This is a genomic window from Poseidonibacter parvus (genome assembly GCF_001956695.1).
In the GTDB taxonomy this organism is placed as follows: domain Bacteria; phylum Campylobacterota; class Campylobacteria; order Campylobacterales; family Arcobacteraceae; genus Poseidonibacter; species Poseidonibacter parvus.
Window position 1 is genome coordinate 1,730,145 of record NZ_CP019070.1, and the last position, 57,671, is coordinate 1,787,815.

At 26.7% G+C, this 57,671-nt stretch carries 57 protein-coding genes (2 of these 57 cut by a window edge); 25 read left to right on the forward strand and 32 right to left on the reverse strand.

Annotation, left to right across the window (positions count from 1 at the left end; genetic code table 11):
• Both secA and LPB137_RS08630 read left to right on the forward strand, forming a co-directional pair.
• A protein-coding gene (gene secA / locus LPB137_RS08625) for a preprotein translocase subunit SecA (protein WP_076087080.1) crosses the window boundary here: on the forward strand, positions 1 to 676 show its end. Its footprint begins 1,943 nt before the window's first position; only the last 676 of its 2,619 coding nucleotides appear in the window; its start codon lies off the left edge, out of view; its stop codon occupies positions 674 to 676.
• Position 677: 1 nt separating this feature from the next.
• On the forward strand, positions 678 to 1,883 hold the full coding sequence (locus LPB137_RS08630; RefSeq protein ID WP_076087082.1) for an ABC transporter permease: 1,206 nt from the start codon (positions 678 to 680) through the stop codon (positions 1,881 to 1,883).
• A gap of 16 nt (positions 1,884 to 1,899) precedes the next feature.
• Here LPB137_RS08630 and LPB137_RS08635 read toward each other — a convergent pair whose 3' ends face one another.
• Positions 1,900 to 4,818, reverse strand: coding sequence for a YhdP family protein (locus LPB137_RS08635; RefSeq protein ID WP_076087084.1), 2,919 nt, complete (start codon positions 4,816 to 4,818; stop codon positions 1,900 to 1,902).
• A gap of 55 nt (positions 4,819 to 4,873) precedes the next feature.
• Between LPB137_RS08635 and mltG the strand changes: the two genes are divergently transcribed.
• From mltG to LPB137_RS08655, 5 genes are all read left to right on the forward strand, one after another.
• Complete coding sequence (mltG, locus tag LPB137_RS08640; RefSeq protein ID WP_228144655.1) at positions 4,874 to 5,860, forward strand: endolytic transglycosylase MltG; 987 nt, start codon at positions 4,874 to 4,876, stop codon at positions 5,858 to 5,860.
• 121 nt (positions 5,861 to 5,981) lie between these two features.
• Positions 5,982 to 8,174, forward strand: a complete 2,193-nt coding sequence (locus tag LPB137_RS08645; protein WP_076087088.1) for an NADP-dependent isocitrate dehydrogenase — start codon at positions 5,982 to 5,984, stop codon at positions 8,172 to 8,174.
• Between the two features lie 81 nt (positions 8,175 to 8,255).
• Positions 8,256 to 8,534, forward strand: coding sequence for a heavy-metal-associated domain-containing protein (locus LPB137_RS08650; protein ID WP_076087090.1), 279 nt, complete (start codon positions 8,256 to 8,258; stop codon positions 8,532 to 8,534).
• A gap of 372 nt (positions 8,535 to 8,906) precedes the next feature.
• The gene (locus tag LPB137_RS14800; RefSeq protein ID WP_420041079.1) at positions 8,907 to 9,047 is read left to right on the forward strand and encodes a hypothetical protein; all 141 of its coding nucleotides are present in this window, start codon (positions 8,907 to 8,909) and stop codon (positions 9,045 to 9,047) included.
• 91 nt (positions 9,048 to 9,138) lie between these two features.
• Positions 9,139 to 9,402 carry a hypothetical protein gene (locus LPB137_RS08655; protein WP_076087092.1) on the forward strand — a complete coding sequence of 88 codons (264 nt, stop codon included), beginning with the start codon at positions 9,139 to 9,141 and terminating at the stop codon, positions 9,400 to 9,402.
• Positions 9,403 to 9,424: 22 nt separating this feature from the next.
• Here LPB137_RS08655 and LPB137_RS08660 read toward each other — a convergent pair whose 3' ends face one another.
• Genes LPB137_RS08660 through LPB137_RS08670 form a run of 3 tightly spaced genes read right to left on the reverse strand, consistent with a single transcriptional unit; the run spans position 9,425 to position 11,520 of the window.
• The gene (locus tag LPB137_RS08660; protein ID WP_076087094.1) at positions 9,425 to 10,000 is read right to left on the reverse strand and encodes a hypothetical protein; all 576 of its coding nucleotides are present in this window, start codon (positions 9,998 to 10,000) and stop codon (positions 9,425 to 9,427) included.
• Between the two features lie 19 nt (positions 10,001 to 10,019).
• Positions 10,020 to 11,201, reverse strand: a complete 1,182-nt coding sequence (locus tag LPB137_RS08665; protein WP_076087096.1) for an FAD-dependent oxidoreductase — start codon at positions 11,199 to 11,201, stop codon at positions 10,020 to 10,022.
• A complete protein-coding gene (locus LPB137_RS08670; RefSeq protein ID WP_076087098.1) occupies positions 11,194 to 11,520 on the reverse strand; it encodes a type 1 periplasmic-binding domain-containing protein in 327 nt (108 codons plus the stop codon). The genes LPB137_RS08665 and LPB137_RS08670 overlap by 8 nt, the downstream gene beginning before the upstream one ends.
• A gap of 202 nt (positions 11,521 to 11,722) precedes the next feature.
• Between LPB137_RS08670 and LPB137_RS08675 the strand changes: the two genes are divergently transcribed.
• On the forward strand, positions 11,723 to 12,583 hold the full coding sequence (locus tag LPB137_RS08675; protein ID WP_076087100.1) for a DnaJ C-terminal domain-containing protein: 861 nt from the start codon (positions 11,723 to 11,725) through the stop codon (positions 12,581 to 12,583).
• 12 nt (positions 12,584 to 12,595) lie between these two features.
• Positions 12,596 to 12,988, forward strand: coding sequence for a heat shock protein transcriptional repressor HspR (locus tag LPB137_RS08680; protein WP_076087102.1), 393 nt, complete (start codon positions 12,596 to 12,598; stop codon positions 12,986 to 12,988).
• 13 nt (positions 12,989 to 13,001) lie between these two features.
• Here the strand turns inward: LPB137_RS08680 and ftsZ are convergent, their stop codons facing one another.
• The 8 genes from ftsZ to fliW form a co-directional block, all read right to left on the reverse strand.
• Positions 13,002 to 14,132 (reverse strand): cell division protein FtsZ, encoded by a 1,131-nt coding sequence (ftsZ, locus tag LPB137_RS08685; RefSeq protein WP_076087104.1) that lies wholly within the window; start codon positions 14,130 to 14,132, stop codon positions 13,002 to 13,004.
• Positions 14,132 to 15,517: a cell division protein FtsA gene (ftsA, locus tag LPB137_RS08690; RefSeq protein ID WP_076087106.1), complete on the reverse strand. Its 1,386-nt coding sequence runs from the start codon at positions 15,515 to 15,517 to the stop codon at positions 14,132 to 14,134. Before ftsA ends, ftsZ begins: the two co-directional genes overlap by 1 nt.
• Positions 15,518 to 15,519: 2 nt before the next feature.
• The gene (locus tag LPB137_RS08695) at positions 15,520 to 16,983 is read right to left on the reverse strand and encodes a peptidylprolyl isomerase (protein WP_076087109.1); all 1,464 of its coding nucleotides are present in this window, start codon (positions 16,981 to 16,983) and stop codon (positions 15,520 to 15,522) included.
• A gap of 58 nt (positions 16,984 to 17,041) precedes the next feature.
• Positions 17,042 to 19,360 carry an AAA family ATPase gene (locus LPB137_RS08700; RefSeq protein WP_076087111.1) on the reverse strand — a complete coding sequence of 773 codons (2,319 nt, stop codon included), beginning with the start codon at positions 19,358 to 19,360 and terminating at the stop codon, positions 17,042 to 17,044.
• Positions 19,360 to 19,596: a hypothetical protein gene (locus tag LPB137_RS14620; RefSeq protein ID WP_228144656.1), complete on the reverse strand. Its 237-nt coding sequence runs from the start codon at positions 19,594 to 19,596 to the stop codon at positions 19,360 to 19,362. Before LPB137_RS14620 ends, LPB137_RS08700 begins: the two co-directional genes overlap by 1 nt.
• Before the next feature lie 107 nt (positions 19,597 to 19,703).
• On the reverse strand, positions 19,704 to 20,063 hold the full coding sequence (arsC, locus tag LPB137_RS08710) for an arsenate reductase (glutaredoxin) (RefSeq protein WP_076087115.1): 360 nt from the start codon (positions 20,061 to 20,063) through the stop codon (positions 19,704 to 19,706).
• A gap of 90 nt (positions 20,064 to 20,153) precedes the next feature.
• Entirely contained in the window at positions 20,154 to 21,077 is a 924-nt protein-coding gene (locus tag LPB137_RS08715) for a hypothetical protein (RefSeq protein WP_076087117.1), read from the reverse strand.
• Positions 21,078 to 21,130: 53 nt separating this feature from the next.
• On the reverse strand, positions 21,131 to 21,505 hold the full coding sequence (fliW, locus tag LPB137_RS08720; RefSeq protein WP_076087119.1) for a flagellar assembly protein FliW: 375 nt from the start codon (positions 21,503 to 21,505) through the stop codon (positions 21,131 to 21,133).
• Positions 21,506 to 21,599: 94 nt separating this feature from the next.
• Here fliW and LPB137_RS08725 point away from each other — a divergent pair, with 94 nt between their 5' ends.
• From LPB137_RS08725 to LPB137_RS08760, 7 genes are all read left to right on the forward strand, one after another.
• On the forward strand, positions 21,600 to 23,576 hold the full coding sequence (locus LPB137_RS08725; RefSeq protein ID WP_076087121.1) for a flagellar hook-length control protein FliK: 1,977 nt from the start codon (positions 21,600 to 21,602) through the stop codon (positions 23,574 to 23,576).
• A 2-nt stretch (positions 23,577 to 23,578) separates the two neighbouring features.
• Complete coding sequence (locus tag LPB137_RS08730) at positions 23,579 to 23,908, forward strand: EscU/YscU/HrcU family type III secretion system export apparatus switch protein (protein ID WP_076087123.1); 330 nt, start codon at positions 23,579 to 23,581, stop codon at positions 23,906 to 23,908.
• A 504-nt stretch (positions 23,909 to 24,412) separates the two neighbouring features.
• A complete protein-coding gene (mrdA, locus tag LPB137_RS08740) occupies positions 24,413 to 26,191 on the forward strand; it encodes a penicillin-binding protein 2 (protein WP_156981737.1) in 1,779 nt (592 codons plus the stop codon).
• Positions 26,192 to 26,257: 66 nt separating this feature from the next.
• Entirely contained in the window at positions 26,258 to 26,986 is a 729-nt protein-coding gene (gene fliP / locus LPB137_RS08745) for a flagellar type III secretion system pore protein FliP (RefSeq protein ID WP_076087129.1), read from the forward strand.
• Positions 26,987 to 27,457: 471 nt separating this feature from the next.
• The gene (locus LPB137_RS08750; protein WP_076087131.1) at positions 27,458 to 29,083 is read left to right on the forward strand and encodes a hypothetical protein; all 1,626 of its coding nucleotides are present in this window, start codon (positions 27,458 to 27,460) and stop codon (positions 29,081 to 29,083) included.
• 3 nt (positions 29,084 to 29,086) lie between these two features.
• Positions 29,087 to 31,399 carry a PKD domain-containing protein gene (locus tag LPB137_RS08755; protein WP_076087133.1) on the forward strand — a complete coding sequence of 771 codons (2,313 nt, stop codon included), beginning with the start codon at positions 29,087 to 29,089 and terminating at the stop codon, positions 31,397 to 31,399.
• A gap of 74 nt (positions 31,400 to 31,473) precedes the next feature.
• A complete protein-coding gene (locus tag LPB137_RS08760) occupies positions 31,474 to 33,909 on the forward strand; it encodes an Ig-like domain-containing protein (RefSeq protein WP_076087136.1) in 2,436 nt (811 codons plus the stop codon).
• A 304-nt stretch (positions 33,910 to 34,213) separates the two neighbouring features.
• Here the strand turns inward: LPB137_RS08760 and LPB137_RS08765 are convergent, their stop codons facing one another.
• Complete coding sequence (locus LPB137_RS08765) at positions 34,214 to 35,017, reverse strand: TerB family tellurite resistance protein (RefSeq protein ID WP_083657206.1); 804 nt, start codon at positions 35,015 to 35,017, stop codon at positions 34,214 to 34,216.
• A gap of 107 nt (positions 35,018 to 35,124) precedes the next feature.
• Between LPB137_RS08765 and LPB137_RS08770 the strand changes: the two genes are divergently transcribed.
• Positions 35,125 to 36,219 carry an omptin family outer membrane protease gene (locus LPB137_RS08770; protein ID WP_076087140.1) on the forward strand — a complete coding sequence of 365 codons (1,095 nt, stop codon included), beginning with the start codon at positions 35,125 to 35,127 and terminating at the stop codon, positions 36,217 to 36,219.
• On the opposite strand, the gene LPB137_RS08775 is transcribed toward LPB137_RS08770, so the two are convergent.
• Together LPB137_RS08775 and LPB137_RS08780 are read right to left on the reverse strand one after the other, a co-directional pair.
• On the reverse strand, positions 36,216 to 36,704 hold the full coding sequence (locus LPB137_RS08775; protein WP_076087142.1) for an EAL domain-containing protein: 489 nt from the start codon (positions 36,702 to 36,704) through the stop codon (positions 36,216 to 36,218). The genes LPB137_RS08770 and LPB137_RS08775 overlap by 4 nt on opposite strands.
• 85 nt (positions 36,705 to 36,789) lie before the next feature.
• Positions 36,790 to 37,212 carry an FKBP-type peptidyl-prolyl cis-trans isomerase gene (locus LPB137_RS08780; RefSeq protein ID WP_076087144.1) on the reverse strand — a complete coding sequence of 141 codons (423 nt, stop codon included), beginning with the start codon at positions 37,210 to 37,212 and terminating at the stop codon, positions 36,790 to 36,792.
• Between the two features lie 223 nt (positions 37,213 to 37,435).
• Between LPB137_RS08780 and LPB137_RS08785 the strand changes: the two genes are divergently transcribed.
• The 4 genes from LPB137_RS08785 to LPB137_RS14760 are packed head-to-tail and all read left to right on the forward strand — an operon-like array spanning position 37,436 to position 42,810.
• Positions 37,436 to 38,806: a TolC family protein gene (locus tag LPB137_RS08785; RefSeq protein ID WP_076087146.1), complete on the forward strand. Its 1,371-nt coding sequence runs from the start codon at positions 37,436 to 37,438 to the stop codon at positions 38,804 to 38,806.
• A complete protein-coding gene (locus LPB137_RS08790) occupies positions 38,803 to 39,561 on the forward strand; it encodes an efflux RND transporter periplasmic adaptor subunit (RefSeq protein WP_172802476.1) in 759 nt (252 codons plus the stop codon). Before LPB137_RS08785 ends, LPB137_RS08790 begins: the two co-directional genes overlap by 4 nt.
• Positions 39,562 to 39,568: 7 nt before the next feature.
• Positions 39,569 to 41,155, forward strand: a complete 1,587-nt coding sequence (locus LPB137_RS14755; RefSeq protein WP_076087148.1) for an efflux RND transporter permease subunit — start codon at positions 39,569 to 39,571, stop codon at positions 41,153 to 41,155.
• Positions 41,152 to 42,810, forward strand: coding sequence for an efflux RND transporter permease subunit (locus LPB137_RS14760; protein WP_076087150.1), 1,659 nt, complete (start codon positions 41,152 to 41,154; stop codon positions 42,808 to 42,810). Before LPB137_RS14755 ends, LPB137_RS14760 begins: the two co-directional genes overlap by 4 nt.
• A 2-nt stretch (positions 42,811 to 42,812) precedes the next feature.
• Here the strand turns inward: LPB137_RS14760 and LPB137_RS08805 are convergent, their stop codons facing one another.
• From LPB137_RS08805 to LPB137_RS08885, 17 genes are all read right to left on the reverse strand, one after another.
• Positions 42,813 to 43,652, reverse strand: a complete 840-nt coding sequence (locus LPB137_RS08805; protein ID WP_076087152.1) for an SEL1-like repeat protein — start codon at positions 43,650 to 43,652, stop codon at positions 42,813 to 42,815.
• Positions 43,653 to 43,912: 260 nt separating this feature from the next.
• Positions 43,913 to 44,374, reverse strand: a complete 462-nt coding sequence (locus LPB137_RS08810) for an N-acetyltransferase (protein ID WP_076087154.1) — start codon at positions 44,372 to 44,374, stop codon at positions 43,913 to 43,915.
• A complete protein-coding gene (yihA, locus tag LPB137_RS08815) occupies positions 44,364 to 44,966 on the reverse strand; it encodes a ribosome biogenesis GTP-binding protein YihA/YsxC (protein WP_076087156.1) in 603 nt (200 codons plus the stop codon). Before yihA ends, LPB137_RS08810 begins: the two co-directional genes overlap by 11 nt.
• A gap of 12 nt (positions 44,967 to 44,978) precedes the next feature.
• Positions 44,979 to 45,464 carry a lipopolysaccharide transport periplasmic protein LptA gene (lptA, locus tag LPB137_RS08820; RefSeq protein ID WP_076087159.1) on the reverse strand — a complete coding sequence of 162 codons (486 nt, stop codon included), beginning with the start codon at positions 45,462 to 45,464 and terminating at the stop codon, positions 44,979 to 44,981.
• A gap of 9 nt (positions 45,465 to 45,473) precedes the next feature.
• Complete coding sequence (locus tag LPB137_RS08825) at positions 45,474 to 46,007, reverse strand: LPS export ABC transporter periplasmic protein LptC (protein ID WP_076087161.1); 534 nt, start codon at positions 46,005 to 46,007, stop codon at positions 45,474 to 45,476.
• Entirely contained in the window at positions 45,998 to 46,495 is a 498-nt protein-coding gene (locus LPB137_RS08830) for a KdsC family phosphatase (RefSeq protein ID WP_076087163.1), read from the reverse strand. Before LPB137_RS08830 ends, LPB137_RS08825 begins: the two co-directional genes overlap by 10 nt.
• The gene (gene hisB / locus LPB137_RS08835; protein ID WP_076087165.1) at positions 46,492 to 47,064 is read right to left on the reverse strand and encodes an imidazoleglycerol-phosphate dehydratase HisB; all 573 of its coding nucleotides are present in this window, start codon (positions 47,062 to 47,064) and stop codon (positions 46,492 to 46,494) included. Before hisB ends, LPB137_RS08830 begins: the two co-directional genes overlap by 4 nt.
• An 8-nt stretch (positions 47,065 to 47,072) precedes the next feature.
• Positions 47,073 to 47,960 (reverse strand): septal ring lytic transglycosylase RlpA family protein, encoded by an 888-nt coding sequence (locus LPB137_RS08840; RefSeq protein ID WP_076087167.1) that lies wholly within the window; start codon positions 47,958 to 47,960, stop codon positions 47,073 to 47,075.
• A complete protein-coding gene (locus tag LPB137_RS08845; protein ID WP_076087170.1) occupies positions 47,944 to 49,326 on the reverse strand; it encodes a lytic transglycosylase domain-containing protein in 1,383 nt (460 codons plus the stop codon). The genes LPB137_RS08840 and LPB137_RS08845 overlap by 17 nt, the downstream gene beginning before the upstream one ends.
• Before the next feature lie 37 nt (positions 49,327 to 49,363).
• Entirely contained in the window at positions 49,364 to 50,152 is a 789-nt protein-coding gene (locus tag LPB137_RS08850; RefSeq protein ID WP_076087172.1) for a TatD family hydrolase, read from the reverse strand.
• Positions 50,149 to 50,454: a hypothetical protein gene (locus LPB137_RS08855; protein WP_076087174.1), complete on the reverse strand. Its 306-nt coding sequence runs from the start codon at positions 50,452 to 50,454 to the stop codon at positions 50,149 to 50,151. The genes LPB137_RS08850 and LPB137_RS08855 overlap by 4 nt, the downstream gene beginning before the upstream one ends.
• 60 nt (positions 50,455 to 50,514) lie before the next feature.
• Positions 50,515 to 51,843: an ATP-dependent protease ATPase subunit HslU gene (gene hslU, locus LPB137_RS08860; RefSeq protein ID WP_076087176.1), complete on the reverse strand. Its 1,329-nt coding sequence runs from the start codon at positions 51,841 to 51,843 to the stop codon at positions 50,515 to 50,517.
• Positions 51,844 to 51,849: 6 nt separating this feature from the next.
• Complete coding sequence (hslV, locus tag LPB137_RS08865; RefSeq protein WP_076087178.1) at positions 51,850 to 52,386, reverse strand: ATP-dependent protease subunit HslV; 537 nt, start codon at positions 52,384 to 52,386, stop codon at positions 51,850 to 51,852.
• Between the two features lie 4 nt (positions 52,387 to 52,390).
• Entirely contained in the window at positions 52,391 to 52,837 is a 447-nt protein-coding gene (rplI, locus tag LPB137_RS08870) for a 50S ribosomal protein L9 (RefSeq protein WP_076087180.1), read from the reverse strand.
• Positions 52,838 to 52,899: 62 nt separating this feature from the next.
• Positions 52,900 to 54,099 (reverse strand): ArsS family sensor histidine kinase, encoded by a 1,200-nt coding sequence (locus LPB137_RS08875; protein WP_076087182.1) that lies wholly within the window; start codon positions 54,097 to 54,099, stop codon positions 52,900 to 52,902.
• Positions 54,096 to 54,761: a response regulator transcription factor gene (locus LPB137_RS08880; RefSeq protein WP_076087184.1), complete on the reverse strand. Its 666-nt coding sequence runs from the start codon at positions 54,759 to 54,761 to the stop codon at positions 54,096 to 54,098. Before LPB137_RS08880 ends, LPB137_RS08875 begins: the two co-directional genes overlap by 4 nt.
• A 103-nt stretch (positions 54,762 to 54,864) precedes the next feature.
• Positions 54,865 to 55,506, reverse strand: a complete 642-nt coding sequence (locus LPB137_RS08885) for a recombinase family protein (protein ID WP_076087186.1) — start codon at positions 55,504 to 55,506, stop codon at positions 54,865 to 54,867.
• A gap of 244 nt (positions 55,507 to 55,750) precedes the next feature.
• Here LPB137_RS08885 and LPB137_RS08890 point away from each other — a divergent pair, with 244 nt between their 5' ends.
• The 4 genes in view from LPB137_RS08890 to hisS are tightly spaced (at most 2 nt apart) and all read left to right on the forward strand, a layout consistent with a single transcriptional unit that may run on beyond the window.
• The gene (locus tag LPB137_RS08890) at positions 55,751 to 56,305 is read left to right on the forward strand and encodes a UbiX family flavin prenyltransferase (RefSeq protein WP_076087188.1); all 555 of its coding nucleotides are present in this window, start codon (positions 55,751 to 55,753) and stop codon (positions 56,303 to 56,305) included.
• A 2-nt stretch (positions 56,306 to 56,307) separates the two neighbouring features.
• Positions 56,308 to 56,799, forward strand: coding sequence for a pantetheine-phosphate adenylyltransferase (gene coaD, locus LPB137_RS08895; protein WP_076087191.1), 492 nt, complete (start codon positions 56,308 to 56,310; stop codon positions 56,797 to 56,799).
• Positions 56,790 to 57,356, forward strand: coding sequence for a dTMP kinase (gene tmk / locus LPB137_RS08900; RefSeq protein ID WP_076087193.1), 567 nt, complete (start codon positions 56,790 to 56,792; stop codon positions 57,354 to 57,356). Before coaD ends, tmk begins: the two co-directional genes overlap by 10 nt.
• On the forward strand, positions 57,349 to 57,671 hold the start of the coding sequence (hisS, locus tag LPB137_RS08905) for a histidine--tRNA ligase (RefSeq protein WP_076087195.1). 913 nt of this gene lie beyond the right edge of the window; 323 of the gene's 1,236 nt are visible here — the first part of the coding sequence; its start codon is at positions 57,349 to 57,351; its stop codon lies off the right edge, out of view. The genes tmk and hisS overlap by 8 nt, the downstream gene beginning before the upstream one ends.

Genomic DNA, 57,671 nt, shown 5'->3' on the forward strand with positions numbered 1-57,671 from the left:
AAACAGATTAGAGTATGTTCAAACTACACTTTCAAATGCTGAAATTATCGATGGAATGCCTAGTGAAGATTATAATTATGATTATATTATTGCAAAATTCAAAGAAGAGCTTCGATTACTTGTAACTTTAGAAGATATTACATCTGAGTCTTATGATGAATTAGAAACAAAACTTAATGAAATAATCACAAATGTTTATGCTAAAAAAATGGAAATGGCAGCACCTGAACAAAAAAGTGAAATTGAGCGAATTTTATACTTACAAATTTTAGATAATGCATGGAGAGAACACTTATACTCTATGGATACGCTTAAAACTGGTATTGGGCTTAGAGGATACAACCAAAAAGATCCATTAGTTGAATATAAAAAAGAGTCATATAATATGTTTATTGATTTAATTTCTAATATTAAACATGAAATTATCAAAGTATTATTTACAATCCAACTTCAAAATCAAGAAGATGCTAAAAAAGAACAAGAAGCATTAGAAAAAATGAAAGAACAAATGGAAGAATCAACTGAAAACATTACAACTAATGTTGCTCAAAAAGAAGTAATGGCTAGTGAAAAGAAAATTGCTAGAAATGATAACTGTCCTTGTGGTTCTGGAAAAAAATACAAACAATGTTGTGGAAAAAGCGGACCTAAAAGAGGTTTAGCAGCAGGAAACTAATTTGAATAAAAAATTAGTTAATTTTATTGTAAAAAAATATTTACGATTTGACAAGAAAAATCCTTTTATATCTATAAGTGCTATTTTAGCATTTATAGGTGTTGCTGTTGGTGTTATGGTTTTAATACTTTCAATGGCAATTATGAATGGTACTGCAAAAGAGTTTGAGAAAAAACTTTTTACTATGAATTACCCTCTTACAATTTATTCTAAATTTGATAATGCAATTGATAAATCTTTACTAAACCAATTACAAAATAAATATCCCCATTTAAAATTTTCTCCATATATTTCATCTCAAGTGATTGCACAAAGTGGTGAAGATATGAGTGGAGGAATGATTTTTGGAGTAATTCCACAAAAAGAAGCTTCTATAAATGATATTTATAAAAAAGCTTTGGGAAATTTAGAGTTAAAAAAATATGACATAATTACAGGTGCTGGGATTTCTGATAAGCTTTATTTAAATCAAGGTGCTAAAACAACATTATATTTTACATCACTTAATCCAACTGGATTTTCAATGATTCCAAAAATGAAAAGATTTACTTTTCAAAACTCATTTAAATCAGGTTTAAATGCTTATGACCAAGCTTATATGTATACTTCAATTGAAGCTTTGCAAACTCTATTAAAAAAGCCAAAAGATACTTATGATGGAATTCATATCTATTCTGATGATGCATTTAAAGATATTGAGAAACTAAGAGTTGAATTAAAAAATACAGGAGCTGGAGTTTTAGGATGGTGGCAACAAAATGGAAATTTCTTTGCTGCAATGAAAATGGAAAAAACAGCACTATTCATAGTTTTAATGTTAATTATTTTAGTGGCATCACTTAATATTATCTCTTCACTTTTAATGACAGTAATGAGTAGAAGAAAAGAAATTGCCCTACTTTTATCTATGGGTGCTTCAAACAAAGAGATAAAATCTATCTTTTTAAGAGTCGGAACTATTATTGGTTTTTCAGGAATATTACTAGGAATTGCTTTAGGCTTCTTTGGTTACTGGATTTTAGATACTTTTGATATTGTATCTTTACCTGCTGATGTTTATGGAACTGCTAAACTTCCACTTGATTTAGCTTTAAGTGATTTTATTTCTATTGTTATTGGAGCTTCTGTTATCGTAGTTTTATCATCGTATTATCCAGCATCAAAGGCCACTAAAATAGATGTAATTGATGTATTAAGAAACGAATAAACCTAAACTTTTAGGTTTATTTTTTTTCTTCTTTAGTATCTTTTCCTAAAGCTTTTAAGAAGTTTACAAACTCAACAGGTGAAGTTAAAACTCTTTTTGCAATATTTACAGGAACAGAAAAAGCATCTTTTGTAAGGTTTGTAGATATTTTTGGATTATTTAAAGCCCCAAAGATGTTTACCTTTGTTTCAACTCTATTATCTTTTCCTAATAAAACATAATTTACAATAGGAATTGCACCAACTACTTTTGAGTAATCTTTTAGAAAAATTAAATTAATTTCTGAATCTATTTTTTCAGTATTTAAATCTATTTTTCCCTTACCATCAAAATCTATTCCATTTCCAACAGTTGAAACTCTATTGATATCTAAAATCTTTTTATCTTGATGATAATCAAATTCTAAAAGTCCATCAATTAGTTTATACCCTGTTAAATTAAAACCACCATTAGTTGCCATTCCTACAACAGAAGGAATAGCAAGAAGAGGATTTATCAATGCAGGTGAAGTGTTGATAAATAAAAGTAAATTATTTAAAATAGCTAAATCTTCAATTTTCACATCTTTTAAAATCATTTTACCTTTAATAGATTCAGGTGTTCCGTTTGCTAAAAATTGCATATCATTACCACTTAAAATCTTTTTATCAAAAATAGTATTTATAAAAGTATCACTTATATCACTTGCAAATATGTCTATTTTTTTGTCTTTTGATTCTTTGAAGGTAAAATCTGTTTTTTTATGATTTAAATGGAAATATTTATTGTTGTCTCGTAATCTTAGTGAAAATTTATCTGCTAAGAATTTAAATTTTTCATTTACAATAATTGTAGAGTTCTCACCTTCTATATTTAAATCACGTATCTTACTTTCATCTTCATTTTTAGTATTTACTAAAACATCGTAATTTTTAAGATCTATATCTAGCTTTTTACTTCCTGTTGCTTTTAGTTTAATTTTCTTATCTAATGTTTCAATACTTGCAATATTATTAGCATAAGTACCTTTTATATCAAGAGAACTAACTTTCTTTCCTTCTTTTTGTATAGGAATATCCAAATCCTTAACACTTGCACTAAAGCTAATTAAAAAAGGACTTATTTTTGCCTTTGCACTTACAATATTATAAATATCATTATCAAGTTTAAACTTTGCATTTTTAGCATTAATATTTAATATAGGTAATTCTTTATTTGAAGAACTTTTAGTATCTATTACAATATCTGTATCAATTAAAGATATAAAAATATTTTTATTTTTTATTTCAACTTTTATTTTTTCATCTAAAGTATCAACTTTTACATAATCTTTTTTTATTAAACCTTTTACTTGCAAAGAATTAATTTTCTTATTATTTCTTTGCAGAGGAAAATCTAAATTTGATATTGACGAAGTAAAAGAAATATCATTTTCATCTTTTATTTTTAAAGCTAAAACTCCATTTTTAATATTAATATCTTGTAGTAACTTTGAGTATTTGTAAATAGAAGAAAGTTTTTTAATATCAACATATATCAAATCAGCTATTTTAATATCAGTATTTATTGCATCTAGTTTTATTTCTACATCATTTTTATATGAAAAGAATAATGGTGTTTTTACTTTTGTAATATTTACAATTTTATCACCACTATCTTCAATTAAAAAAGATTTGATATAAGCATTTCCTTTTGCACTTGAAGTATTCGTATCAATAGTGAAATTTAAATCAGCTTGAATCATATTTTTATGTTTAATATCAGCATTTACAACTTTTACTTTTGAATTATCTAAAATTACAGTAGCTTTATTTGTACTAAATAAAAAACCATTTAAATCAATATTAGATTTTCCAAGAATAAATTTTCCTCTTGTGTCCATTTTTTTCTTTGCAGCGTAAGGAATTTTCAAATTTACACTTGCATTTGTAAAGCCAGTTTTTTGAACTAGAGGTAAGTTAATATTATAATTTTTTAATATATTTAATATTCTATTATCTAATTTAGCTTTACTAGCTTTTATATTTACTTCTACAAGACCATTTCTTTCACTTGTTAAGTTATGTATATGAACATAGCTTCCATCAATTTTGATTTTTTCATAAACAGGTTCGATTAAATCTAAAATTAATTTATCATTTTTAAATGAAACATCAATTTGCGTTGTAGAAATTTGTTTAGCATTTTTATTAAACTTGATTTTTGCATTCTTTATTACAGCATTTCCAGATAAGGACTTTTCAATAATCTTATTTTTTTCTAAATCAAAGCTTCCATAAAACTCTTTTAATTGTAATTTACCTTTAACATTATCATACATCCATGCTTCTGCAATACTATCAAGTCTAAAAAATTTCTTTAAAAAACTTAGGCTTTCAAACTCATTACTATTTAAATAAAAGTTTGCTAAATCTTTAGTCATATCTAAAGTAATATCACCGTTAAGGTCTTTATAATTGTATTTTCCTAGTAAATCAAGTTTTTCTTTGTAATAATCAATTTTAGCTTTTCCACTTAACATTAATTCAACATCTTTTAAATACAAAGAATAAATATCAAATATTACTTGACTTGAATTAAACTCTAGTTTTGAAGAGATATTAACAAATTTATTATCTAAATATAAAGCTTCTTCATTTAATGCAATTGTAAATTCATTTCCATCAATTTCTAATTTTCTAATATCAATTTTTTGAAATATTTTTAAGATTGTAGGGAAAAGTTCTATATTCTTTTTTAAATCATCATAAGAGCTTGTAACAGAAGATTTTTTTGATTTAATACTTATTTTTTCTATGTCTACAATAAGCTTTTTATCTATTTTTATATAGAATTGCGAGAGAGAAACATTCCCAAAAGACAAAGAGTTTATTTTTATGCCAGAAAACAACACCGAAGATATTAATATTATAGAGACTAAAAGAAGACCTAAAAAAAGTTTAATTGCCTTTAACATTATCGAGCTATTCCTTATAGTTTGTATTATAGTTTTATTTTATGTAACGATTCCAATGAGTTCAACAAAAGTATTATTCATCCCTAAAGGAAGTACAAATAATACAGTAACTTACCTAAATGATAAGGGTTTTGAAATGAATATAATTGATAAAATTATATTAAGATCAATAGGATTTATTCAAAGTGGATGGATTGACTTAAATGAAAACCAACTTACAAAAATGGATTTTTTATATAAACTTACAACTTCAAAAGCAGCCTTAAAAAACATCACTTTAATTCCAGGTGAAACATCATATATATTTTTAAGACAATTAGCAAAAGAGTTTAACTTATCAGAACAAATACTTGAAGAAACTTATAAAAAATATGCTTATAAATTAGATGGTAATATCTTAGCAGATACTTATGCTTTACCTTATGGAATGAATGAAGATCATATGATCTTTTATTTATTGTCTCAAAGTAATAAAAGATATGAAGAGTTTTCAAAAAAGATATTTGGATTATATGATAAGAAAAAATGGTACCACTATCTTAGTTTAGCTTCTGTAATTCAAAAAGAAGCTGCAAGTGTTGAAGAAATGCCAATTGTTTCAAGTGTTATTCATAATAGACTTACAAAAGGAATGAAACTTCAAATGGATGGAACTTTAAATTATGGGAAATATTCTCATGTTAGAGTAAGTGCACAAAGAATTAAAGAAGACACTTCATCATATAATACTTACAAAAATAAAGGTTTACCTAAAAACCCTGTTTGTGCTGTTAGTTTAAATGCTATTAAAGCAGCAATTTTTCCTGTAAAAAGTGATTACTACTATTTTGTAAAAAACAATAAAACAGGCCTACATAAGTTTTCAAAGTCATATAAAACTCATGTTAATAATATCAGAGCTAATGTAGGTGTTAAAAAAAGTTACACTAAAGTTAAAGAAAAAGAAACTAGAGTTGATAAAGAAGCAAAAACCATTATGAAGACCGATGTAACGAAGCAGAAGCCAAGAACTATTAAATCACTTTGGAATAATGTAAAATAATTAATGTGCAATATTGAAACACACCTTTTTTTGCAGTAAAATTAAACTAAACTTTAAATAGCCCTAAATTGAATTACTGATATTATATCATCAATATAAAAATTCAAATTTAGGAATAAACATGTCAAAGATTATTTACACAAAAGTTGATGAAGCTCCTGCTTTAGCAACATACTCTTTCTTACCAATGATTAAAGCTTTTACTAAAAGCTCAGGTATTGAAATGCTTACAAAAGATATCTCATTAGCAGGAAGAATTCTTGCTAATTTTCCAGAGAACTTAAAAGAAGACCAAAAAATCGCTGACCACTTAGCAGAACTTGGTGAATTAACTCAAGATCCAACAGTTAATATTATTAAATTACCAAACGTTTCAGCTTCTGTTCCACAGTTAAAAGCTTGTATTGCAGAATTACAAGAAAAAGGTTACGATGTTCCTAATTATGATGCATCACCTGAAATCACAGCAAGATACGGGAAAATCTCTGGTTCAGCAGTTAATCCTGTATTAAGAGAAGGAAACTCAGACAGACGTGCTCCTGGAGCTGTTAAAAACTACGCTAAAAACAACCCTCATAGAATGGGTAAATGGACAGCTGATTCTAAAACTGAAGTTATGCATATGAATGAAAATGATTTCTATGGTGCTGAATTATCAACTACTTTTGATAAAGCTGATGATTTAAAAATCTCTTTTGTTGATGCAAATGGATCTGAAACTGTTTTAAAAGCTTCTACACCTGTTGAAGCTGGAGAAATTATTGATGCTACTTGTATGAGTGCTAAATCTTTACAAGAATTTTACCAAACTGCAATTAACAGAGCTAAAGAGCAAGATGTATTATTATCTTTACACTTAAAAGCTACAATGATGAAAGTTTCTGATCCAATTATGTTCGGATTTGCAGTTAAAGTATACTTCAAAGACTTAATTGCTAAACATGGAGAACTATTCGATTCTTTATGTGTTAACTTTAACAATGGTTTAGGAGATTTATACTCTAAATTAGACCAAGTTGATGCAGATAAAAAAGCAGAAATTGAAGCTGATATCGCAGCTGTTTATGCTAAACAACCAAGACTTGCAATGGTTAATTCTGAAAAAGGAATTACAAACTTACATGTTCCATCTGATGTTATTATTGATGCATCTATGCCTGCTATGCTTAAGGGTGGTGGTAAAATGTGGAATGCTGATGATAAAGAAGAAGATACAGTTGCAGTAATTCCTGATAGATGTTATGCACAATCTTTCCAAGCTGTTATTGATGATTGTAAAGCAAACGGTACATTAGATGTAACAACAATTGGTACTGTTCCAAATGTTGGGTTAATGGCTAAAAAAGCTGAAGAGTATGGTTCACATGATAAAACTTTCCAAGCAGCAGCTGCTGGAAAAATCGTAGTTACTAATACTGCTGGAGAAACTGTATTCTCTTTTGATACAGAAGAAGGTGATATTTTCAGAATGTGTCAAGCAAAAGATGCACCTATTCAAGACTGGGTTAAATTAGCAGTTACAAGAGCTAGATTATCAAACACTCCTGCAATTTTCTGGTTAGACGAAAATAGAGCTCATGATAGAGAAATGATTAAAAAAGTTAATAAATACTTACCAGAACATGATACTACTGGTTTAGATATTACAATTGCAGCACCTGTTGATGCTACAAAAACTTCATTAGAAAGAATGAGAAAAGGACTTGATACTATTTCTGTAACTGGAAATGTTTTAAGAGATTACAATACTGATTTATTCCCAATTTTAGAATTAGGAACATCTGCAAAAATGTTATCAATCGTTCCATTAATGAAAGGTGGAGGATTATTTGAAACTGGTGCTGGTGGATCTGCTCCTAAGCACGTTCAACAATTTGCACAAGAAGATTACTTAAGATGGGATTCATTAGGTGAATTCATGGCTTTAGCTGCATCTTTTGAGCACTTAGCAAATACACAAGGTAATTCAAAAGCACAAGTTTTAGCTGATACTTTAGATAAAGCAACTGGAACTTTCCTTTTAAATGACAAATCACCTGCTAGAAAATTAGGTTCAATTGATAATAGAGGTTCACACTTCTATTTAGCAATGTACTGGGCACAAGAATTAGCTGCACAAACTGTTGATGCTGATTTAGCTGCAGAGTTTGCACCAATTGCAAAAGCAATGACAGAAAACGAAGATAAAATTGTTGCTGAATTAGTAGCTGGTCATGGTAAACAAATTGACATGGGTGGATACTACTTACCAAATGATGATTTAGTTTCAACTGCAATGAGACCATCTGCAACTTTAAATTCAATTATTGGATAATAATTAATTTAAATTGTATAAAAAAGGCAAGGCTTAGGTCTTGCCTTTTTTTATTTAAAGATAAAATAAAAAGGACAAAAGATGAAACAGATTTTAGAAGTTGAGAATGTAAAATGTAAGGGCTGTGCAAATACATTGATTACATCATTAAAAGAAGAATTTGGTGAGATTGAAGTTGACCTAAATGTTCAACCTCGAAAAATTACACTAGATTTAGAAGATGAGAAAAAAGAAGCTTTAAAACTTAAGCTAAGGGATTTAGGATATCCTTTAACAACAGATGAATTATCAGGTTTACAAAAAGCTAAAACAACTGCTAAAAGCTTTGTTTCTTGTGCAATTGGAAAAATGAATACTTAAAAAAATAGGCTAAGAAAACACCATAAATTAGGCTTTGTCATGTTGTGTCGTGTTTCCTTTCGTAACCGACAAAACCTAAAACTGTATATAATAATACAAAAAGGAATATTATGGGTTTAAAAGAATTAAGAATTAAAAATAAGTATTCACAAGGAATTAGCTTCTCTAAGTAACTTAAGTACTAGAACAATACAAAGAATAGAAAAAGAGAATAAAGCAAGCTGTGAATCAATTATCGCGCTAGCTAGTGTATTTAAACTGGAAGTAGATGAGTTTGAAAAATATTTAGAACCTAAAGATGGTAATTTTATAAAAAAAGACAATACATCTAATACTAATTTCTTAAACTATTTACAAAATGATAAAAAAACAATTTACTTTTTATTTATAAATATTTTTCTAATTATTATAAACATTAGTACAAACTATGAGAATTTATGGTTTCCGTATGTACTAATTGGCTGGGGATTTCCTCATTTTTATAAAAGGTATATTAGCTATAAAAATTTATAATTAAAAATTCTAAACAATATATCTATATTAAATTACACAATTAATAAACTTTTATATTATAAAGTACTTTATTAAATATAAAGGATTATTAATGAAAATATTTATTTTTACACTTGCAATAGCCACACTACTTTTTGCACTTTTTGTTGGTTTTCAAATATCACCAATAATTACAAGTATTTTTATCTCACCTATTACTTATTTATCTAGTTTTTTTAATGAGATATTTATAGACTTACCTTTCTTGGCACACTCATTTTTAATAATGATCGCTTCTTTATTTTATTTATCATTATTTATTATAATACCAAGACTTTTTTTTAAAAGATTTATTAATTACAGACACTATAAATAGTGATTAGTCTTTATTTATAGTATTATTTTAATGATGATAGCAAAGAAGCTATATATCTATCTATCTCTTCTTTTTTAAGACCATTTTCTAAAGCACCCTCTTTAACTTCACCTTCACTAATTTTTACAATTGAACTATCTTTATTAACTTTATACACAAAATATTTTGTTTGTGTATCATCAAAAAGATTTAATGCTTTTATTAATTCACCATTTGTATCATTAATCATCGGAATTGATGAGCCTTGATTTAACTCTGCAAGTTTTCCATTAACCGCAAGTTTTTTTATAAACCAAGGTGTGTTAGAAATGTTTGCAAGTAAAACAATGTCTTTTCTAGTATTTAATTTTAAAGTTTCAACTAAAGACAAGGCATCATGATTTAAAACAATAATATATTTCTCTAAACCATCTTTGAATAAATCAGCTTTTTTTGCGTAACCTGAGATTCCAATAACTTCAAAGTGCTTTGGAAAGGATGCAGTATTTAATTTGGCATTCACATTTTTATCTAAATTTGCTTGTTCTGGTGCAGTTAAGTATACTAATAATGCAAATCCAATTACACCTAAAAAAACTATTTTCAAAGTATTTATCATTTCTTATTTTTCCTATTAATTAATTATTTTTTTGTTTTTTAGCCCATCTTTTAAATAAACGATAAGTTGAGATTGATTCATCAATTTCTTTAGCATTTATTATGTGCTCCACTAATTCATTTGCTAAATATGGTGATAATACAAAACCTCTACCACCTACACCATTTAAAATATAAAGGTTTTCAATTTTATCAAGCATTTTTTCTTTTATATGCGTTCCATTTTTTAAATGTGGGAACTTTTCAAAACTCTTTTTTGAATCAATCAATTTCCCTAACATTGGAAAATAATCAGGACTTGAAGCTCTAGCACCTATTTTAACATCAACAACTTTTACATCATTAAGTTTTACAATATTATTAGCTAGTTTTATTAATTCTTGGCAATCTTGATTTACTATATTTTCTGTATAACACTTAGAACAATCATTGTTAAGGTTTGCAACTTCAACACAATAATTACAAATATCTTTATTGCAATTAAACCTATGATGTGTTGCACCTATTGATAACTTGAAAAGGTTTTCTTTATCTGTTTTAACAGCTTTAGATATAGAACATGCTTTATGGTAGTTAAAACCTACACAAGTACTTGATAAAACATCAATTTTTTGACCCCAAACTGCTCTAATATCAAAATATTTTTCTTCTATTAATTTTGTATTAGCACCTGTACAAAGTATAAGATTTTTTGTTTTTATTTCATTGTTTAAAAACCAAACATCATCTTCTTTTATAATTGTATCAATACTATAATTTAGCTTTTTCTTGATATTTTCAACTAATAAATTACAAACTTCACTAGGATTAATCCAAGAACCAATATCAAAGAAATATCCATCATCTAAAGCTTTATATTCAAAATCCATATATGGAATATATGATTTAAACTTTTCTCTATCTTCTTCATTTTTTGGTATTCTACACACCCCATTATTTTGAAAAGATATACTATTTATTTCTTTATAAAAGCTAGTTGAAAACTTTAAAGATTTTGTTATTAAATCTTTAAATACATTTGGTTTTCCTAAAAGTGGAGATAAAAAAGCACCAGCTGCTCCACTTGCTCCAAAGGCTATTTCTTTATTTTTATCTACTAATAAAACAGATTTAGAATACTTAGATAAAAAATATGCCGTACTACATCCAGCAATTCCAGCTCCTACTATAACATAGTCAAATTCTTCATAGTTATTAAGCATTTTTATCCAATTCTTCTAATAATTGATAATTAGGTCGCCAATACCCTCTTCCACCCCTTAAGCTAATACATTTATAATCAGGGAATTTCTTTTTATAAAAGTTGAGTCTTTCTTTTGTTGTTTTTCCAGTATCACAATAAAACACGAAAACTGTTCCCTTAGGCATCAATTTCATTTCATAAGGATTATAAGTAATAGTTTCAATTTTATCAAGTGGTTTTAATATTGTATCTATTAAAACTACTTTAATGTTTTTATCTTCTAGCTGTTTTGAGTATTTATATAACTCTTGTTGAGTCCACTCATCTTTTTCAAACATTGTAATCCATTTAATTTTAATTAATAAAATCCTAACTAAATACATAGAAAATAAGGCTTAAACACTAAAGTTTTTCATACTAAATCATCAAAATAGTAGTATAATTGCTAAATATATTTCAAACCTTGATTGACTTTGACTCAAGTTTTAGATATAATTAAGACTTAAAAAAGAAATAGTTTATAATAATATAGGAAAAAATATGGCGAAAAGTTTATACGAAACACTAGAAGTAAATGAAAATGCATCAGCTGATGAAATAAAAAAAGCATATAGAAAATTAGCAAGAAAATATCATCCAGATGTGAATAAAGATCCAAAAGCAGAAGATAAATTTAAAGAAATAAATGCAGCTTATGAAGTATTAAGTGATGAGCAAAAAAAATTACAATATGACCAACATGGAGACTCTATGTTTGGTGGTCAAAACTTCCATGATTTTGCACAAGGACAAGGTTCAAATGTAGATTTAGATGAAATGCTAAGACAAATGTTCGGTGGTGGCGGAGGCTTTGGAGGTGGAGGTTTCTCTCAAAGTGGTTTTGGAGGCTTTAATGAACCAGATTTAGATACTAGTGCACAAATAACAATTGCATTTGATGTATCTATTTTAGGTGGAAAACAACATATTTCATTAAATAATGATTCATTTGATATAAAAATTCCAGAAGGGATTCAAGATGGTCAAAAAATACGTGCAAAAGGAAAAGGTAAAGCATATCAAGGACAAAGAGGTGACTTAATTTTAAAAATTAATGTTGCTCCTAGTCCTGAATATGAAAGAGAAGATGATACATTAATCAAAACTTTTGATATACCTCTAAAAACAGCACTATTTGGTGGAAAGATTGAAATAAAAACAATTCACAAAACAATAACATTAAAAGTTCCAAAAAACACTAAACAATATCAAAAATTTAGAGTTAAAGAACTTGGTGTTTTAAATAGAAAAGCAGGTGTTAAAGGTGATTTATATTTAAAAGCAAATATAGTATTACCAAAGATTGATGACTTAGATGAAGAGTTTGTAAAAATTCTTGAAGAGAAACTTCCTGAGAATTAAAAGGATTGATTTATGGAAACAAATAGTTATATTGAACCAGTTTTTTTAATCTCAGCCGTTGCAGAGATTTTAGATATTCACCCTCAAACACTAAGACAATATGAAAGAGAAGGTTTAATAACTCCTTCTAGAACAAATGGTAAAATTAGACTTTATTCACAAAAAGATATAGATCATATAAAGTATGTACTAACACTAACTAGAACACTTGGAGTTAATTTAGCAGGTGTTGATATGATTTTACAGTTAAATGAGAAAATAAGCCTATTAGAAGAAGAAATACATACATATAAAACAAAAATTAAAAATATAAATAATTTAGCAGTCGTTCCAGATACAAAAGCACTTGTTGTGCAACAAACGTCTTTTGATATTGTTATTGTAGAGAAAAAAGAAGAAGATTAATTCTTCTTCTTTTTTAAAATTGATATTGTACTACGTAGTCTCTCATTAAAGGTGGTACATCTAAATAGTTATCATCATCAGTAGAAATTGCACTTTGTGTTCCATCTTCTGAACTTTCAGATGTTTCTTCATGTTCATCGTTTTTAGATTCAAAACCAGTTGCAACGATAGTTATTTTAACTTCATCAGTTTCAAGCGTTGAATCAGATGTAGTTCCAAAAATAATCTCAGCATTTGAATCCATTCTATCATTTATAGTTCCCATAACATCATTAATAGCAAATAATGACACTTGTGGATGAATATTAAAGTGAATTAGAATACCTTTTGCACCATTTAATGATACTTTATCAAGCAAAGGAGAGTCAATAGCATCTTCTAATGCTCTTTGAGCAGCATCTTCACCTTTAGCTTTACCAATTCCCATTAAAGCCATACCACGATGTTGCATGATAGTTTTAACATCAGCAAAATCTGTATTAATATCTGAATTTCCTGGATTTAAAATTACTTCAGACATTCCGTTAACTGCTTGGAATAAAATATTATCAATAATTTTGAAAGCGTCTTTCATTCCAACATTTTCATCAATAATTTCTAATAACCTATCATTTGGTACTACAATAATTGAATCAGATACTTTCTTAAGTTCTTCTAATCCAAGATTTGCTAAACCTGCTCTTTTTTTACCTTCCCATGTAAATGGTTTTGTAACAACAGAAACAGTTAATGCTCCTATTTCTTTTGCAGCTTTAGCAATAATAGCAGCAGCACCAGTTCCAGTACCACCACCAAGACCAGCAGCAATAAAAATAATATCAGCACCTTTTAGTGCAGTTTTTATATCTTCGTATGATTCGACAGCTGAATCTCTACCAATTTCAGGTTTCATTCCTGCACCTAAACCTTTAGTAAGTTTAAGTCCAAGTTGAATCTTCTTTGGAGCTTTTGAAATATGAAGTACTTGTAGGTCTGTATTAGCTGCGATTAAATCGATTTTATGAGAACCTTCTTTAATCATGTGGTTAATCATATTACAACCACCACCACCAACTCCAATTACTGCAATTTTTGCTACATTATCTGATAAAACTTTATTTGGCATATCCACTTTTATATCATCCACTTTAAATAAATTATCCATTAAAACCACTCCGATACTTTACTCCAAAATTTTGAAACACCTTTTTTATTATCTTTTCTAAGAGGTGTTAAAATTGTTGGGTCATCATTTTTTAAGCTTAAATCTGATTTTTCATTTGATTCAGATTTAGTATTAATTGAATTATTGTTTATTGTTTTTTCTTCAACAATAGCCTGTTGTTTCTTCACTGGTTTCATTAATTTTTTACTTGAATCTAATTCGTAGTTTCTATTAATTCCTAGAGAATAAACTAATAGACCAACTATTGTTGACATTCGTGAATCATCAAAACTCATATATCCATTTTCAATATTTTTAGGGTTTGATACTGAAATTGGAATTCCATCATAGATTTTTTCAGCTAAAGCTTTTATACCTTCTAAATTACTCATACCACCTGTTATTACAATTCCAGAACCAGCATTATCTAAGATACCGCTTTTCTTTAATTTGTTTTTTACAAGTACAAGAATTTCTTCAACTCTTGCATGAATAATAGTTTGAATATAATCTAATGCAACTTCAGAGTGAGTATCTTCATCTCCAATTCTTGGGATTTTAACTTTTGTAACACCAAGTTCATTTGAAGCAGAAAAGTTTTTTGTTAAAGAACCATATTCTGTTTTAATTTTCTCAGCAGCTGCTGGAGGAGTATGAAGCATTACAGATAAATCATTTGTAATATGGTTAGAACCAACTGGTATAAAACCATTAAAGATTAGTGAGCTTCCTTTGTAAGATACAAATTCTGTTGTTGTAGAACCTATATTAATTACAGTTGCTCCAAACTTTTTTTGCTGTTCATCTAAAACAGAAATAGCTGATGCATAACCATCTAAAACAAATCTAGTAATATCAACACCTGAAATTTTAAGAGCTGATTTAATATTTGTAAGAGCTGTTCTTTTTGCAGTAACAATATAAACTGAAACTTCAAGTCTTGAACCATTCATGTTAAGAGGATTATCAACATCAACAGAATCATCAACTTTAAAGAAAATAGGTACAACATGAACTACTTCATATTCAGGAACAATAGTTGCATTATAAAGGGCCATTTGCATTACTTGGTTGATTTCAGTTTCAGTAATCAAACCATTAGGAACATTTACAGAACCTGAGCTTCGAATACTTTTTGTATAACTACCTGAAATAGAAACAACTGAAGTTTCAATAACCTCTGTTGTACTTCTTTTCGCTATATTTATTGCATCTTTTATAGCTTTTGAAGCTTCTTCTATATTTATAATTATACCCTTATTAACACCCTCACTCTTTTGTAAGCCAGTACCAAGGATATTAATATTTGATTCTAAATCATGCTTTGCTATAACTGCTGTTATAGAAGATGAACCAATATCAATTGCTAAAAGAGTATTATTCAATTTTATTCCTTTGTTTCTATAGAAGATTGAATTTCAAAAGTATTTTCTAGTCTTTTTACTAGATTATTCATTAATTCTTCACTTTGTAGTTGAATTAGTGTACTTTTTACTGATTCTTCTTTTGTTTTATCATTAGCTCCTAATTTTGAAGCATTGATTTTGTAAAGTACTACCTTCCCATTTAATTTAATAGTTCCAGTTTTTTCATTTACTTGAAATAATTGACTTAAGAAATTAGAAGCTTCTTGTGGACTTAAACCAGTAATTTTATCAATTGATTGTCTTGAAACATTTTTAGCTTCAATACCACTAAAGTTTTCTAACTCTTTTTTAGCTAATTCATCAAGCTTTTTATCTTTTGCAACAACTTCATACGAAGCTTTTACATCTTCTAAAGCTTTTTCAAAAGAAAGAGGTTTTGATTGATTAATCTTAACTACTTTAACGATAATGTATTTATTATCTTGTAAAAATGGTTTTAATAAATCTCCTTGTTTTGCTGCAATAATTCTTTGATTGTTTTCAGCATTAAACTTAAGCTTACTTTGGTCAAGAATTGCTGATGAAGTTAATTTTTCTTCATCTTTTTTAATTTTAAGATATTTCTTTAAAGCTTCTTTTTTAGTAAATCTAGCATCTAACTCTTTGATAACCTGAGCTTTAGCTTCTTCATAAGACTTTAATTTTCCATCTTCTTTTTTGTAATCAGTTTTAAACTTTGCATGATGTTTTTTTATATCTTCTTCTGAAGAGTTAGCAGATACAACAGGAACTTCAGTTGTTTGAAATTCATAAGAAATTTCTGACATATAAGCATTTTTATTTGATTCCCAATGTTTTTTTAATTCATCTTGTGTAGGAGTTACAATAATATCTTTTGCTTCTAAAATTTTGTATGTAATGTCATCTTCAACAAATAGTAATTTTGTTAAGTTTTCAACTTCAACACTGTTTGGAGTAACATCAAATAATGTTTGAACTTTTTGAAGTAAAATATTTCTTTTTAATGATTCTTCAAATTTTACAGGTGTTGTTCTATTTTGAGACAAAACTTTGATATATGTTGGTTTATCAAATTTTCCATCTTTTAAGAATGCGTTATATTTTAACAATTCTTTTGCAATATCTTGATCTGTAATATCTAAACCTAAAGTATCAGCATACGATAAAATTAAATTCTTTTGAATAACTTGCTTATAAGCAACATCTCTTAAATTTAATTTATTAGCCATTTCTTCGTTAAAAGTTTCACCAAATAGTCTTGAATATTGATCATAAAGGTTTGAATACTCTTGTTGATATTCTTCTATTGAAACTTCTCTATCTCCAACGACAGCTACTGTTCCACCCTCTTTTCCATAATCATAAGAACCCCAGCCGACAAAGCCTGCTCCTACAAATGCGATGGTACTTATCCAAATAGTAATAACAAGCCATCTTTTATGTCTTTGCATCCACGTAATCATTAAATATAATCCTCTTAAAAATTTTAGATATATTACTAAAGATTTGCTTGTATTTTAGTTAAAGATCTATTAGTTTATTTTTAATGTCTGGCTTAGATAATAAATCGTTTATAACTGACTCTCTAATCGTTATTTCTAACTTTTTACAAGCACTTACAAATGCTTCTTCTTCACCAACAATAAAACACATTTTTTTAGCTCTTGTAATTGCTGTGTAAAGTAGCTTAGTATTATGCATAATATAGTGAGAAAAACTCATTGGAATTAAAGCATTTTCATACTCCATTCCTTGAGTTTTGTGAATTGTTAAACAATATGCTAAAGATAATAAAGATGAGACATTATCCAAGTCATAAAATACTACCATATCATCATTAGGATATAAAACAATACATTTATTTTCATCAAAATCAAGCTTTATAATAAGTCCTAATTGTCCATTAAACACCCTTTTTTCTAAAAAATCACTTGAACCATTTTTATACATACTCATTGTTTGAGCTCTCATGTTTTCATTTTTAATATGTATTACTTTATCAGTTATTTTATACTCATAAAGTTTAGTTGCATAAGCTTTACCTTTTGTATGATTAAATAGTTTTTGTAACTGCATATTTAGATTCTCAACACCTAACAAACCACCTTTCATAGGCGTAATCACTTGAAATAATGTAAGTGCTTTATTTATTTTTTTCTCTTTTATTAAATCAAAATATTCTTGAATATAACCTGCTGAAATATTTAATATATTATTTAATATAAACTCAGAATTTTCTCCTCTAATATCAGCAAATTCATTTGATGAGTTAGAATTTTTTTGTGCATAATAATTTGAAATTGAGACATTAATAAACTTAAAATCTTCATACTCTTCATTATATTTTGGGACTTCACCTTTTCTAATATCATTAGCAATTAATGCAATTGCTTGGTTTTCATTTTGTCTATATATTTTTGTTAATTTACAAATAGGAGCTAAGTCATATTTAATTGAATCAGCAAGGATATTCCCAGCACCAATAGCAGGTAACTGACCATCATCACCAACTATAATAAAAACTGTATCATCATCAATTTTTGAAATAATCTGATAGAAAGTTACTGAATTTACCATTGAAGCTTCATCAAGTAAAATAACTTTATAAGGGAAAAAATCTTTTTCTTTATGTTTTACCAATAGTGATTGAATGGTTGCAGAGTTATAGCCTGTTGTGTCAGAAATCCTTTGTGATGCAATTCCACTTAAAGCAATTGTAATAATATCGTCATAAGAAACAACTTCTTCTAATAGTTGTAAAATAGCCTTACTTGATGTAGATTTACCTGTTCCTGCATATCCAATTAAAAAAAGTGTTTTATGTCCATCATTTACAAGTTCAACTGCTTTTTTTTGTTCACTACTTAACTCAAAACCTAAAGTAAGCTGCTTTTTTACTAAATAATCATCAAAAGTAGCAATTATTTTACGATTCAAATCATTTTGTCTTCTTTGAAAAAATTCTAAAGTTCTTTTTTCTGCATAATACAGAATAGAAGGAGAATAACGATTTTCTTTTGTAACAAAAATTTCTTCCTCAACAAGCATTTTTGTAAGTGACTCTTCGTATAAATCATTTTTATCGCTAAAACGTAAGGAATCGTCTAAAAGTTTGTACAGATGTGATTTATCAATTGATGAGTTACCATTGTTGTCACAATATTCTCTTAAAGTATAGTTTAAACATGCCATTATTCTAAACTGGGAGAAAGGATCAATTCCTAAAGCTTTTGCAATTTCATCTGCACGCTTGAACCCAATTCCTTTTATATTAATTAAAAGATACGGATTTTTTTTGATTTTTTCAATTAAGTTATCTACTTCACCAAGTGATGAGTAAATTCTTGTAATTAAATTTGAAGTCACTCCAAATTTTGCAAGAAAAGAACCTAATTCACGCAAGTGTTTAAATTTTTGCCAAGAGTTTACAATCATATTAAGTTTTTTTTCTTTGATGCCTTTAAATGTTAGTAGCTCTTCAGGATTGTCGTTTAATATTTTTACTAATTCATCTTCAGTATATTTTTCTAAGAGTTCTTGTGCAAACTTTTTGCCTACACCTTTTACAATTTTTGTAAGAAAAAAGAATATTTCGGCTTCTTTGAGCTCTAAAGTATCAAATTCAAATTGAACTCCATATTTTTTATGTGTAGTCCAATTACCGTTTAATACAACTTCTTCACCTACAATTTTTTCTATTTCAGTATCAAAATATGCACCACAAATTTTTTGATTGTTTTCTAAAACAGCGATTACATATTTTGTTTCTTCATTTGTATAAAGAACTTTTTTTATAACTCCTGTGAGTTTGAAGCTTTTATACTCTTCTTGCTTTGCCATTAATATTCATCATTAAATTTTTTATGTTTATGTTTATCTTTACTATATGACTGACTTTTTTTCTCTTTTTGTAAAAGATTTGCATCTTTTAGTAAAATTGCTCTTTCATTTTCAAAAGTTTTTGAATGTTCATTTACAAATTGCATAGTTTTTTCTATAAAGTTTTTTACATCTGTCATATATGATGAATAAAGTTCTATTTCTTCAGCTTTTTGCATCTCTTCATAATTTTTCAAAGTTCTTTTTTTAAATAATTCATGATCAAAATTTTCTAATTTTAATAAAGATACAGTTCTTGTAAAGAATTTTTCTAAAACCCTTATATATCTAATTCTTATTTGTTTTACGTGTATTTCTTTAATAATAACTCCAAGTTCTCAATAGGTCTAGCAATTACAGCTTCATTACCAATTATAATTATCGGTCTTTCAATTAATTTTGGGTTCTCGTACATTGCAGTAATTAATTCATCTTCATTATCGATATTTTTTAAATCTAATTCTTTATAGATTTTTTCACCAGTTCTTAAAAGATCTTTTGCACTAATTTTTAACAATTTTAAAATATTTGTGATTTGTTCTTTTGAAGGATTTTCTTCTAAGTATTTAAATACTTTTTTATTTATATTTTTTTCTTCTATTAAGTTTAATGCATTTCTTGATTTTGAGCATCTAGGATTATGCCAAATTGTTATATCTTCCATATTTAAATAAACCTTTTTCTATAATTATTATGATTATAGCTAAAAGTTTTTTATAGTATATAAAATTATTACATTTTGTAATGTTTAATATTAAAAAGTACTACTTAAAGTTAGAGTGGGTCCTGCAAATTCAAATTTAGAACCATCATTATCAATTGTTCTATTTTTATAACCTGCCTGAATTACTAAATCATCATTTTTAAATATTTTGTATCCTAAAGTTATATAATATTCATAAGCATATTTTACATCAGAATTTCTTCCATAAGATAAACCGTATTCAACTTTTAGATTTTCATCAGAATTATTAAGATGTAATTCTGCTGAAGGGAAATTTTGTTTGTCATCACCATAAAAGTAGAAACCACTATACAAATAATTCCATTTTATTTTATATCTATTGTATGCTAAACCAAATTTTGCATTTTGATACTTATATAAATAAGATAATTTATACAAAGAAGCCTTTGTATATAAATCTTCTCCACCAATTACTACATTATCATAAAATGTTTTTGTACTAAACCCTTCAACTTTTACAATATTATTTTTATACTCAATAGAAATTTCTGGAATAACAACATTATCTTCATCTTTTAAATCTACTTTACCAGAATGATATCCGTTAACTTGCATATATGAATAAGTAAGTCTAGGAGTTATTGAAAAGTTTTTGTTAAAAGTGTCTTGAGTGTTTTTAATATTAGTATTTAAAATATTTTCTTTTTTATATTCTTTTATAGCTTCACTGTTTTTAATATTTACAGTATTTTGAGATATTTGTTTTCTAATTTGACTTTTTTTAATTAGATTTGCTTCATTAGCTTTTTTATAATTTCTAATTTGTGTTTTCTTGATTTTTTTTACTTCTGGAATTTTTTCATTACTATTTTTTTCAATTTTAATAAAGTTATATTCAACTTGTTTTTCTTTTGAAAATTTGCTAAAAGGTACATAATCTGAGCTCGCAAATAAGCTTGCACCAATTGAAAGTAATAAAAATCCTCTAATCATATAAAACACTCCGTAATAAAAAATTTTAAGATTCTATCATAAAAATTATTAAATCATAATTTTGGAAGTAAAGCATCAAAGTTTTCTAAACCTAAATCATTTGCATCTAAGTGGATTTGACCCATTTTATATTTTTTATTATTTAAAACTATTGGAGAAAAAGTATTCAAAGAATTGTCGTTATTATTAGTTTGAAGAACAAACACATAATAAATAGAAATATCACTTATTTCATCTATTTCTAATTTGCAAATAAATTCATCTGGCAAAGTGAAGATTATATTTTTTAAAGCTCCAAAGCTCATTAATTTAATCTCTTTTTCATTTTCTACACCTGTGATTGTAGAAAAGAAATCATCTAGTTTTTGAAAAAAGAACTCTTTTTCATTTTCAAAACCATCAATAGGAATAGTAACCTCATATTTCATCTAAAAGCCTTAGAATAATTTTGTTCTTCTTATTGTATATTAAAAGTTCTTAATATAAAAAGTATAATTTATTCTATTATGTTATACTACAAGTATGGTAGTATCACAAAACCCAACACTAAATATACTCATAGCAAAAGAGAATAAAGCTCTTGAAACTGTACTAAAAGAAGCAGATACAAAAACCCTTCAAAATATGGTACAAAACAAATCATCCTCTCCTGCTGATGTATTAAAAAATTTATTTGAACAGGCAAAAAGTGGTGCTAAATCAAATACAAATATAGAAAGTATGTTAAAAAACTCATCTGCATTTAAAGATTTAGGTTCTTTTTCAAGTTCTACATCAACATTGTTAGATCAAATTGATGAAGATAGTAATTTAAGTAAATTCAAACCTTTGTTACAAAACTTTTTAAAGAACATGAACAGCTTAGATGAAAACACTTTAAAAGAACAAATAAATAAATCAGGTGTTTTTCTTGAATCAAAAATAGCTCAAAACAGCTCAAATAATTCAAGTTTACCAAATAAGGTTGAGCAGTTATTAAATCAAATACAAAATATTACAAAAGATTTAAATACAACTCAAGCTAAAGTGGTTAATGATTTGATTACAAAACTTACACAAAATACAAATTCAAATAGCGATCAATTAACAAATATGAAAACACTACTTACTTCTTTACAAGATTTAAGTAATAGTTTATCGAGTAAAACAACTCAAAACCTATCAAATTTAACAAATCAGCTTAGTTCCATGATTGATAAAGCAAGCTTAATCGAATCAAAACTTCAAAATACAAACTCAAATCAATTATTAGATAATAAAAATACAATTAATAATCAAGCAAAAGAGTTATTATCACAAATTAAAAATGAAGTTTTAGGAAACAATCCTTCAAATCAAACTAAAAATCTTTTAAGTCAAATAGATACTTTAATTAAAACAAATGATTTATTTGCTAAAAATGATAAGTTAATTGAGCCAAAAGTTTTACTTAATCAATTGATGAACTCAAGTGATATAAAAAATGCTAGTAATTTAAATTCTAATATCTCTTCTTTAGTTTTAAATTTAAAAAATATTACAAATGATATTAATAATCTTGAGCAAAAAGTTTTAAATTCACAATCAATTGTAAATGATAAAGCATCATTGATTGATAATTTAAAACAAAACTTATCACAATTAAAACTTGAACTATCAAATATGAGTGGTCTTGATAGTAAAGCAGCTAATCAAATGATTTCAAAACTAGAAAATATTACAACACTTTTTTCAAAAATTGATAATCCAATTTCTAATTTACAAAGTAATATTGCTAGTAATATTAGTACTTTTACAAGTAATTTCTCATCAAATCTAAATACATTATTAATGTCAATGAAAGAAGATATTACAAATTTAGCTACTAACCAAAATAACAATAATGCACAAAATAACTTATTAAAAGCTATTGATAAAATTGAAGTTATATTAAAAGAAAATATTATAAATCCAAATACACAAATGATTTCAAAAAATGAAACAAATCCCTTATCAAGTGATATGAAATCAATTTTATTACAAATGAGCGATGAATTAGCTTCTAAAACAGATGCAAAATCACAAGAGATGTTTAAGCAAGTTGACAAAATGATTACCCAGATTGATTACCATCAGCTTTTATCTCATACAGGAAATTCAAATAGTGTTTATGTACCTTTTTTGTGGGATATGCTAGAAGATGGTTCTATAAATATGAAAAAAACTGATGAAGAAAAATTTTATTGTCAAATAAATTTAACATTAAAAGATTTTGGAAAAGTTGATTTAATGCTTGCCATGTATGATAAAAATAAAATTGACATTACAATTTCTGCTCAACGAGATCATTTTAAAACAGCAGTAAAAGAGAACCTTCAAAATCTTAAAATTGCTCTTAATGAAGTAGATTTAATTCCAGTTAATATTAAACTGCTTGATTTAAAAGAAGAAAATGAAAAAAGTCAAACAGATATAAAAACTGAAGCATTTGTAAATCCATATAACAATCAAAACTTGACTAGTGTTGATATAAGGGTTTAATCATGGAAGAAAAGAATATAAATGAAATAAATAATGTAACAACTCAAAAAGCAGTTGCACTTAAATATGACATGGAAAAAGATAGTGCTCCAAGTTTAGTTGCAAAAGGAAAAGGTCAAACTGCTACTAATATTATTAAACTTGCAAATGAACATGATATTCCTATAAAAAAAGATGAAGATTTAGTTGAACTTTTATCACAAATAGATATAGATAAAGAAATACCTGGGAGCATGTATAAAGCAGTTGCTGAAATATTTTCTTTTATTTATGATTTATCAAATAAAAATAAACAGTTCCAAAAAAATTATGAAGATAAGAACAAAATTTAGTTTGAATATAACTATAAGATTCTTTATAATATAATCGCGATAAATTAATCAAAAGTACTATAATATTATGACTCGAAACAATTTAGATAATCCTATATTTCTATTTACATTTTTATTAGTTGCAATTACTATTAATACAATATCTTCGATTCATTTTTTATTGATTATGCTTGCAGGAGTGACTTTTGTTGCATTTTATACGTGTTTGAAAAGAAAATACTTATATTCATTGTTATTTGTAGTACTCACATTCTTTTTTATTGAAATTAATTCAGGATTAAAACCCTTTTCTTTGACCTTGTTGTCACTATTTATTTATATATTTATTATTCCAAAGACACATAGAATTATGTCTTTTAGCTCTTTAAATGAATATATTTATATTTTAATTTTTTATTTAGGTGTTTTTTTTATTTGGGTAATGACAATTGGAATGTCTGATAGTTTTATTGCTATAATATTTGTTAATATTATAATCGACTTATTATTTTTTGGAGTGTTTATTTGACTAATAGATTAAACCTAATTTTTATTTTTATTTTTGTAATTATGATTACTCTTTTATCAAGAGTATATTTTTTAAGTATTAAATCAAATACTTATTATGAAGAGTTATCAAAAAGAAATTATATAAGTAGAGTTAAGAAAATTCCTGTTCGTGGTATTATTGAAGATAGAAATGGCAATAAGTTAGCTGTAAATCAAATGGGATTCTCAATTTTGATAAAACCTCATTTAAAATCTAAAAAAAATAAAGAAAAATTAAATGATGCAATAGATTTAATAGTAGAACATTTTCCAAAACAAGAAAAGAAAAAACTTTTAAGAGCCTATAACAGAAAAGATTCAGCATACAATCATGATTTTGTAAAAGTAGTAGATTATCTGCCATATCAAGAGTTTTTCCCAAAATACACTCTATTTTCATCAAAAGATACTATTAAAGTAGAGTCTGCTGTAAAGAGATTTTATCCATATAGAAAAGCAGCTTCTCATGTTATTGGTTATGTTGGAAAAGCTTCAAGATTAGATATTTTAAAAAATGAACTCTCAGCTCATAACGGAATAATTGGTAAAAATGGTTTAGAAAAATTCTATAATGATAAGCTTCAAGGGGAAATTGGTTACAAAGATGTAAAGGTAAATGCTTTAAATAAAGAGATTGAAACTTTAGATGAAAAAGAACCTTCAATTGATAATAGTATAAAAATTTCACTTGATATTGAACTTCAAAAATATATACAAAAGATATTTGGTAAAAGAAGTGGTGCTATTATAGTTATGGATGCAAATAATGGTGAAATTTTATCTGCTACATCTATGCCTGAATTTGATAATAATATTTTTGCATCAGGAATTTCCGTAAAAGAGTGGAATATCATGAGAAATGATTTAAATCATCCTTTTACAAACAAACTAATAAATGGATTATATCCTCCTGGATCTATTATAAAAATGGGTGTTGCATTATCTTTCTTAGAAAATGGTTTAGATGAAAACTTTACTGTTCAATGTTCTGGTTCTATACGAATTGGAAATAGAAATTTTAGATGTTGGAAAAGTTCAGGTCATGGAAAAGTGACTTTTAGAAAAGCAATAAGAGAGAGTTGTGATGATTTCTTTTATAAAGGAAGTTTAGAAGTAGGTATTAATAAAATATCTCAAACATTAGATAAATTTGGTTTTGGTAAGCAAACAGGAGTTGACCAAGTAAATGAGTTTTTTGGTGTAAACCCAAATAAATTATGGAAACAAAAGAAGTTCAAACAACCTTGGTATGTAGGTGAGACTGTAATTACGTCAATAGGTCAAGGGAATATGCTTGTAACTCCAATGCAAATGGCAAGATATACTGCATTTTTAGCTACAGGAAAACTTCCAAAACCACACTTTTATAAAGCAAATTATGAAGAACCTGAAGATTTAAAAATACCAGAAAAAGAGCTTAGTATGCTAAGACAAGGGATGCATGATGTAACACATCATGCTAAAGGAACTGCAACAAGACATATAAAATCAAAAATTACAATTGCAGGGAAAACAGGAACAGCTCAGGTTGTAAGTATTCCACAGTCTGAGAAAGTAAGAATGAAAGAAAGTGAACTGAAATACTTTCATAGATCACACGCTTGGCTTACTACTTATGGTCCTTATAAAAACCCCAAATATGTTGTAACTGCATTAGTTGAACATGGAGGTCATGGTGGTGAAGCTGCAGGTGGAATTGTTAGTAAAATATATGACAAACTTTATGAGATGGAATATATCAAAAGTAGAGACTAAAGTCTTGAAATCATGACTTAATTGTTTTTTTGATATTATTATTTTAATTTTTACATAGGAATTTTTTTGAAACTATTATTAACATTATTACTTTTTACTGTATATGCATTTGCAGAAGATACAGCACCTATTGTAAATCTTTCAGTTGCAGCACTTGATGATCCTGCACAATTTGTAAAAACAATCAATATTGCAATTATTTTAACTCTATTTGTACTAGCACCTTCACTTATTTTAATGGTAACATCGTTTACTAGAATCGTAATTGTTTTTTCACTGCTTAGACAAGCAATGGGACTTCAAACTACACCACCAACTCAAATTGTAATTTCTCTTGCTTTGATATTAACTATTTTTATTATGGAACCTTATGCAAAGAAATCTTGGGAAGATGGTGTTGCTCCTTATATGGAAAAAAAGATTGGTTATGAGTTAGCTTTTGAGCGAGGAATTAAGCCTTTTAAAGAGTTTATGATAAAAAATACAAGAGAATCAGACATTGCCCTATTTTACCGTATTAAAAAAGAACCAAATCCTAAAAATATCGATGATGTGCCATTAACTCTTTTAATGCCTGCATTTATTGTAAGTGAGCTTAGGACTGCCTTTGAAATAGGCTTTTTGATATTTTTACCATTCTTAGTAATAGACATTATTGTAGCTTCCATTTTAATGTCTCTAGGGATGATGATGTTACCGCCTGTTATGATATCCTTACCTATAAAAATCATCTTCTTTATTGTAATAGATGGATGGCAGTTAATTATTGGAAATCTAGCCCAATCGTTTAAGTGACGATTTTATGATACGTACAGAGATTTTAGCAATCGAAATTCCACTCAATTATTAACACCATTTACTTGCTAAAATGAAGATACTTTTATAGCAGTATAAACACTCAATTTCGTATGATTTTGGGTGTTTTTCACTAATTACAGCACACTTTCATCACATTCTTAACACTCTGTTAAGAGTCCAAATAGAACTCTTAAATCTATATAATAGATACTTTATAGCTCTCATATTTTAAGAATAACATTCTCCTAACTTACTATTTTCATACATCAAGATAGCTTCAGTTAAAAAATATTTGAAATTTTAATACTTATTGTTATACTAAAATAACTAAAAAAATACACTACTCATAACAAATAGTTGTATAAATTACATCATGATGATTTGACATGTAATTGACATAAGAAAATGATATTCTTAAAGTTATTTAATTAGATATACTTATACACAAAATAGACAATAAGGTAATGAATGCAAAACTTCAAAAACATACTGATTTCTAGTATAACTGCATCTTTCTTGATAGCTTGTGGAGGTGGTGGAAGTTCTTCATCAAGTTCTTCATCACTCAAATCTTTATCAGGTACGATTATTGATGGTTACATCAAAGATGCTACTGTTTGCTTAGATATAAACTCAAATGGATTATGTGATACAACTGAACCATTAACACAATCACTCGAAGATGGAACTTTTACTTTTAAAGATGTAGAAGTGGAAACAAACAAACTTTACCCTGTAATTTCAATAGGTGGTATTGATACGGCTACAGGAAAAGCTTTTGATGGTGAGTTAAAGAATGTTTTTGATTCAAATACTATAAATAGTGGTGAATCTTTGACTATTTCACCATTAACTGATTTAGTAGCTACTTCTTTTTTACAAAGTACTACAAAAGATGAATCAGCTTTACTTAGCTCAAGAGATACTATATCTACTGCATTAGGATTAACTACAGCTCAATTAGATAATGATCCTATGAAAAACACAGAAGTTTTTGCAAAAGCTCAAGAGATTCAACAAATCAAAGAGTTAATAAAAACTAGTTCACAAAAGAATCTAAGTACACAATTAACTATAGAGCAACAAAATAGTATCACAGAAGCATTGGTTAAACAAATAGCAGAAACTAATACAATTGATATTTCAAAGGTTTTAACTAATATTGAAACAGATTTATCTATAACTATTCCAAGTAATGAGAAAACTTTTATAGTAGAACAATCAGATGAGATAAAAACAAATTTAACTATCTTATCAACTGATACAACGATTGATATAACAAAATTAGACGAGATTCAGAATGCATTTGAAATACAAATGAATGATGCCTATACTATAATCAATAATGCTACAAGTACTGATATATTAACAAAGGTTACAATACCAGATGTAAGTACTTTACTTAACCAAGGTGAAGCTATAGCTACAAATACAGCACCCTATTTTCTAAATGGTACAGATAAAATCACTTCAAAAACTATTTCATTAGATGAAAATGCTACTTTAGATTTATCTATCTTGGCAAAAGATGATGATAGTGACACTTTAACTTATACTCTAAGTGGAGTAGATAAAAATCATTTTGCATATAACAGCACAACATCAAAGTTAACATCTATTTCATTTGATCATGAGAACGCAATGGATGCAAACAATGACAATGTTTATAATCTACAATTAATAGTAAATGATGGTAAAGAGAGATCATCTTTAAACTTATTACTTACTATTAATAACCTAGATGATAATACACCAATAATGAATGACTTAGCAGATATTACTTTAAATAAAAATGATTCAGTTTATACATTAACACTAAATGCAACAGATTTAGATGGAACAGAAGTATCATATACAGCTGCATCACAAAATACTGATGATTTATATACTCTAGCAGTAGAATTAAATGTATTAACAATCACACCAATAGTAAACAAATATGGAACAGATGTTATATCAATAACGGCTAGTTCAAATGGTAAATCAGTTACAAAAGCATTTAACTTAACTATCAAAGATACAGGTGCTTTAGTAATACCTACAAATACAGTATTACCACAACCACCAATGATGCCAACACTACAAGGAAATTAATCAATGAAAAAGATATTTTTATTAACAACTATATTAGCTGGATCTTTATTCTCAGCAACATTCAATGTAAGTACAACACCAGAGCTTAGAACTGCACTTAGCACTGCTTCTACAAATGGTGAGAATGATACTATTATTTTAGCTGATGGTACTTATAAGACTACAGATGATGGAGAGGGTACATTTGTCTTTTTAAATCAAGATTGTAAAAATATATCCTTAAGAGGAAGTGATGATAATGAAACTTTTTTAGATGGTAATTCAACAAATAGAGTTATAGAATTCTTAGGTGAATGTCAAAGTAATATTCATATAGAAAAACTTAGTATTCAAAATGGTAATGGCAATAATAGTGGTGCTGCAGGTATTTATTCTACACACGATATTTCTATAACTTCAAGTACCATAAATAATAATATAAATGCATTTGTAGGTGGCATACAAGCTAAAAATATTATAATTAGAAATTCAAAAATTTTAAATAATATAGGAGATAATACAGGAGGGGTATATACTGAATATAGTAAAAATTTTGAGATATATGATTCTAATATTTCTAATAATAAAGCTACATCAACTCACACTGGGTCAAATGCTACTGGTGGTTTGAAGAATGTAGATAAAGTTTTTAATTGTTATTTTGAATCTAATGAAGTTTCTACAACTAATGCTAATGCAGCAGTTAGCGCTACAACTATAGAAAATTCTTATTTTATTAATAATAAAGGACCACAAAGTTCATATACTGGTACAGGTAATTTATATAATTCTATTGTAAAGGACAATGATAACATTGGATTTGCTGGTAACTCTATTAATAGTCTTTTTATTAATAACTCAACAGGATTGAAATTATGGGATGATGTCTCAATTGGGAATATTTTTATAGATAATCAAACAGCTATACAGACACTTGGTTCTGCAACAATTAAAAATACATTTTTTAGTAATGAAACTTATGATATTTTCAATGGATCAGATTCTAGCTTTCCAACAGTCTTGTTTAGTAATCTCAACTCCGAAAAAGTTATGGGTTCATTTGTTGAAAATTATCATACAATCTATACCACACTAGGCTTTGTAGATGAAGACAATGGAGATTATCATTTAACTCCAACATCAGACCTAATAGATGCAGGAACTACGACTATAGAAGGGCTCAATCTACCTACAACAGACCTAGATGGAAAGGCCAGAATAGTTGGAGCTAGTATTGATATAGGACCATATGAGTTTAGTACAACAAGACCAACTATTAATTCATTTACATACACTGGTAATACGCAAGAATTAAACGAACTTACTTTCACTACAAATTACACTTTAACAGATGGAAGATATATAAACAGTGTATCTTATGACTTTGAAAACAATGAGACATGGACAACATCAAATACTCATACTTACAATACTGCTGGAACTTATACAGTAAAAGTAAAAATTACAGATAGTGAAGGCGAATTCTCAATACAATCAAAAGAAATCATAATTACTGAACTTGACTTTGCAAGTATGACAAATGAACAGAAGCTGATAAAAGCTATTGACTCTCAATATTATGATGAAATAATAGCTATTATAAGTGATAAAGAATCTACATCTACAAGTTCAGGAATAACAACAGGTGAAAATAACGTAACTTCCGATCCTTCATCATATAATTTAATTACTAAAGCACAATCTGATAGCTTAGTTTCTTTATCTCAAACAAGTGGATACAATGATGGATTAATCGCTGGTAAACAATATGCACAAGATAACTTAGCTGAATTTAATCTAGTAACTACAACAACAAGAGATGCTGATGTTCAAGCTGCAACTACTTCTGGAATTACAACTGGTAAACAATATGTTCAAGACAACTTAACTGAGTTTAATTTAATTACAAAAACAGCTAGTGATATAGCAATTGCTAGTGCTATTACAACTGGTCAAGCTAATGTTACAGCCAATCCATCTACATTTGGACTTATTACTATTGCTGACAAAGATACAGCTGTTAGTAGTGCAGTAGAACAAGGTAAACAGATAGTTCTTTCAAGTCCATCATCATTTGGATTAGAATTAAAAGAACCATTAACAAAAGCTAAAATAGATGCTCTTTCAAGTGGTTGGCATAATATTTCAAGTCCTAGTGAAATTATGGACTTAACAATATTTGATAATGCTTCAATAGTATGGATTTTTAATAGTACAAGTAACTCATGGGAAGCTTATTCATCAAATAGTACGTATATAAAACAAATAGAAAATGATTCAACTATAAAACTAGCTACAAAAATAAATGCTGCTGCTGGTATTTGGGTATTAAAATAATATTGACTATAAAAGCGAAGCAAAAATTAGATCATTAGGGATAATAATGATTACATCAAACACAAGGAAAATAAGTGAAAATATTAAATAGTTTAATTTTATCAACAATAACTGCAGGTCTATTAATAGGATGTGGAGGTGGAGGTAGTGATGGAAGTAGTTCTTCTTCTATCACATCTAGTACAGGAACTCTAATTGATAATACTGTTTCAGGTGTTAAATATATAAATGGTTCAGATACAGGCTTTACTGATACAGATGGTAAATTTCCATATACATCTGGTTTAGTAGAATTTTACTTAGGTGGAATAAAAATTGGAGAGTTAAACTCTATGACTTCTGATAATAAAGTCTTTCTTCAAGATTTAATTGGACTTGAAAGAACAAATACTACTGATTCTAAATTACTTAAAATAGCTAATTTACTTCAATCATTAGATTCTGATCCTTTAACAGATGAAATTGAAATTTTAAAGAGTGATTTTGATAAGTTTGAAAGTTCAACACAAAGTATTGATGCACTTGATGTGAATACAGTTCTTACTAATAATGGATTTACTCCACTATCAGATGAAGATGTAAAAACACATATTGAGAATTCTTTAAAACAATTTGGTGAGATATCAGATACTACTGAACCTGAATTAATTAGTAGTTCAATTGTAAATGGAACTTTTGGTGTATCGATTAAACAATCAATAGTATTAACATTTTCAGAAACTATTCCAAAAGAATATATTACAAATGAATATTTTATATTAACAAATGATTTAAATAGTTCTAATGTTGATATAAAAATAGAAGCTAAAAATAAAGTAATTACAATAACACCAAGAAGTGACTTAGATTATTCTCAATCTTATGAATTTGTAATTAGTTCAAAACTAAAAGATTTTGCAGGAAATACTTTATCAAATGATGGTGGGAATACTGATATTTTAATTGAATTTTTAGTTCAAGATGAACCAGATACTATAGCTCCAGTATTTACTTCACAATCAAGTATAAGTGTTGATGAAAATCAAACCTCAGCGTTAACAGTTACAGCTACAGATAATTCATCAATAATATATGGATTAAGTGGTTTAGATGCCACTTCCTTTCGTATAAATTCAATCACTGGGGAGATATCTTTTATTATTTCACCTGACTATGAAACAAAGAATTTATATTCTATTGATGCAATAGCTACTGACAGTTCCAATAATCAATCAACTCAAAATATCACTCTTCATATCAATGATGTTAATGAGATTATTCCAGATACAACAGCTCCAACTTTAAGTAGTACAAATAAGACATTTAGAACTATAGTTGGAACTTCTTTAGCTTATGAGAGTGTTACAGCAACTGATAATAATGACAACATTACCGTTTCATCACATGAAATAGTTGATTTTAATACTGCAGGAATATATGAAATAGAATATAGTGCTACTGACTCTTCCTCTAATAAATCTTCTATTATACATACCTATGAGGTTTATGATATAGTAAATTCAGACATAACTGGAAAAACTTGGTTAGATAGAAATATTGGAGCAAAAGAAGTTTGTAATGACATTTCAAATATCTATAATTGTATTGGTGATTACTTCCAATGGGGTAGATCTTCTGATGGACATGAGAAAACTTCAAGTCCTATATCTTCTTCATATTCTGGACCATTAGCTACAACATTATATAATTTAGATAATACATTCATTCGTTCTGATAGTGATTGGATTATAGGAGGTGTAGATAGTGATGGATCACTACGAAGTGATTTTTGGTCGCAAACTGATGGTACTTCTGTTTGTCCTTCTGGATTTAGAATTCCTACAAATGAAGAGCTTAGATTTGAATTAGTAACAGAAGACATTAGAATAAATACAAGTTCTATTTATTCAATGGTACTAGGAAAAACTGATGTCTTTAATAGTTTTCTTAAGTTACCAAGTGGTGGTATGAGATGGAGACAAAGTGGTACAGTATTACAGTTTGGGCATTATGGATATTATTGGACAAATAAAGGAATGTTATATTTTTCAGATGATCTAATATCGTCTATGAGTAAAGCGACAGATTATGCAAGAGGTATGAATATTAGATGTATTAAAGATGATGCCATAGTATATGAACCAAATGATTATTCTTCTATCTTACCAATGGAGGAAGTTGGTTCTTCAAAAAGTATTTCTTCTGCAACAATCAATACTACAACTACTGTTACATTAGCGGCAGGTAGTCAATTATACTTTAAAGTATCCAATATCTTAAATAGAAATTTCATTGTAAACAAATTCGAAATAAAAAGCTATTATAACAATGTCGAAACAATAAGATCTTCAACAAGTGATTTAGCTTTACTTAATAATGGAATATTAGAACCTTATGAATCTATTCAATTAGGATATACATTAAACAATAATGAAACAGCAAACTATTGGACTGGTATTTATACATTAGTTGATAGCTATACAAATGAAACTATTACAAGAAGTTTTATTTGGGATGGAACCAACTATTAAGAAATACGTTTATAATTATATCCATTCTTCTTCTTAGGAGTTTGGATATCTTAATCCCATTCTAAATCACATTAACACTTGACTGTCAAGTGCAATCCAAAAACAACCTTCATAATCTTTTTCTATTCTAGCAATTGTTGTTTTTTCATTTTCATCTAATGAGTAGGTTTTATATTTTTCTATTACTAGTACTGATTTAGTAATATTTTGAAAACTATATCACAATATATTATAAAGCAAAATACTCACTTAGGGATTAGCAAAATGTATAAGTAACGATTTTACAAACCTTTTTGCTATGAAGTTATTTAAATTTATCTTTAATAACTTGATATGCTTGGTTTATTTCTTGAGTTTTAGCAGTTGCTTCTTCTAAATATGATTCATCTTTATCTTGTGAACTTATAATATCAGGATGATACTGTCTAACTAGCTTTCTGTATTGCTTTTTGATAGTATTCATATCATCACTAGGATTTACACCTAAAACCTTATATGCTTCTTCAATACTCATAGTTTGAGCTTTTGCATTTTTCATATTTTCAAACTTTTGAACCATGTTGTCATAAGCTTGAGAAGTTATATTTAAATGTTGAGCAATTTCACGTAATACTTTGTCTTCATCGCTACTAATTCCATTATCAACAAAAGCTAACTGTATTAAGAAGCCCATAAATTGTCTTCTTTTAAGTAGTGTTCTTCCTAGTTTTTTATTTAAAGCTTGGGCTAATTGTTCTGTATCGCCAACTTTTAATTTTTCTTCATTGAAAATCTCTTTCATAATAGCTCTTGCTTTTTCTTTTTCATTAAAAAGCTTTGAAATATCATCAAACATATTACTAATAAGTTGAGCTTCTAATTCTTGAACTCGGCCGTCTGCTTTTGCAACTTTTGCAACAAGTGCAATAAAAAGTCCTAATTCATTTTGTCTAAATAACTCTTTTGAATTAACTAACTTATTTAATTTAAATTTTGAATAAAATTTATATACTTTAAAAGCAATATAAAGTCCAAAAATCACTGATAGTGTTACAAGGGTATTTACAATAAATGCATAGTAAAATATTACTAATAATATTGATATAAATATCCATTTTTTTAATTTCATTGAAGTTCTCTTTTTATTTCTATTATATATTTATTACACTTTAATAATTATAATTAAAACAAGTAATTTATGGTAAAATTTGAGGTTTTAGAAAATTGGAGAAAATAGTGAAAAAAACCTTACTAATAAGTACTACAATACTAAGCTTAAGTGCAAATAATAATTATATACCTATAAGTAAAATTTCAAAAGATAAGCAAGCAGAGTATAAATTTTCAAAACTAAATAATAATACAGTTGTTAATAAAAAAGAAGTGACACAAAAAATAATCATTGAAGATAATCAAGAGTACACAAGGGTTTCTAAACTAAAAGATGAAACATTCTTCAATAATAAAAATACAAAGATAAAACTATCCTTATCAGATTTTAATTCTAAATCAGAACAATACATTTACAACGGACCAAATGATCGAAAAATAAGTCAATTAACATGGGAAGCAAATAATGTAAAACTTCTTGGATTTGGAATTGAACACAAGACTAAAGACTTAGGTTTATATTTTAATTATAAAACAAATATTAAAGATGGCAATGGTGTAATGGATGATTATGATTGGTTATATGATTCCCAACCAAATACTTGGACAGATTGGTCACATCATGATAATACAGTAGTAGAAGATGTTAACATCCTAGATTTAGGAATAAATAAAGAATTTACTATCTATGATAAAACAAAACTAATAATGAGCCTAGGTTATAAATGGGAAAAACAACTTTTTAAAGCTTATGATGGTTCTTATATTTATTCAGGTTCAGATTTACCTTCTGAATTACGAGCTTATACTGGTACATTTAGTGGAAAAGGTATAACTTATGAACAAGTATACAAAGGGTTTTATTTAGGTGCAGAACTAGAAAAAAAGTATAAAGATTTATATTTTATACTAAATACAAAATACACACCTAACATGCAAGTTGAATTTACAGATACACATCATATGAGAGTTCCATCATTTACTGATTATACTTCATTTAATGACACATCAATGCTATCTTTAGGTCTTGGGATTGATTATAATATGCATAGGAATCAAATACTATCTTTTTCATACGACTATACAAAATATTTTTATAAAAGAGGAGATAGAGTAAGATCATATGTAACAGGTTATAATTGGGAACTTCCAGGAACAGTTGGAGTTGAAAGTGAAAATAATCTAATTAATTTAGAATATAAATATAGATTTTTTCTTTAAATTAAATCACCACTTGGTTTTGCTATATAATAGCCTTGTGAATAATCAATTCCAAGTTCTGTAAGTAAATCTTGTATATCTTTATTTTCTACATATTCAGCTATTGTTTTAATATCTAACTTAGCACATAAGAAGATAATACTTTGTATTAAAAGTAATGACTTTTCATCATCAACTATATTTTTGATTAATGAACCATCAATCTTTAGATAATCAATATATTCACTCATTTTAATTATATAATCAAAGTTTGAGTAACCACTTCCAAAATCATCAACTGCAATTTTACAACCTAAAGATTTAACTTTTTTCAAAAATGAATAAAACTCATCATAATCATCTATATTTTCTTGCTCAACTATTTCAAGAACTAGTTTTGAACCAATATTATGTTCTTGTATTTTTTTTATCAAATATTCTGAAAAACTTTTATTTAAAATATCAATGATACTTATGTTTATTGAAAATTCATTTTCATCATTTATTCTTGTCCTCTAAATTTTCTACTTTTATAACAACGTTATTATATAATAAATACATGATATTTAGACTACTTTTTTAATTATTTAATTATAACAAGGAATCAATTTTAACTTTATAATCTATATCTTTACCTGCTAAAGGATGATTTAAATCAATAATTACTTCTTTTTCATTTATCTCTTTTACTATTAACTGAATGGGTTCTGCATTTTCATCTTCACCTTGTATTTGCATTCCAACTTTTAAATCTTCTATACCTGCAAAATCTTCAATTGGTAAAACTTGAATCGCACTTGGGTTATATTCTCCATAAGCTTCAGCAGCTGGGACTCTAAAACTTGCAGCTTCTCCCGCTTTCATATTTATAATTCTTCTTTCAAGTCCGGGTATTAACTGACCAACTCCATAAGAAAATTCAAAAGGTTTTTCACTTCTACTTCCATCAACTAATTCTCCATTAATTCTAACCTCAAATAAAATCTTTACTGTTTGATTTATTTCAATAGGCATATTTTGCCCCTTCTATTTAAATTTATAAACTATATTATATTTAAGGTAAAATATCAATTTTAGAAAATATTTCTGCTAAAAAGCCAATTAGAATAAGTATAAATTATAATATAAATAAAAATAATATATATAACTTATTTTTATAATTAAAAAATGGTATTATTACTACTTATTTTGTTTAAACCTTGTATAATCACCCTAAAATTACTTAGGAAAATATTATATGAATAAGATGTTCTTATCATTATTGCTAATAACTTCAGCTTATAGTCAAACATTGAATTTTGATGAAGCTTTAAAACAAACATTTAAAAATAATAAAGACTTGAAAAATCACAAACTTGATATTGAATTATCTAATCTTGATATTGAAAAAATAAACTCTATTTCTTATGGAACATTATCTTTTGAAGAACAAATAAACAGAACAAATCATTCAGGTTATGTTTTTAATTCTAAGTTATCTTCAAGAGAAGCTAGCTTTAATGATTTTGGAGCAATTCAATATGATGGAACATCAAGTAGTTTAGATATAACACCTGATAATCTAAATAATCCAAAAGCTAGAAACAACTTTAACACAAAACTAAATTATGATATTCCATTATTTACAGGATTTAAACTATCTAATCAAAAAGATATTTTAAAATTGAAAAAAAAGATATATGAAATAAAATATAATTCCAAAACAAATGAACTCTCATATGAAGTCTTAAAAGCTTACAATGCAGCAGTAGTTGCAAAAGAGTTTATAAAAGCGGTTAATAAAGCAAAAGAATCTATAAACCTTGTAGTTAAAACAGCAAATGCTTTTCATAAAGAAGGCTTAGTTACAAAAATAGATGTAAAACAAGCAAAGGCTTATAAATTAAGTATTAATTCGAAAAAAATACAAGCAGAAAATAAATATGATTTAGCCTTACAATACCTAAGATTTTTAACATCAAATGATGAAATAACAGATGTAAAAGAATTGAAAAATATAAATATTTCTGATTTGGATTATGATGTTTTATACAAAAATGCATTAGATAATAAAAACAGTTTAAAAATGCAAGAGCTAAACAAAAAAATAAGAAAAAAGAATATTGAAGTAGCTAATTCGCAGTTTTACCCAAATGTATATTCGCATTTAGAATATGGGTTTAACGATGATAAATTCACACTATCAAATGAAAAAGATTATTACAATGCAGTTATTGGATTAAAATATACTATTTTTGATAATACAAGAAATGCTGAAAAAGAAAAAAAGAAAATTCAATATAAGCAAGCAAATTTAAATTATGAAAAATTAAAAGATTATACAAAACTTCAATTACAAAAAGCATTATTAGAATATAAAGCAAAAGAAAAAATACTAAAAGAAAGAAAAGAAGAAGTTCTTTTAGCAAGTGATATTTATAAACAATCTGAATTAATGTATAAAAACCAACTAATTTCAATGACAGAATTATTAAAACAAGAAGCAAATTTAAGAAATAGCAAGGCTGAACTTATCCTTGCAAAATATGAAAAGTCTTTAGCTAAAGCAAATATAGCTTTAATCTCTGCTAGTGATTTTACACAAGAAACAAAAAAGGTGAAAAAATGATAAAAAACTTACTACTAATTTGTATTACATCTATTTATATTTTTGCAAATGATATTGAGTTATCAGGTTCTGTAATCTCTGATAATGAAAAAATTATAACAAGCAGGAATATGGGGTTAATAAAAGATGTCTATGTAAATGAAGGCTCTTTTGTAAAAAAAGGACAATTATTATATGAAATTGATTCATCAAATATTGACTCACTTAAACAAGAAGCATTATTAAATATAAAAATTCAAGAAAATAATCTTGCAAATATCAATATTAATTACAATAGATATAAGCGTTTGTACAAGCAAGATTTAGTTCCCAAATATGATGTTGAACAATTAAAATTAAATCTTGTAAATACAAAAAACATGCTTTTAATTGCAAAGGCAAAATTAAAAGAAGTAAACTCTCAATACAGTTATTTAAAAATAAAAGCTCCAAATGATGGATTAATTATAAAAAAATCTATAAAAGTAGGAGAAATGGCAATGCCTTTGGTTCCAGCTTTTATATTAACAGACCTTTCAAGTTTAAAAATAAAAACTGATATTTCAGAAAGTAATTTAAGTAAAATTAAACTAAATCAAGAAGTTGATGTAAATATACCTTCTATAAATTTAAATACTAAGGGTCAAATTTCTGCAATTATTCCAAATGTTAATACTATTACACATTCCTTTATTTTAAAAGTTTCTTTTGATAAAAAAGATGCCAGAGTTTACCCAGGTATGTATTCAAAACTATTAATAAAACCACTAAATTAGGTTAATTATGAGTAATAAAGAGTTTTCAAAAAGCATAGATAAAGATTTGAATATTGCAGGTAAGTTATCACTTGCATTTATAAATCACCCTCTTACTTTTATATTTGGTATGTTTATTTTAATACTTGGTTATATCTCACTTGTATTTATGCCAAGAGAAGAAAATCCACAAATTAAAGTAAGTGGAGGAGCTGTTATTGTAGCACTTCCAGGAGCAAGTCCAAGTGAAATACAAAAAGTTATAATTGAACCTTTAGAAAAAAAGATAAAAGAGATAAAAGGTGTTGAAAATATTTATTCTTTTGCAAAGGATTCTGTTGGAATTGTGCAAGCTCAGTATTTTATAGGACAAGATAAAGAAGAGTCAAATTTAAAGCTTTATGATCAAGTTATGAGAAATATGGACCTAATGCCAAGTGGTGCAATGCAACCAATTGTAAAAACAATGGATATTGATACAGATATTCCAATTGCTACAATTGCTTTTTATTCAATGAAAGAAGATGGAAAAGATTTAATATCTCAAACACAACTTTATAAAGAAGTAAATAAAATAACACGCCAAATAAATAAAATACAAAATGTTGCATTAATAGATTTAAAAGGTGAGAAAAAAGAGCAATACAATATTTTAATAGACCCAAATAAAATATCAGCTTATAACCTTTCAATCGCTCAAGTTATGAAGCAAGTGCAAGCACTATCTTATAAAACTCCAAATATCAAAGGAAATACAAAAGACTCTAATATTGTACTTTTTGGAGTAAAAAATGCAATACAAAGTGAAAAAGACATTGAAAATATAATAGTTTCATATGCTAATAATGTAGCAGTCTATTTAAAAGATATAGCAAAGGTGCAAAGAACTTATGATATTCAAAACGATAAAGAAGCACAAATATATCAAAAAAATCAAAATGGTGTGTTTGAAGAAATAAATCAATTAACAATGAGTATTTCAAAATTGAATGGTTCAAATTCTGTAATTATAAATGAAAAGATATTTGAATATATGTCTTTAAAAAAAGATGATTTATTAGAAAAAAATATTGCTTTTACAATTACTAGAGATGATGGATATACAGCAAATGAAGCGGTAAATTCACTTGTTCAAAACTTACTAATTTCAATTGTTATAATTGCAATATTGCTTATATTTACACTAGGATTTAAAGAAGCTATGATTGTATCACTTGCTGTTCCTATGATTTTGTCACTTACATTATTTACAGGTTTTTTACTAGATGAAACAATAAATAGAATTACACTATTTGCGCTTTTAGTTTCTTTAGGAATGCTAGTTGATGCTGCAATTATTGTAATAGAAAATATTCATAGACATAGAAAAGAAAACAAAGATATAGATATAACAGTACTTTCAATAAATGCAACAAATGAAATAGGAAATGCAACAAATATTGCAACACTAGCTATTATAATGACTTTTATACCTATGTTTTTTGTAGGTGGAATGATGGGTCAATTTATGCACCCTCTTCCTGTATTTGTTTCAATATCACTTGTAATGTCTTTATTTGTAGCTTACTCTTTTACTCCATATTTAATTAAAAAAATTTATAAGGCTAAAAAATGAGATTAGAAAACTTTATATTAAGTATTTTAGAAAGTAAAACAAAATCTTTTTTAGTTTATTTTATTACATTTATTTTATTTGTTCTAAGCATTGCAACTTTTCCCACAGAAATTATAAAAGCAAAAATGCTTCCAGGAAAAGATTCTAATACTTTTTCTATTTATGTAGATTTAAAAGATGGTTCTAGTAAATTTCAAACAAAAGAAGTTACAAGATGTATTTCTAAAAATCTTCAAAAAAATGAGCTAGTTACTAATATTTCAGTATTTATAGGAGAAGGACAGCCTTTAGATTTTGCAGCTTTAGTTAAACAAAGTGCTTTAAAAGACAAGCAATCACAAGCTGAAATAATGGTAAATATCAAAAAAGCTCAAGATAGAGATATTACAAGTTATAATCTAATAAGTAATATAAGAGAGCAAATACAATCAAACTGTTCACTATATGATGCAAATATCAAGTTCATTGAACTTCCTGCTGGTCCTCCTGTTTTAGCTTCTATTGTTGCTGAAATATATGGTGGTAAAAATTTTGAAAACAGAAGAGAATTTTCAAAGAAAATTGCAACTATTTTAAAACAACAAGCCTCACTAGTTGATATTGATATTATGGCTGATAAAGATTATATAAAATATGATTTAGTTCTTGATAATAATAAAATTGTAAAAAGTGCTGTGAGTTTAGAACAAGTTAAAAATATACTTTATTTAGCTTATGAAGGTATGGAAATTTCTGTTGTAAATGAGAATAATGCAGAAAATCAAATACCTATATTTTTAAGACTTGATGATTCAAGATTATTAAAAGACTCAAGTATAGATAGTTTAGAAAATAAATTACAGATGTTAAAAGTTGTAAATAGTAACGGAAACATGATTGCAATTTCCTCTTTTGTAACAATTAAAAAGGTAATAAAAGAGCCAACACTTACATCAAAAAATTTAAATATGATGATAAATGTAATTGCTGAAACAAATAAAGATAGCCAGATATATCCACTTTTAGATGCAAGAACACAAATGCTTGAAGATTTGAGTAATGAGTATATTGTAAGTAAAACAGATATGTTAAACCTATCATTTGAAAATAAAACTACAAGTGAAAAATTCGATTTAGTTTTTGATGGTGAATTAAAAGTTACTATTGATACTTTTATTGATTTAGGAGGGGCTTTTATTATTGCATTAGTTTTAATATTTTTCTTAATGGTAATGTATTACAAAAGTTTTGCACTTTCAGGAGGAATAGTTCTTGCTAGTTTTATCTCTATTGTAGGAGTAATATTTGCTCATGTAATTATGGATTTAATAACAGCAGATATTTTCTATTTAACAGCAACATCTCTTATTGGCTTTATTGGACTTATTGGAATAAACTCTAGAAACTCAACTCTAATAATTGATTTTTCAAAGCAGTTAGTAATTGAAAAAGATATGAGTATAAATCAAGCAATTGCAAAAGCAACAGCAACACGTTCTAAGCCAATTATACTTACAGTTCTTACAATGGTTTTTGCATCTTCATTACTAGCAACAGATGCTGTTTTTGGTGGACTAGGAGTTGCGTTAATAGGTGGAACATTGATATCTTATATTGTATCAATGTTCTTTGTTCCTGTAATTATAAAGAATCAAATAAAAAAGATAATTAATTAATTTTAAAAACCTTCTTTACTTAGAACTTCATAATATTTACAAGCTTTCTCATATCCATAAGAGCAAGCTTGTTTAAATAAGTTTTTAGCAGTTGTTTTATTTTTAGAAATACCTCTTCCTTCATAATAAGATACACCTAAATTCATACAACTATTACCAAAGCCACCATCACAACCAATTTTATACAGTTTGTTGGCTTTAATTATATCTTTTGTAACTCCTAAACCTTTTGCATATAAAAGTCCTAAATTATAACAACTTATCGATACTCCATCAAGACATGCTTTTTCATAAAGAATTTTAGCTTTTTTATAATTTTGTTCTATACCTCGTCCATGTTTATATAAAACACCTAAGTTCATACAAGCTTGAGATAAACCGCCTTCGCATGCTTTGTCATATAAAGAAATCGCTTTTGAATAATCTTGCTTAACAGCACCGATACCTTTTTCAAATAAATATGCAGCATTATGACAGCCTCTAAAAACATCTCCCTCACAAGCTTTTAAATATAACTTACTTGCTTTAATATAATCAGTTTTTAGACCTTTTCCTTTTGCGTAAAGTAAAGCTAAATTATAACAACTATTATAAACATCTCCACCATCACAAGCTTTTTGATATAATTTGGCAGCTTTATTATAATCTTGTTTTACACTTTTCCCATTTTGATATAAAAGAGCTAAATTATAACAAGCTACATATCTGTTCTCATCACAAGAATTTTTATATAGTTCTCTAGCTTCATTATAATTCTGTTTTATATATTCATGATTACCTTTAGTTAAATCACTTGCATTTAATATAGAAAACATAATCAAACATAATATTACAAATCTCATAGTTTCTCCTATTAAAAATTATTATCTTTAATAATACTACAATTATTTTTTTATTTAAATAATATAATATGAAATTTAATGATATGTATGTTAGTTATAAAGTTATTATGATTTTTATACACAATTTAAAAAAAGGCTAAACTTGTAAATTATACTTTAATATTATTTTAAGGTTTTAAATTTTACAAAAAAAATGTTTTTATATGTTGTAGAATTTAATAATTAGAAAAATTTATAAATTTCTCTAATTATTTGGTTTTTCAAAGATCAAAAACCATCGCAATTTCGTCACAAATTGGGAAATGTTTACATCTAATACAATCTGCCCAGATTTTATGTTCTGGAATTGCTTCTTTTTCAATTACTCTAAAACCAGATTTTTCAAAAAAGCTTTTTGCATATGTTAAGGATAGTACTTGCTCTAATTTATACTCTTTTGCTTCTTTAATACATTCATCAACAAGTTTATTTCCAAGTTCAAAACCTCTATATTGTTTTGATACAACTAAACTTCTTACTTCTGCTAATCTTGCAGAATGTATATGTAAAGCAGTAAATCCTGCAATTTTACCATCTACTTGCACAATAATATAAGATCTAATAGTATTTGCCATTTCATCTTCTGTTCGTAAAAGAATATTACCGTTTTCAACTTCTGCTTTTACTAGCTCTTGCATAGCAGGAATATCAGTAACATTTGGCTTATAAAACTTAATTTCCAAATAAGTACTCCGTAATTTTATTTTGAAGGTCAATTACACCTTGTTTTTTTAAGTTAGAAATAAATATACCGTCAGGATTATTTCTTTTTAATTTTTGCAAATCATTCTTTTTTAATTTGTCAATTTTTGTAAAAGCATTGATGATAATTTGATCACCTCTTTTTGTTGCTTTTAAAAACTCATCAACATTTTTATCAATTTCTAATCCAATATGTCTAGAATCAATTAAATGTACAAAAATTTGTAAACATGGTCTTTGTTCTAAATATCCAGTTAAATTACTATTCCAATCTCTTTTTAAGCTTTTTGAAACTTTCGCATAACCAAAGCCTGGTAAATCAACAAACCTTGCATATAAAAAAGGCATTGCTTCTTTATCTGTTTTAAACTTAATATTAAAGTAGTTTATTAGCTGTGTTTTTCCAGGAGTAGAAGATGATTTAGCTAAACCTTTTCTATTTGTTAATGTATTTAGTAAAGAAGATTTACCTACGTTTGATCTACCTAAAAAAGCTACTTCAGCTTTGTCTGGGCTTGGAGAGTCTTGTATACTTTGAGCTGACTCCATAAAGTTTGCTTCAACTATTCTCATTTAATATTATCCTTATTTTTCTGAGCCACGCTCAACATTTATGATAAATCTAACAGGTTTTTTATCACTTCCATTAACTTTGGCTTCACCTGATAATTGATTTACATAAATTTTATCACCATAAATTTTTCTATCATCATTTTTCTCTTGTAAAAATCCATTTCCCATTACAGTATATTCTTGTTTTAATGGAGAATATATAATTTTATCACCATTTCCCACGTAATGTTTTGTATCTGTAACTATTTCAAAATCTACTTTTCCTGTTGCTATATATTTTGAAGGAACTTTGTTTGTACTTCCTTTTCTATTTACAAAAAACATTTCAACTTTTTGTGCGTTTAATTTATCTTTTCCCATTTGGATTTTTACATTTCCTGTAAATACAGAAATACCTTTTTTATCATTTGCCTCAAAGTTTTTTGCATCAATAATAAGCTGTTGCGTTTGTGCTAATAAAAATGTCGAAAACATTAATAAACTTAATACAAGTTTCATTTTTTACCTTTATTTTTTATTTTTTACTTCAATTTCAAAATGTATATTGTCTGACTTCATATTACTATTAAAAGCATCTAAATATAAATTTGTACCCTTTACATAGTTATTATAATAATTACCATCATAAGCTACACTATTTTGAGCTAATCGTGTTTTTAAATTATAATTTAATTCATTAGTATTTAAAGTTATAAAATCATCTCTTTTATATTTAACATCTCTTCTTAAAGTTAAATCATCACCTTTTTTAATAATAACTTGTGCTTTTAAAGTTTCTATTTTAAAATTTTTTTCTTTTAAGTTATTACGTAAAAAAACATCTGCATCAAACATTTCATCTCGTGTTTTATATCTAATGACATGACTTGCATTTACTGTTCTTGAAACATTTTGCTCATTTAAAGTATGCATAATTGGTTTTTCAAATATTACTAAAGGGATGTCTTTACTATCATCATCTTTTATTACATTATCTACAGGTATAAAATATGCACCTGCAGCCAAGATAAGTAATGAATAATTGAAAAGTTTTATATCCATGCGTTTAAAAAATCCTCTTCTATACCATCTTCTTTACAAATGTATTCAATCATTTCTCTAACAGCTCCACTTCCACCAGGGGCTGTACAAACTACATTTACAAACTCTTTTAAGTATTGCGTTCCATTTGCAGGAGTAAATGATAAACCAGCTTTTTTAAGCATTTTATAATCATTTAAATCATCACCAATTGCTGCAACTTGATTCCATGAAAGTTCTTCTTTATCTAAAATACTTTGAAGTACTTCATCTTTATTATGAATTCCTTGGTGTAGGTGTTCAATTTTTAAATCCCCAGCTCGTCTTTCAACTATTAAAGAGTTTCTTCCTGTAATAATCGCAGCTTTCTTGCCAAGTTTTTTTGTCCAAGTAGCAATAGCTAAACCATCTGCAACATCAAAAGATTTTAATTCATCACCATTATTTGTATAAGTAATCTGACCATTTGTCAAAGTTCCATCAACATCAAGTACAATTAATTCAATCATAAAACACCCTTAGTACTAGGGATTCCTAATCTTTCATTTTTAACTAGTGCACGTCTTAAAGCAACTGCAAAAGCTTTAAATGATGCTTCTAAAATATGATGTTTATTTCTTCCTCTATCTTGAATAATATGAACAGTTAATCCAGCATTTCCACTTAATGCATGAAAAAATTCCTCAGCTAATTCAACATCAAAATCTCCAACCTTACCACTTACATTTACATCATAAACTAAATATGGTCTATTTGATAAATCTAATGCACATGTAGTTGCTGCTTCATCCATTACAACAGTTGCATTACCATATCTTTCAACTGCTTGTATTGGAAAGATTTCTTGTTTTAAAGCTTTCCCCATTACAATTCCACAATCTTCTACTGTGTGGTGTGCATCAATATGTAAATCACCTTTACAAGATAATTCTAAATCCATTCCACTATGCTTAGAAAGAGCTTCTAACATATGATCAAAGAAGCCAACTCCTGTATTAATATTAGATTTACCAGTTCCATTTATATCTAACTTACATTTGATATCTGTTTCTTTTGTTTTTCTATTTTGTTCTACCATTTTTAACCCTATCTTCTAATTATAACTGCATTATTTAAGCCATTTAAATCTTTAAACATTTGTGCTTGATTACGAGAGTTAAACCCTCTAATCAATACTTTATGCAAAAACCTATCATTTGAAACTACTTTTACAATATCTACTTTATATTGATTATTTAAAATACTTTCATATTTTCTTTTTGTTGTTATTGCACCATCAAGTTTAGAAAAAGCTCCCACTTGTATATTAAAATTATCATTAACTAAAGTTTCTTCTTTTATTTGAATAGGAGCAATAGGCTTTATTTTTTGAACAACTTTTCTAGGTTTTGCTACTTTTTTATATGCTTGTTTAACAGGTGCATTATAATTTTGTATTTCCCCATTATATCCTAAAACTGTAACTTTTACTCTTGCAGTTCCTTTTCTAACCATATCAATTTCATGAGCAGCTGTATTTGATAAATCTATGATTCTTCCATCAACAAAAGGTCCTCTATCATTTACTCTTACAATTACACTTTTCCCATTCTCAAGATTATCAACTCTTACAACAGTATTCATAGGTAATGTTTTATGAGCAGCTGTTAAATCATACATATTATAAGTTTCACCATTTGAGGTTTTTTTAGCATGAAAGTTTGGCCCATACCAAGAAGCAATTCCTCTAAATTCATCATCAATATTTGGAATAAAAGGATAATACTTTTCACCAAAAACTGTATATGGACGTAATGTTGCTCTATGCATTGCTTTTGAATTTCTAATATTACTATTTGATGTATCTTTATATATTTTATTAATATCTGATCTATTTACTACATGCTTTTTAGATGAACAACCTGTTATTAAAAGTGCTCCAGCTAATAAACCTGTTGTCAAACCATATTTAAAAAACTTATTTATATATTGCAATTTTATCTCCAACTTTTATTTTATTTGATTTTAACTTATTATCTTTTTTTAGCTTTTTTATACTTACTTTAAATCTATAAGAAATTCCACTTAGAGAATCTCCATTTTTTACTTTATATATTTGTCTTTTATATTTTTTACTAACTTTTTTTACTTTATTATTATAAATTGGTATTACTAATTTTTGTTTTAATGATAGTTTATTTGTTTTTAATTCATTAAACTTTTTAATAAAAGAATACTTTACTTTAAACTTATTACCAATACTAGATAAAGTATCACCTTTTTTAACACGATATATTACATAAGAATCACTTCTAATCTTATTTTTATTTTTATTATATCTTTCTAATTTTAAATAAGGAATATTGATATCATATTTTTTTACATCACTAGGAATTATATATTGTTTGATATGTAAATTCATTTTTGCTAATGTTGAAAACTTCATATTTAAAACACTTGCAATACTTCTTAAATGTAAGCCACCTTTTGCTTTTACAGTTGTTAAAGTAGAGTTTATATCTCTATCAAAGATATATCCCTTTTTTAAGAAATTTCTATTTGCAATCATTGAAAGAACAACAATTTTTCGTAAATATGCTCTACTTTCTCTTGGAAGATATTGTCTGTCTAAATTGCTTTGAACTGTTAAAAGGTCTCTTGCTGTTAAAGGAATATTTAATTTTTTAATCTTTTTATAAATTTTATTAATTTTATAAAAATCTTTTTTTGTTCTTAAATATTCTTTAATTGTTTTTCTATAGTCTTTTATCTTTTTACTATTTTCTTTGTTTGGATAAATTCTAATATATTTGTCAATGCTTGCACGTGTAATTGCTTCAATTACTCTTCCTTCACCACAATTATAAGCAAGTATTGCTAAATACCATTTATCAAATCTTTTATGGTGATGTTTTAAGTATTTTGAAGCAGCATGTGTTGATTTAACAAAGTCTAATCTTTCATCAACATATTCATCATTTCGTAAATTATAAATTTTTGCAGTACTTGGCATAAATTGCCATAAACCTAATGCTCCAGTAGAAGACCTTACATCTAATTTAAAATTTGACTCTGCCATAGAAAGATATAAAAAACTTGAAGGTAATCCTTCTTGGTTTAAAACTTCTTTTATTTTCGATATATAAATAGATGAATTTTTTAAATTTCTTTTATAAATATGAAAATGATTTCTATCTGATAATTTATTATATAAGTCTTGAAGATGTTCATCATGAGTAAAAGATTTTTCTAAGTTTAAGTCTTTTAAAACTTCATAATCTTTTTTATTAAAATTTAAAGCATTTGCGCTAGTAAAAATAGAAGCTAAACATAAAAATACAATTAGTAATATTTTATTCAAGTAAATTCCTATCTTTAGTATATTATAGATATTTTATCTAAGATAGACTAGAAAACTCTTTAAATAATTTAATTGCATTTTTTGTAGTAATTGTTTCTATTTCTTCTCTTGATATTTCAAGAATTTCAGCCATCTTATCAGCTACAAAAACTGTATAATATGGTTCATTTCTTTTACCTCTAAAAGGATGTGGAGTAAGGTAAGGACCATCTGTTTCTATAATTAATTTATCTTGAGGAATTTTAGGGAGGATGGCAACTAGTTTCTTTGCATTTTTAAAAGTTACAACTCCACCAATTCCAAAATAAAAGTTATGTTCACTTAAAGGAAGTAAATGTTCACTTGCATTAAAGCAGTGTAAAACACCACCAACTTCTTTTGCGTTATAATCCATTAGAATTTGTCTAGAGTCATTTGAAGCCTCTCTTACATGAACAATTAAAGGTTTTTTTACTTTTTTTGCAAACTCTATTTGTGCAATAAAAACTTCTTTTTGTTTTTTAACATTGGCGATTTTTTCTTCTTCATCTTCTGGAAGCCTAAAATAATCTAAACCACACTCACCTACTGCAATACATTTTGGATGATTTATATATTTTTCTAAAACAGTTTCATCATACATGTCTATATCATAAGGATGAATTCCAACTGCGAAAAAAACTTCATCATATTTTTCGGCAAGCTTTATTGCTTGTGGTAAATCATTAAAATCTGCACCAGGGATTAAAAAACCTTTAACCCCATGTGATAGTGCATTTTGTATTACTTCTTCAATATCATCATAATATTGTTTGTTGTCTAAGTGACAATGAGTATCTATTATTATACTAAAAACCTTTTTTCAACTAAGTTTAATAAACCATTTATTTCAGATAAATCAGAAGCTATAATCCAAGCGTCAATTCCAAAATTTTTAAAAGCATCATAATCTGTTTCATCTTCAATTATTGCAATTGAAACGAACTTTTCTTTTCCATGCTCACTTTTGTTTTCTTCAAATTCAAAAATAGAATCTATATTTATAATAAAAATATCAGCTTCTTGTGATACTCCACTATGAAAATATTCTACCTTATGTTCATCATTGAATAAGTTATCATCTAGTTCACAGAATGTAATTATATTCATATAAAATCTCCTAAATTTGTTTAATAGTGTATTCTATCTAAAAAATTATTAAATACAAAGTTATAGAATATAACGGGCAGTATCTTCGTTATCTACAATCTCATCAAGTTTTTCTTCAACTAAATCTTTAGATACAATTATCTTTTCACCCTTTTTCTCATCAGCTTCAAAAGAAATATCTTCAATAACTTTTTCAATAACAGTATGAAGACGTCTAGCACCAATATCCTCAGTCATTTCATTTGCTGTTACAGAATATTTAGCAAAAGCTCTAATTGCACTATCATCAAATTCTAAGTCTACTTCTTCAACAGCTAATAATGCTTTATATTGCTTTAATAGTGAATTCTTTGTATTAGTTAAAATTTTATATAAAGCTTCTTCATCTAATGATTCTAACTCAACTCTTAAAGGAAATCTTCCTTGAAGTTCAGGTAATAAATCACTTGGTTTTGATACATGAAAAGCACCAGCAGCAATAAATAAAATATGATCAGTTTTAACTTGACCAAACTTTGTTTGAACAGAACTACCTTCAACAATTGGAAGTAAGTCTCTTTGAACACCCTCTTTACTTGGGTCTTGGTTTTGATTAGTTTTTCCTGATGCAATCTTATCAATTTCATCTAAGAATATAATTCCACCATTTTGAGCTCTTTTAACTGCTTCAATTTTAATAGCTTCTTCATCTAATAAAGAAGAACTAGCTTCATCTCTTAATAAAACTTTTGCATCTTTAATACTTACTTCTTTTTTGATTTTGTCTTTATTAAGTCCACCTAACATTTTATTTAGGCTTTCTTGCATTGATGACATATCCATAGGCATATTCGAATCTAAGATCTCAACATGAGCTTTTTTAGGAACTTCTATTTCAATTTTTTTATCATCTAAAGAACCATCTAAAAGTTTCTTTTCCATAACATTATATGTTTTAATAAAAGATTCTTTAGCATTTTCACTAGCAGTATCAGGAAGAGGTGGAACTAAAATTTCTATAATTTTCTTATGAACTTCATCTTGAATTTTATCTTTAATTTTATCTTCATATTCACGTGTTACTATATTTATTGATTCATATACTAAATCTCTAATCATAGATTCAACATCACGACCTACGAATCCAACTTCAGTGTATTTACTAGCTTCAACTTTTACAAAAGGTAAAGACATCATTTTTGCTAATCTTCTAGCAATTTCAGTTTTTCCAATACCAGTACTACCAATCATTAGAATGTTTTTAGGCATTATTTCTTCTTGTAAAACTGGTTCTACTTTCATTCTTCTGTATCTATTTCGTAAAGCTAATGCAATTGTTTTTTTAGCATTATTTTGTCCAATAATATAATCATCTAAGTATGCAACAATTTGCTTTGGTGTTAAATCCATACTTTTTTAATCCTCTAATTTTAATAATTTAATATTTTGATTTGTATATATACAAAGTTCACCTGCAATCATTAGTGATTCTTTTACTACAGCTTCTTCATCTAAATCTGAATGCTTTGCAAGTGCCCTAGCTGCTGAAATTGCAAAATTTCCACCCGAACCAATTGAAGCGATACATCCATCTTCAGGTTCAACTACATCGCCATTTCCACTTAAAATAAAAATATGATCTTTATTAAGTACAATCATCATAGCTTCTAAACGTCTTAGGACTTTATCTTTTCTCCACTCTTTAGAAAATGCAATAACAGCTTTTAATAAATCACCTTTTGTTGATTCTAAATGAGTTTCAAACATATCATAAAGATTAAAAGCATCGGCAGTACTTCCAGCGAAACCTGAAAGAATTTGATCTTTATAAAGTTTTCTAATTTTTGTAGCATTACCTTTTAAAACTGTATTACCAAAAGTAACTTGACCGTCACCTCCAATTACAGCTTTATCTTTACCTTTATATGCAAGTATAGTAGTAGCGTCAAACATCTAATTATTCTCCAATAATTATTACTTCTAGGTTTGCATGAACTGCATGTCCTAATTTACAATCAACTGTAAAAGTACCTTCCGATTTAATTTTTTTCTCTAATGAAAGATTCTTTTTATCAACTTCAATACTAAATTGATTCTTTAATTCTTCAGAAATTTCTTTATTTGTAACAGAACCAATTAAATGTCCATTTGCACCAATTTTGTGTTTGATAGTAAGTTTAGTTGAGTTTAATTTTTCTGCTAATTCATTTGCGCTTGCAATTTCTTCTGCTTCTTTTGCTTCTTTTCTTTTTTGTTCTGCTTTATATTTTGCTAATACTTCATTTGTTGCATGTAAAGCTAAACCTTTTCCAATTAGAAAGTTTTTTCCATATCCATCTTTAACTTCTTTAACTTCTCCAGCTTTTCCTGTACCTTGTACGTCTTTAATTAATAAAACTTTCATATTTTCTCCATGTATATAAATATTTTGTATATTACTATAATTTGAATTATCAGCAGTTTAACTTAATGATTAATTATAATTTTAAATATATTATTATCATCAATATACTCATATTCAAACTCATAATTATGCATATTCAAGATAGATTTAACAATATAAAGTCCTAGTCCCATTCCATGGTTTTTAGACTCAACATCATTATGAAAGGGCTTAAAATATTCATTGATGTCTTTTTGTAGTTTAACTCCCTTTGAAATAAAGATAATTTCATTCTCATTTTGTTTAATTTTCACTTTTCCATCACTTGAATATCTTAAAGCATTATCAATAAGATTTTTAAATACCATTGACATCAAAGATAAATCAGCTTTTACCTTTTTTTCTTCTTCTAAATTTAAAAATATTTTGTCATTACTATTTTCTAATAATAATGATTTAAAAGCATCATCAAAAATCAATGATAATGAAATGATTTGCTTAGTGATTTTATAATTTTGAGAAACAACTTGTTCTACTTTTGAAAAATCATTGATTAAAAAATCAAGTCTTTTAAAAATATTTACCATTCTTCCTTTTTGTTTCTCATCATCAATTAATTCACTAACAATTCGTCCTTTTGCAATAGGAGTTTTAAGTTCATGCATTATTGTTCGTAAAAACAATTGTCTAGAGTTAAGTAATAATTCAATTTTTCTCACTGCTTTATCAAATTCATTTGATACATCAGCAATTTCATCTTTTTTATCACTTTTACAGTTTATTGATAAATTACCTTGAGAGAAACTTGTAATATTTGTTTTTAAATCTTTTAAAGGTTGTAAGCTTCTAATTAACCAAATATATAAAGAAATCAAAAGTAGTAATAAAAAAACAAAAATAATATAAGAATAATTTGAAAATGAGTACATATTTAAATCTTTAAACAATACTTGAGTGAAAGGTGTTTTAATATGAAAGTACAAAATATCTTTATATTCTAATAAATCATATTCTCTTTTCATTATAATTGAATTACTATTTTCCAATACTTCTTTTGGCTTTTCTACAATTTCAAAAGGCAAACTTTTCATATGATTTATCAAATCATATTTATCCATTCTATGTTCTTTTAAATATTTTGTAATATTTTCATAATATCTTTCGACAACAACATATTTTCGTTTCTTTTCATAATCAATATAAAAAAAGAACAAAGCAATTAAAATAGATATAGAAATAAGAAAAACAAGAGATATTTTACTAGTTATTGAGTTTAAATTCATTGTACTAACTTATAGCCTAAATTACGAATCGAAAATAAGTATTTAGGATTTTTAGAATTATCATTTAATTTACTACGTAATCTTCCTATAATTACATCTAAACTCTTACTATAACTATCACTTAAACTTGAACATTGATTTACGATTTGTTCTCTTGAGACAATTGCATTTTTATTTTCAATTAATGAACTTAAAACCTCATATTCAGCTTGCGTTAAAATAAGTTCGTCATTTTTAAAAGTGATTTCTTGTTTTATTTTATTTAAAATGAAATTACTTTTTTCTTCTTCTGGTTTATTATTCTTATTAATTCGTCTTAATAAGCTTTGTATAACTGCATACATCTCTTTTGGATCATAAGGTTTAGGTAAATAATAATCAGCACCAGTTTGCAGTCCCATAATCTTATCAGTAATATCAGCTCTTGCACTTGAAATAATAATAGGAATATCATATTTTGATGATATTTCCTTACAAACGTCAAGACCATCCATACCAGGAAGAGTTAAGTCTAAAATTAATAAATCATAAGAAGAAATCCCAGCACTAAGTCCTAAATAAGGATCTTCATAATTTGTAATTTTTATATTATATTTTTCTAAATATTCACCTAAAAAAACTGAAAACTCAGGATCATCTTCAATCATTAAAATATTAGTCATTAAATATCCTCATTTTATTTATAAATAGTATATATCACTATAATTAATATTAGTTAAATATAAAGTAAATGAAAGTAAATACAGATATACCTTGATATAGTAATTAACTTGCTATATCAAGGGTATTAGGCAAATTTTGTCTAATGTTCCTTTTTTTAACGTAATTATTTAAACCTATATGATTGTTATATCCTAATAGTTTTGCAATTTTTCTAACAGAAAGACCAACAGAAAGCAATTCTTCGATTTTATCTCTTTGTTTATCAAACTTAGATTTTTGTATTGTTCCAACTGGTTTACCTAAACTAACACCTGAAAGTTTTTTAGCAGTAAGAGCTTCTTTTGTTCTTAAACTCATAAGGTCTTTTTCTAAATTAATAGTCATAGAAATCATGCCTAAAATCATTTGAGTTAACATATCTTTATCGTCTACTAATTCTAAGTTTTGATTAACTACTAATATTTTTATTTTATTAGATAAAAGAAATTTTACAATCTCTAAAATTGTTTCAATTGTTCTTCCAAATACGTTCAAATCAGAAACAATAATTGTAGAGTTTTTTTCACAATTTCTAAGTAATTCTAGGATGTTTTTTTCATCACTTGGCATACTAATATCTATTTCAATATTTTTGTATATATCAATTTTATGTTTATTAACATAATTATCTAATATATCTTTTTGTTCCTGTGTATACTTCTCATTATTTTTGTTTAATCTAAGATATGTAAAAACATTTGACATGATTTATTCCTTAACATAAAGTATATTTTTAATATATAAGAAAACATAGTGTTTATTTATATATATTTAAATATTATACATAATGTTATCAAGATACAAATTAAAATAAGCTTAAAAATTAATCAAATTAATGATATATCTTACTTTTAAATAGTATGTATTTACACATATACTTATACAATTTGAATTAAAAGCCATTTTTGGATAATATCTTTTTTCATATAGAAAATAAAAAAGGTATCTTATGAAAATTACTGTAGCAATATCAGGAGCTAGTGGTGCTAGTTTAGGACTTAATTTTGTTAAAAAAATTCCTTCAAATATTGAAGTTTTTGTAGTGCTTTCAAAGAGTGCAAAAATTGCATTAAAATTAGAAAATGGAATTTCTGTAAAAAAAACTTTTGAAGATTATAAAAATGTAACAATATTTCAAGACTCCAATATAGCAGCACCCATTGCATCTGGTTCTTTTGAGGTAGATAAGATGATAGTGATTCCTTGTTCAATGAATACACTTGCAAAATGTTCTGTTGGAATTTCTGATTCACTAATTACAAGAGCCTTTACAGTAATGCTAAAAGAAAACAGAGATATTGTTTTAGCTCCTAGAGAAATGCCTTTTAATTCAATTGCATTAGAAAATATGTTAAAATTATCTAAACTTGGAGTAACGATAGCTCCTCCTATTCTTGGATACTATTCAAGCCAACAAACCTTAGAAGAAATGGAAAATTTTTTAATAGGAAAATGGTTTGATTTATTAAAAATTGACAATAATTTATATAAAAGATGGAAATAAAAATGCCTAGAAATATTACAGAAAGACAATCTCATCAAAAAGCGATATATAGTGGGACTTTTGACCCAATTACGAATGGACACTTAGATATTATTTCAAGAGCTGCAAATATATTTGATGAAGTAATTATAGCAGTTGCACAAAGTGAATTAAAAGGGCCTATGTTCTCTCATGAAAAAAGAGTAGAATTTGTAAATGCAGCAACGCATCATCTTCCAAATGTTCGAGTTGAAGGTTTTGATACATTGCTTGTAGACCTTGCAACCCAGTTAAATGTGAACACTATCATTAGAGGTTTACGAGCAGTTTCTGATTTTGAGTTCGAACTGCAAATGGGTTATGCAAATGCTTCAATAAACGATAAAATCGAAACAGTATACCTAATGCCTACACTTGAAAATGCTTTTGTTTCATCTACAATTGTAAGAGAAATTATAAGATTTGATGGTAAATTTCAGCATCTAGTACCTAAAGAAGTTTTAAAATGTATGTAGTTGTCGAAGGTATTGATACAGCAGGAAAATCAACACAATTAGAACTTTTACAAAAGAAACATCAAAATGCAATTTTTACAAAAGAACCAGGTGGTACAAATATTGGAATAAAACTTAGGCAAATGGCTTTAAATGGGGAAGCAAAATCAAAAATTGCTGAAATGTTCTTATTCTTAGCAGATCGAGCTGAACATATTGAAGAAGTAATAGTAACAAATAAAGAAAAAACTGTTATTTCAGATAGATCTATGATTTCAGGTATTGCATATGCATCATTGTTTCCTTTAGAAAAAATGATTGAACTAAATTTATTAGCTACAAATAATATTTTACCTACACATGTAATTTTATTAGAGTTAAGTCCACAAGAGCTTAAATATAGACTATCGCAAAAAGAAAATGATGCTATTGAGCTTAGAGGTATTGATTATTTGATCAATATACAAAATAGAATGAAACAAACGATAACAAAACTAGGCATTAATCATATTTTTATTGATGCTTCTTTAAAAATTGAAGAAATAGAAAAACAAATAGAGGATTTTTTAAATGAGTAAACAAGAAAACAAGGGCACTATTCAAAGTCTTAGAGGAATGAAAGATATTGTAAATGAAGAAAGTACATTATTTACATATTTTGTTGATAATGCCTCTGCTATTGCAAAAAAATATGGATTTTCTTATATGGAAACACCAATTTTAGAAGAAACAGCTTTATTTAAAAGATCAGTAGGTGAAAGTTCTGATATTGTTAACAAAGAAATGTATAATTTTACAGATAAAGGTGAACACGAAGTTTGCCTAAGACCAGAGGGAACAGCAGGTGTTGTAAGACATTTTGTTGAAAAAAAACTTGACCGTGCTGGGGGAAC

What these genes read in the sequence shown, in the direction of transcription:
- LPB137_RS08635 (WP_076087084.1), bottom strand. Translation starts at nt 4,818, where the DNA reads ATGTTAAAGGCAATTAAACTTTTTTTAGGTCTTCTTTTAGTCTCTATA.
- mltG (WP_228144655.1), top strand. Translation starts at nt 4,874, where the DNA reads ATGAGTTCAACAAAAGTATTATTCATCCCTAAAGGAAGTACAAATAAT.
- LPB137_RS08645 (WP_076087088.1), top strand. Translation starts at nt 5,982, where the DNA reads ATGTCAAAGATTATTTACACAAAAGTTGATGAAGCTCCTGCTTTAGCA.
- LPB137_RS08650 (WP_076087090.1), top strand. Translation starts at nt 8,256, where the DNA reads ATGAAACAGATTTTAGAAGTTGAGAATGTAAAATGTAAGGGCTGTGCA.
- LPB137_RS08655 (WP_076087092.1), top strand. Translation starts at nt 9,139, where the DNA reads ATGAAAATATTTATTTTTACACTTGCAATAGCCACACTACTTTTTGCA.
- LPB137_RS08660 (WP_076087094.1), bottom strand. Translation starts at nt 10,000, where the DNA reads ATGATAAATACTTTGAAAATAGTTTTTTTAGGTGTAATTGGATTTGCA.
- LPB137_RS08665 (WP_076087096.1), bottom strand. Translation starts at nt 11,201, where the DNA reads ATGCTTAATAACTATGAAGAATTTGACTATGTTATAGTAGGAGCTGGA.
- LPB137_RS08670 (WP_076087098.1), bottom strand. Translation starts at nt 11,520, where the DNA reads ATGTTTGAAAAAGATGAGTGGACTCAACAAGAGTTATATAAATACTCA.
- LPB137_RS08675 (WP_076087100.1), top strand. Translation starts at nt 11,723, where the DNA reads ATGGCGAAAAGTTTATACGAAACACTAGAAGTAAATGAAAATGCATCA.
- LPB137_RS08680 (WP_076087102.1), top strand. Translation starts at nt 12,596, where the DNA reads ATGGAAACAAATAGTTATATTGAACCAGTTTTTTTAATCTCAGCCGTT.
- ftsZ (WP_076087104.1), bottom strand. Translation starts at nt 14,132, where the DNA reads ATGGATAATTTATTTAAAGTGGATGATATAAAAGTGGATATGCCAAAT.
- LPB137_RS08695 (WP_076087109.1), bottom strand. Translation starts at nt 16,983, where the DNA reads ATGATTACGTGGATGCAAAGACATAAAAGATGGCTTGTTATTACTATT.
- LPB137_RS08700 (WP_076087111.1), bottom strand. Translation starts at nt 19,360, where the DNA reads ATGGCAAAGCAAGAAGAGTATAAAAGCTTCAAACTCACAGGAGTTATA.
- arsC (WP_076087115.1), bottom strand. Translation starts at nt 20,063, where the DNA reads ATGGAAGATATAACAATTTGGCATAATCCTAGATGCTCAAAATCAAGA.
- LPB137_RS08715 (WP_076087117.1), bottom strand. Translation starts at nt 21,077, where the DNA reads ATGATTAGAGGATTTTTATTACTTTCAATTGGTGCAAGCTTATTTGCG.
- fliW (WP_076087119.1), bottom strand. Translation starts at nt 21,505, where the DNA reads ATGAAATATGAGGTTACTATTCCTATTGATGGTTTTGAAAATGAAAAA.
- LPB137_RS08725 (WP_076087121.1), top strand. Translation starts at nt 21,600, where the DNA reads ATGGTAGTATCACAAAACCCAACACTAAATATACTCATAGCAAAAGAG.
- LPB137_RS08730 (WP_076087123.1), top strand. Translation starts at nt 23,579, where the DNA reads ATGGAAGAAAAGAATATAAATGAAATAAATAATGTAACAACTCAAAAA.
- LPB137_RS08750 (WP_076087131.1), top strand. Translation starts at nt 27,458, where the DNA reads ATGCAAAACTTCAAAAACATACTGATTTCTAGTATAACTGCATCTTTC.
- LPB137_RS08755 (WP_076087133.1), top strand. Translation starts at nt 29,087, where the DNA reads ATGAAAAAGATATTTTTATTAACAACTATATTAGCTGGATCTTTATTC.
- LPB137_RS08765 (WP_083657206.1), bottom strand. Translation starts at nt 35,017, where the DNA reads ATGAAATTAAAAAAATGGATATTTATATCAATATTATTAGTAATATTT.
- LPB137_RS08780 (WP_076087144.1), bottom strand. Translation starts at nt 37,212, where the DNA reads ATGCCTATTGAAATAAATCAAACAGTAAAGATTTTATTTGAGGTTAGA.
- LPB137_RS08785 (WP_076087146.1), top strand. Translation starts at nt 37,436, where the DNA reads ATGAATAAGATGTTCTTATCATTATTGCTAATAACTTCAGCTTATAGT.
- LPB137_RS08790 (WP_172802476.1), top strand. Translation starts at nt 38,803, where the DNA reads ATGATAAAAAACTTACTACTAATTTGTATTACATCTATTTATATTTTT.
- LPB137_RS14755 (WP_076087148.1), top strand. Translation starts at nt 39,569, where the DNA reads ATGAGTAATAAAGAGTTTTCAAAAAGCATAGATAAAGATTTGAATATT.
- LPB137_RS14760 (WP_076087150.1), top strand. Translation starts at nt 41,152, where the DNA reads ATGAGATTAGAAAACTTTATATTAAGTATTTTAGAAAGTAAAACAAAA.
- LPB137_RS08805 (WP_076087152.1), bottom strand. Translation starts at nt 43,652, where the DNA reads ATGAGATTTGTAATATTATGTTTGATTATGTTTTCTATATTAAATGCA.
- yihA (WP_076087156.1), bottom strand. Translation starts at nt 44,966, where the DNA reads ATGAGAATAGTTGAAGCAAACTTTATGGAGTCAGCTCAAAGTATACAA.
- lptA (WP_076087159.1), bottom strand. Translation starts at nt 45,464, where the DNA reads ATGAAACTTGTATTAAGTTTATTAATGTTTTCGACATTTTTATTAGCA.
- LPB137_RS08825 (WP_076087161.1), bottom strand. Translation starts at nt 46,007, where the DNA reads ATGGATATAAAACTTTTCAATTATTCATTACTTATCTTGGCTGCAGGT.
- LPB137_RS08830 (WP_076087163.1), bottom strand. Translation starts at nt 46,495, where the DNA reads ATGATTGAATTAATTGTACTTGATGTTGATGGAACTTTGACAAATGGT.
- hisB (WP_076087165.1), bottom strand. Translation starts at nt 47,064, where the DNA reads ATGGTAGAACAAAATAGAAAAACAAAAGAAACAGATATCAAATGTAAG.
- LPB137_RS08855 (WP_076087174.1), bottom strand. Translation starts at nt 50,454, where the DNA reads ATGAATATAATTACATTCTGTGAACTAGATGATAACTTATTCAATGAT.
- hslU (WP_076087176.1), bottom strand. Translation starts at nt 51,843, where the DNA reads ATGGATTTAACACCAAAGCAAATTGTTGCATACTTAGATGATTATATT.
- hslV (WP_076087178.1), bottom strand. Translation starts at nt 52,386, where the DNA reads ATGTTTGACGCTACTACTATACTTGCATATAAAGGTAAAGATAAAGCT.
- rplI (WP_076087180.1), bottom strand. Translation starts at nt 52,837, where the DNA reads ATGAAAGTTTTATTAATTAAAGACGTACAAGGTACAGGAAAAGCTGGA.
- LPB137_RS08875 (WP_076087182.1), bottom strand. Translation starts at nt 54,099, where the DNA reads ATGAATTTAAACTCAATAACTAGTAAAATATCTCTTGTTTTTCTTATT.
- LPB137_RS08880 (WP_076087184.1), bottom strand. Translation starts at nt 54,761, where the DNA reads ATGACTAATATTTTAATGATTGAAGATGATCCTGAGTTTTCAGTTTTT.
- LPB137_RS08885 (WP_076087186.1), bottom strand. Translation starts at nt 55,506, where the DNA reads ATGTCAAATGTTTTTACATATCTTAGATTAAACAAAAATAATGAGAAG.
- LPB137_RS08890 (WP_076087188.1), top strand. Translation starts at nt 55,751, where the DNA reads ATGAAAATTACTGTAGCAATATCAGGAGCTAGTGGTGCTAGTTTAGGA.
- coaD (WP_076087191.1), top strand. Translation starts at nt 56,308, where the DNA reads ATGCCTAGAAATATTACAGAAAGACAATCTCATCAAAAAGCGATATAT.
- tmk (WP_076087193.1), top strand. Translation starts at nt 56,790, where the DNA reads ATGTATGTAGTTGTCGAAGGTATTGATACAGCAGGAAAATCAACACAA.